The sequence below is a fragment of the Larsenimonas rhizosphaerae genome (genome assembly GCF_026240105.1).
GTDB lineage: Bacteria > Pseudomonadota > Gammaproteobacteria > Pseudomonadales > Halomonadaceae > Larsenimonas > Larsenimonas rhizosphaerae.
On sequence record NZ_JAPIVE010000001.1, the window covers coordinates 1033877 to 1090541 of the forward strand.

The following is a 56665-nucleotide window of genomic DNA, read 5'->3' on the forward strand; positions in this document are numbered from 1 at the left end:
GCGCTGGCTGCCCGGCACGATCAGCATGGCCCTGTGGGGCATACTCGCGCTGATGAGCGCCGTCACCCTGTGGGTGTCTTCAGCGCCAGCCAGCGACCCCGCCCGACCACGCCGTATCATCACGCTGGTCGCTGCCATGACGCTGGGGCTTTATGGCAGCAGTGCCCTTTTGGGCGCACTGGCAGGGGGCTCATCGCCTCTGATGCCACTGGCTCCCTTTACATCAGAGCAGACACCACGCGCATCGTCGCCAGCGACACTTACCTTCACAACGGTAACCAACCAAAGCGAACTTCAGGCCGCGCTGGAAAAGGCAGGTCAACAAGGTAAAAAGGCCATGGTGGATGTCTATGCCGACTGGTGTATCAGCTGCCAGGCGATGGAGCACGAACTGTTTCCCGCCCCCCCCATTCATGCTTCATTGAAGCAACTGGCCCTTATCAGACTGGATGTAACCGACAACTCACTCGCCAGTCGAAAGCTGTTGAAGGAGCTGGGACTGTTCGGCCCACCCGGACTTTTATTTTATGATGGCAAGCGCGAAATCAAGTCAGCCCGCCTGATCGGTGAGCCTGAGGCAGCACGTCTGCAACAGGCGCTTGAACAAGTGCTGGCAGACTAAGGTTCAGAAACAGTGTTTGTGCTACCAGGCCTCCCGGACTGGACACCTCTTTCATTTTTCGGCAAACTCCGCCAACAGTGACTTCAGACGCTATTTTGCTTGTTAATGATGTGATCGTGTTGAAACACGACAAGGTTAACAGCGTCTGACACCCTCCTTTTTTCACGGTGATGGCCCCGTGCCACACCTCAAGCCATGTACATTCAGGATATCCCCCATGGACATTCGCAAGGTCAAAAAGCTGATCGAACTTCTGGAAGAATCCAATATCAACGAAATCGAGATTCAGGAAGGCGAGGAGTCCGTTCGCATCAGTCGCAACATGGGGCAGGGTCAGATGCAGCAGCCCATGATGGGTGGTTATTACCCGCAGGCAATGCCGCAACAACCCGCTCCGGCACCGGCAGCGCAGGCAGCCCCGATGGCTGAAGACTCCGCCGCCCCCTCCGTCCCGGCCGGCCATGCCGTGACCTCTCCGATGGTAGGCACGTTTTATCGCTCCCCGGCCCCGGGCGCCAAGTCCTTTGTCGAAGTAGGTCACAGCGTCAAGAAAGGCGATGTGATCTGTATCGTTGAAGCCATGAAAATGATGAACCAGATCGAGGCTGACAAGGACGGTATCGTCGAAGCCATTCTGGTGGAAGACGGCGAGCCGGTTGAATTCGATCAAACCATGCTCATCATTTCCTGATTCGCAACGGACACCCCTCATGCTAGAGAAGGTATTGATCGCCAACCGCGGCGAAATTGGACTTCGCATCCTGCGAGCCTGCAAGGAGCTTGGCATCAAGACTGTTGCCGTGCACTCCAAGGCTGATCGGGACCTGATCCACGTGCGCCTGGCCGACGAAGCCGTCTGTATCGGCCCGGCATCCTCCAGCGCATCCTATCTGAATATCCCGGCACTGATTTCTGCCGCCGAGGTAACGGATTCGACCGCAATTCACCCGGGCTACGGCTTCCTGTCGGAAAATGCCGGTTTTGCCGAGCAGGTGGAACGCTCCGGCTTCATCTTTGTCGGCCCGTCTGCCGACGTCATCCGCCTGATGGGTGACAAGGTATCGGCCATCGAGGCCATGAAGGTTGCCGGCGTACCTACCGTACCAGGCTCCGACGGCCCCCTGCCGGATGATGACGAGGAAATTCTGGCCATCGGTCGCCGTGTCGGCTACCCCATCATGGTCAAGGCAGCAGCGGGTGGCGGTGGACGCGGAATGCGAGTCGTGCGCTCTGAAAGCCAGATGCTCTCTGCGGTCAGCATCACCAAGGCCGAAGCCAACGCGGCCTTCGGCAGTGATGTCGTCTATATGGAAAAATACTTGGAAAAACCCCGGCACGTCGAGGTTCAGGTACTTTCCGATGGTCAGGGTAATGCCATTCATTTGTACGATCGCGACTGCTCGCTGCAGCGTCGTCATCAAAAGGTACTGGAAGAAGCGCCCGCTCCGCATATTGATGAAACAGCCCGGGCCAGGGTACTACAGGCCTGTGTTGATGCCTGCATCAAGATCAATTACCGCGGCGCCGGTACATTCGAGTTCCTGTATGAAGACGGCGAGTTCTATTTCATTGAAATGAACACCCGGGTTCAGGTCGAACACCCGGTCACTGAAATGATTACCGGTGTCGATATTGTCAAGGAGCAGCTCAAGATTGCCTCGGGCATGCCACTGAGCATCCGCCAGGAAGACGTCAAGGCAGATGGTCACGCCTTCGAGTGCCGGATCAACGCCGAGGATGCACGCACGTTCATGCCATCACCGGGCAAGGTGACATTTTATCATGCCCCCGGCGGCCTTGGCGTTCGGATGGATTCACATCTGTACACCGGCTATACGGTACCGCCTCACTATGATTCGCTGATCGGCAAACTGATTACCTGGGGCGAGCATCGTGAAAGTGCACTGACCCGGATGCGCAATGCCCTGGACGAGTTGCTGGTAGAAGGCATTCGGACCAATATTGATCTTCAAAAGGATCTGGTGCGTGATGAGGCCTTCCAGGAGGGCGGCGTCAACATTCACTACCTCGAGAAGAAGCTCGGCCTTAGCTAGCCGCGCGACTGGTACGACACTCAAGGGGCGATCCAATCGCCCCTTTTTTATCGCTTTTTTGCACGGATACGTTATGCCCTGGCTACAGCTTAAAGCCCATATTGCTCCCGAGCAGGCAGAAATTCTGGAAGAGCTTCTGCTCACGGAAGGCGCCTGCGCGATCACGCTTGAAGACGCAAAGGACTCCCCGGTCTACGAGCCTGAACGCGGCTCAACCCCCCTGTGGAATCAGACCGTTTTAACCGGCCTGTACGATGATATTGGCGGCGCCGATGCCATGCTGGCCCGGGTGGCTGCTGCCTGGGCGACGCAGCAGCCCGGCGAGCCCTGCCCGGTCATCAATTACGATGTTCTGGATGACCAGGACTGGAGCCGGACCTGGATGGAAGACTTCAAACCCCTGTGCATGGGACAACGCCTGTGGGTGGTTCCAAGCTGGCATGAGGCACCGGACCCGGAGGGCGTCAACCTGCTGCTTGACCCGGGACTTGCCTTTGGCACCGGCACACACCCGACTACGGCCCTTTGCATGCGCTGGCTGGATAGCCTGGCCTGCGCCGGCGCCCTGACAGGGAAGGATGTACTGGATGTGGGCTGCGGCTCGGGTATCCTCGCCATTGCCGCCCTGAAACTGGGCGCAGGCTTTGCCGATGGTACCGACATTGACCCCCAGGCCCTGCAGGCCAGTCGTGACAATGCCGAACGCAACAGCGTTACCGACGAGCAATTCGTGCTGCACTACCCGGAACAGGCACCAGCACGCCAGTACGATATTGTCATTGCCAACATCCTGGCCTCGCCCCTGGTTGAGCTGGCCGGCATGATCGCAGGCTCTGTTGCCCCCGGCGGTCTCATCGCCCTGTCCGGTATTCTGGCGCACCAGGCCGATGAGGTCATGGCTGCCTACGAAGCCCGGGGATTGATCATGAATTCCCCGGAAGAAGACGAAGGCTGGGTCCGACTGGACGGCTATTGTCCTACTCACTGCTGAAATAAGGCCCCGATACCGAGAGAGTGCTTCAATATCCTGCACACGCTCGGTATCATGGGCCGCTTTCCGCCTTCCTGCCGACATGCGATCCATGACACATTTATCACCCTGCATAGGGCCGTACACACTGGATAACAGAGTCATCCTTGCGCCCATGGCGGGCGTGACGGATCGACCGTTTCGCACCCTGTGCCGGCGGTTGGGTGCAGGCATGACCGTATCGGAAATGGTCACCGCCGACAGGCGGTTATGGCATACCCCCAAGTCTCGCCTGCGGCTTGATCACAGCGGTGAAAGCGGCCTGCGCAGTGTCCAGATTGCCGGCGGGGATCCGGACATGCTGGCTGATGCCGCCCGCGCCAATGCCGATCTTGGTGCACAGATCATCGACATCAACATGGGCTGCCCGGCCAAGAAGGTCTGCAACAAGGCCGCCGGCTCGGCCCTGATGCGCGATGAAGCGCTGGTATACGACATCCTGCATGCCGTGGTATCCGCCGTCAGCATTCCGGTGACCCTCAAGATGCGCACCGGCTGGTGTGAAGATAGCCGCAATGCCGTACGCATCGCCCGCATGGCAGAAGACGCCGGCATTGCTGCACTGGCAGTTCATGGCCGGACCCGGGAGCAGCGCTACACCGGAGAAGCTGAATACGACACGATCAGACGGGTCAAGCAGAGCGTCGCCATTCCTGTCTTCGCCAATGGTGACATCGATTCTCCGGACAAGGCCGCCAGGGTTCTGGAACTGACCGGCGCAGACGCTGTCATGATTGGTCGTCCGGCGCAGGGCAACCCATGGATATTCCGTGATATCGTGCATTTTCTGGCTACCGGCGAGCACTCCGCGCCACCTTCGAACACCGAGCGTCGTCAGGTCATTCACGACCACCTCGGCGCCCTGCTCGACTTTTATGGTGAGCATATGGGCGTCCGTATCGCCAGAAAACATCTAGGCTGGTATCTCGACGGCCTGAAGGCTCCCGGGGAATGGCGACAACGCTTCAACAAGCTGGAGTCGCCAGCACAACAGCATGCCTTCATTGATACTTTTTTTGATCACGCCGATCTTTTTACAGCGCCTGATGGAACCTTTGCCGCATGACCAGCAAACCAGCGATAGCCAGTGACATGATCGACTCAACACCTGCCACGATTGACCCACCGCGCACGCTGCGTGAAGCGGTCGAGCAGTCAATGACACGCTATTTCCAGCACCTGGATGGCGGCAATGTCACCGATCTTCATGCCATGGTGATGGCTGAAGTGGAAGCGCCGCTTTTGCAGGCTGTCATGCTCAACACGGAAGGCAACCAGACACTGGCCGCCCAGATGCTGGGCCTCAACCGTGGCACGCTTCGCAAGAAACTAAAGCAGTACGATCTTATCTAGGCCGCTTCATGGCAGCCTCCTCCCGCCACTTCACTGATTTCGGAGCATCATGACTGATCAACGCCTGCCCGTTCGCCGCGCCCTGCTGAGCGTATCCGACAAGACCGATGTCGTTGCCTTTGCAAGGCAGCTGGCAGACCGCAACATTGAACTGCTATCGACCGGTGGCACTTACAGGCTGCTTAGTGACAACGGCATTCCCGTCACGGAAGTATCGCAGCACACCGGATTCCCCGAAATCATGGATGGCCGTGTCAAAACACTGCACCCCAAAATCCATGGTGGCATTCTGGGACGCCGCGGTCAGGATGATGCAGTCATGGCAGAGCACGATATTGCTCCGATCGACATGGTGGTCGTCAACCTCTACCCCTTCCGTGAAACCATTCTCAAGGAAGGCTGCACCCTGGGCGAAGCTGTCGAGAATATTGATATTGGCGGCCCGACCATGGTGCGCTCCTGCGCAAAGAACCATGCCTGGACATCGATTGTCGTCAGTCATCATGACTACAACGATATCATCGCCGAGCTGGATACCTGTCAGGGGGCCGTCAGTGACGACTTCCGGTACCGCCTGGCGGTCAAGGCGTTCGAACATACCGCAGGCTACGATGCGGCCATTGCGACCTACCTGAGCCAGCAGATCGAAGACGATGGCTTCCCCGCGACCTGGACGACGCAGTACGACAAGAAGCAGTCCATGCGCTACGGGGAGAATCCTCATCAGAAGGCCGCATTTTATATTGACCCCCATGCCAGCGAGCCCAGCATCTCGACTGCCCGGCAACTACAGGGCAAGGCACTGTCGTTCAATAATGTGGCCGATACCGACGCCGCGCTCGAATGTGTCAAAAGCTTCGACGTACCGGCGTGCGTCATCGTCAAGCATGCCAATCCCTGTGGCGTGGCAACCAGCCAGACAAGCCTGCTGGATGCATACGAGCGGGCCTTTGCCACGGACAGTGAATCTGCCTTCGGCGGCATTATCGCCTTCAACCGTTCTCTGGATGCAGACACCGCCAGGGCTATTGTCGAGCGTCAGTTCGTTGAGGTCATCATTGCACCGAGCATCAGTACCGAAGCTCAGGACATCGTAGCGGCCAAGGCCAATGTACGACTGCTCGAATGTGGTGAGTGGTCAGGCACCACCCTCTCCGGCGATGTTGACTTCAAGCGTGTCAAGGGCGGCCTATTGGTGCAGGACCTCGATCAGGGCATGGTCGAGAAGGAAGAGCTTGTCGTGGTGACAGAGCGCGCACCAAGCGATGCCGAGCTCGCTGACCTGCTGTTTGCGTGGCGCGTAGCAAAGTTTGTCAAATCCAATGCGATTGTATATGCCAGTGATCAGCGCACTGTCGGTGTCGGTGCAGGCCAGATGAGTCGTGTCAACTCGGCACGCATCGCCGGCATCAAGGCTGAACACGCAGGACTTGAGGTCAAGGGATCAGTCATGGCCTCCGATGCCTTTTTCCCGTTCAGGGATGGCATCGACAATGCCGCCGCCGCAGGCATCAAGGCGGTTATTCAGCCAGGGGGTTCCATGCGGGATCAGGAAGTCATCGATGCTGCCAATGAGGCCGGTATTGCCATGGTCTTCACCGGCATGCGCCATTTCCGGCACTGATCGACAGCAGCCACGGTTAGACATCAAAAAAGGGCAGCCCCGAGAGGGCTGCCCTTTTTATAGTGACCATCGAACACTGCCATCGCGCCAACCCGGGCAGCAGAAACAGATAAGCGTTTTTCGACGAAAATCACCTCTTCTTACGTTCAAAAACAACTACTGACCCTTACCTTCAGAAGGCGATACTCGTTATACTTTGGTCATATATCAATTTGTAACGAAAATCTACACAAAAAATGTATTTGTTGGCTATCACGGCACAGACATTAGCTGAAATCTAACTTAGACTTGCGCCCGAAGTATGATTACATGCTTCAGGATTACGAAAAACCATTATTCTAAACTCCAAGGAATATGAAATGTTCAAGGCTTTCACTGCTAAAATCGTTACAACTGTTATCGTAACTGTCAGCGTTACTGCCGGCGCTTATGCCTACTCCCAGACTACTTCTACCACCACTACCTCTTATTTCTCCGGTACTGCTGGTCAGATCTGCGGCTGAGAATATCTCGGCACGTGGAAGCTGCCCTTATGGGCAGCTTTTTTTATGCATGAATATTCAGCGCCTGCCTGACAGCAACATCCCCTGCTGCCACTGCGGAAGTGAGAAAAGCCCCTTGCCTGCCCCCTGATTCAATAGCCTGTAGACCCCCAGACACACCGCAATATTGACAGCTGTTGCGATGATCGGAAGCACAGCGGCACTCAGTTCAGAATAAAGGCCCAGTTCGGCAAAAGGCAGAACAAGCTGACAGGTCAGCAGGATGGTCATTTTATGCATGACATAGATCGGAAGGGTATTTCGCCCCATGTAACAGGTAGTCTTCAGCGACAGATAGCGGGATACCAGACAGAAAAAGTCCAGACCTGCCAGCACCATGAAAATGGCCAGCAATGTTCGCCCGCCCGGTACATAAAGCCAGTCATAATAGGCCGCAGTCGGTAACAGGAGACAGGTCAGCGTTGAGAAACAGAGAAATCGCTTGAGACTGAACTCCCGAAATGCCAGCAGCAACTGTTCCCGGTAAAAACAGCCAACGGCGAAAAAGAAAGCATTTTCCGCAATGCCCTTGATGCCCCAGTTATGAATAAACGAGATCGAAAAGATCGACAGCATCAGGGAAACGAGTACCGCCGCATGGCCATACCGGCGCATCAGTTTGAACGCGACAAAATAAATTGCCAGCGCATATAGATACCACACACCGTTGGTACCATTCAGTATTGTTGAAAGCAGTTCGCCAGGCCCTGCAGGCAGTTCACCGGCATTGGGTACTGCTGCAGTATTGGCATAATGCGCCAGAAGCCAGGCCGTTACCGTGCGCGCCAGATACCACAACACATAAAGCCACAGCATCAGATAAAGCCGAGGCCTGATGGAATCCCCCCAACTCCGCTTGACGATGGCTGAATGTGCAAGCAGTCCGGAGATCAGGAAAAACAGCGGCATTCTCAAAGGCTTGAGGGCAATGACGAGATTATACCAGACCTTGTGCGCCAGCGTCTGATTGAAAGTACTGGCATCCATCATGAAATAAACGGCGTGATAGAGTACAACCAGAACAATACAGACCCCCTTGGCCGCATCAATCCAGTCCATCCTTCCCTTTGCATCTACACTCATGATCACTGCCTGCGGATTAAATATCATTTAATCATCCAATAATCCGCGACAAGGGTCTATTTAATCTACGTTAATATACAAAAAATAATATAGTGGCTACATCAACTCATTAATGTTTAATGATGTACAGGCCACACCACCATAAAAAAGCGCTCCGACTGGAGCGCTATGACACATTATAAAACCGACGATTTATTTCAGGGATTACCTGTGGCCTTTTCAAGCTGGGCATAAAGCGCTTCGCGACGTGCTGGCGTTACAAATGCTGCTTCAATGGCGTTGCGTGTCAAAAGTACCCAGGTATCACGGGAAAATGCAAAGGCGTTCTGAACAGCCTCGTAATTGGCATTCATGTACCCGCCAAAATAAGCCGGGTCATCGGAATTGATGGTGACACACAGGCCACGCTCGATCATGGCGGGCAAGGGATGGCCGGTCATGTCGGGAACGGTCTTGAGATAGACATTCGATAACGGGCAGACCGTCAATGGAATGCGGCGGGCAATCAGGGTTTCTACCAGTGCCTCGTCATCAAGGCACCGAATGCCGTGGTCAATACGCTCGACCCCCAGGGTGTCCAGTGCACTTCGAATATAGCTGGCAGGCCCTTCTTCCCCGGCGTGTGCCACGAGGTGGAATCCGTCTTCACGGGCACGATCAAATACCCGGGCAAACTTCTCGGGCGGGTTGCCCACCTCGGCAGAATCAAGGCCGATCCCGATGAAATGCTCGCGATACGCCAGTGCCGCTTCGTAGGTTTCAAGGGCGTGCTCCTCGGTCATGTCGCGCAAAAAGCTCAGGATGATGGCGCTGGAAATACCCATCTCCCGCTCGGCGTCCTGACATGCCCGGGTAATCCCCTCAAGCTGGGTTGACAGCGCCACCCCGCGTGACAGGTGAGCCTGCGGATCAAAGAAAAGCTCGGTATGGACCACATTGTTGGCCTGACAGCGCGTGAGGTAGGCCCACGTCAGATCATAGAAATCCGCTTCGGTGAACAACACGTTCATGCCTTGATAATAGAGGTCAAGGAAGGACTGCAGATCCTCGAAGTCATAGGCAGCCCTGACAGCCTCGACCGAATCAAAAGGCAGCGTTACCTCATTGCGGCGAGCAAGCTCGAACATGAGCTCGGGCTCCAGCGTTCCTTCAATGTGCAAGTGCAACTCGACCTTGGGCAGCTGGTGTAAAAATGAGCTCACGTTAATCTCCTGCAACTGTTGATGTCGTAACCGATGGGGAATTATCCCATGTTTTCGATCCAGATGCCGCTTCCTCCCTGCACCTTTCGTCAACTAGACCAAAGGTGTCTATACAGCCAGCGTAGCGGTCGCTAGATTTTGTCTGAGAGAACAATATTCTACCTTACAGAATTGTAAGGTTCGAAAACCGGTCTGCGAGGAGCACTTCAATGAAAAAAACGATTCCCATGGCCTGGCTTGCGGCCACCACCCTTACGTTCGCTGCCGGCTCCGCACTGGCGTTTGAACCGCATGGAAAGGTTGACTGCATCGCGCCCTCTGACCCGGGCGGCGGCTGGGACTTCACCTGCCGTAGTGTTGGCCGACTCCTTGAGCAACAGGACATCGTGCCGGCCAGCGTTCAGACTACCAATATGGCTGGTGCCGGTGGCGGCGTAGCTTTCGCTCACACCATCAGCAAACGCAGCACCGATGATCAATTGATTGTGGCGGCCAGTACGGCAACCACCACCCGCCTGGCACAAAAGCAGTTCCCGGGCATGAGTGCCGACATGGTGAAGTGGGTCGCGGCGCTGGGAGCAGACTACGGAATCATTGCAGTTGGCAAGGACTCCCCCTACAACTCACTGAATGACCTGATTGCAGCCCTCAAGAAGGACCCACGCTCGGTATCCTTTGCCGGCGGCAGTGCAACCGGCGGCTGGGACCACCTCAAGGTACTCCAGACAGCCGAGGCCGCCGGGGTAGACAAGATCAAGCGCATCAAATACCTGTCCTTCAATAATGGCGGTGAAGCCATCACGCAGATCCTGGGTGGCCACATTACGGCCTTTACCGGCGACATTTCCGAATCGGTGGGTTTTATCGAGTCCGGCGACCTGAAGGTTCTCGCCGTGCTGTCTGACGAACGACTGCCGGAGCCGCTGGACAACATTCCGACAGCCAGGGAACAAGGGGTGGATACGGTCGGTGCCAACTGGCGCGGTTTCTACATGCCCGGCAAGGTGTCGGATGACAGCTACCAGTGGTGGGTCAAGACCATGGATCAGCTTTACGCCACGGACGCCTGGAAATCGGTCATGAAGCAAAACGGACTGATGCCCTTCCATCTTTCAGGCCAGGAATTCTCGGACTACGTACATCAACAGATCAAGGATATCAGCACACTGTCCAAAGAAATCGGCCTGACAAAATGAGGATCAATGATCGCCTGTTCGGAGCCCTTTTCCTCCTGCTGGCCGTCGCGTACGGCTGGCAGGCACAACAGTTCCCCGAGCCCATGGGTGGCAGTGAAGCCATCGGACCGTCAACGTTCCCCACGCTACTGGCTGTCGTTCTGGGGCTTGGCAGCCTTTATATGATGCTCAAGCCGGACGAGGATGAAGCCTGGCCGGTAGGGAAAACGCTGGTGGAGCTTATCGGCATCATCGTCATTCTGGTGGTCTACACCGCACTGCTTGAAACGGTCGGGTTCGTGATCATGACCACCCTGTCCGTTGCCCTGCTCAGCTGGCGCATGCAGGCGCCACCGCTCAAGGCGTTGATGACCGGGCTTGTCAGTGCCGTAGTGGCCTTTGTCATTTTCAACTACGGGCTTGAACTCACCCTGCCTGACGGCATTCTGGAGCTGGGCTGATGGAAACACTCAATTACCTGATGGATGGTTTCAGTGTTGCCCTGACGCCAACCAATCTATTACTGGCATTGATCGGATCCTTCCTGGGCACCTTGATCGGCGCCCTTCCAGGCCTTGGTCCGGCCAATGGCGTGGCCATTCTCATTCCTCTGGCCTTTACGCTGGGCCTGCCGCCGGAATCGGCACTGATCATGCTGACAGCCGTATATGCCGGCGCCATGTATGGTGGTCGGATTTCCTCGATTCTTTTGAATATCCCGGGTGACGAGCCAGCCATGATGACCTGCCTGGACGGCTACCCCATGGCACAGCAGGGCAAGGCTGCCGAGGCACTGACCATTTCGGCGGTAGCCTCGTTCATCGGCAGCATAGTGGCCACGATCGGCCTGATTATCCTGGCGCCGGTACTGGCTGACTTTGCCCTGCATTTCGGAGCAGCAGAATACTTCGCCCTTTTCGTGCTGGCCTTTGCTACCCTGGGCGGCATTACCGGCAAGAATCCGGTCAAGACCATTGTGGCAGCAGCACTTGGTCTGATGATGTCGACCATCGGTATCGATATCTCTACCGGCCAGCCTCGCTATACGTTCAACACCCTGGAACTGTTTGAAGGCATAGATTTCATCATTGCCATCGTAGGCCTTTTTGCCATCTCCGAACTCCTGTTTTTCATCGAAAAACACATGGGTGAAGGAGAAAGCATGGTCAAAATGAACAAGCTGACCATCAGCATCAAGGAAGTAATCGCTGTTCTGCCGACCAGCCTTCGCTGCGGCGTCGTCGGGTTTATTGCCGGGGTACTGCCAGGCGCCGGCGCCTCACTGGGCAGCTTTTTGAGCTACACCGTTGAAAAACGGATCCTCGGCAGCAAAAACCGCTTCGGAGAAGGTGATCCTCGCGGCGTAGCCGCGCCGGAAGCCGGCAATAATGGCGCAGCCAATGGTGCACTCGTTCCCATGCTGACGCTGGGGATTCCGGGCAGTGGCACCACGGCGGTCCTTCTGGCCATGCTGGTGTCACTCAACATTACGCCGGGCCCAATGATGTTTCAGCAGCATGCAGACATCGTCTGGGGGGTTATTGCCGCACTGCTGGTCGGTAACGTGCTCCTGCTGCTGCTCAACATCCCGATGATCGGTATTTTCGTCAAACTGCTGTCAGTGCCGCCGAAGTACCTGATGCCGATCGTAACGCTGGTAGCCATCGTGGGCATCTATTCCATCAGCCACTCGCCCTTTGATCTGTACTTCATGGTGGCCTTCGGGGTGCTGGGCTATATCCTGCGTAAAACCGAAATTCCGCTGGTGCCCGTGATTCTGGGCCTGCTGCTGGGGCCTGAAATGGAGAAAAACCTGCGTCATGCCATGACCCTGTCAGATGGGGACTGGAGTGTACTGTGGGGCACGCCACTGGCCATCGGCATCTGGGCCGTCGCCATTCTGGGTCTGGTACTGCCTTATATCGTGGGACCGGTACTCAGAAAACGCATGCAACGTTCCTGAGTCGACCGCGCAGCTCATCAAAACGGCCTCTTCCCTGAAGAGGCCGTTTTTTTGCCACCAATGTTCAGCCTCGTTTCACAGCCGGACTACGTGTTAAAATACTCCTTTCCTGAAGCTGTCAGAGGCGATGTCCATGGCACTATATCTTCTGACCTTTTCCGTTTGCCTTGTCATTCTGGGTTTCATGGTGGTAGCGCTGGTGCTTTCACGCCGTACTTCGCGTTATCGCACCGAGCCGGGCCAGCTGCTGGACCTGCTGGAAGCAGCGCTTGACCATCGCCTCAGTGAACATCAATGGAATGCGGTCATAGGTTATCCAATACGGCATGATGACTACCTGGAGGGCGTTCGTCGGCGCTGCCAGATCATCATGGAGCAGCACGGGCAGCCCTGGCGCTTTGAACGACAGGGCCGGCTGTTTTCAGCCGCCGGAATGGAAGAGCTGGACGCCCTGCGCAGTCATCTCGCCGCTCGCCTTGGCCTTTTGGGTGTTTCAGCCTGAGCACGCCGACAGGAAGGAGCAGTGCTTCATGACCAGCGCATCACGCCATCTGATTCGCATCGCTCCGCTGGATGCCGTCAGCCAGCATCATGCCCATGATCATTTTCAGATTGTCATTGGCCTGTCCGGGCGAGCCGCCTTCGTGATCGATGGCCAGGGAGGAGAAATCGGTCCCTTTCAGGGCTGCCTGGTGCCTGCGGGGCGAGAACATGCCTTTGCAGGCATTGGCAGCAATCGCCAGCTGATTCTCGATCTGCCGGAAAACTCACAGCCCGTATCAGGCCTTTACTATCGGCATCGCCGTCTGTTTGAAGTACCCCGCTATTTTGAAATCGATGAAGGGCTGGCCCACTACCTGGCCTTCATGGTCAAGGAAATCGATCAACAGCCAGCCGGGACCGGTAATGATCTTCTGGCAACAACCCTGCTGAGCAGCATCTATCATCGGCTCTTTACCCACGGGCATGCTACCCAGCGACTCGACCTCACCGCCATCGATGACTATATCTATCGACACATGCGCGAGGGGGTCCATGTTTCGGGCCTGGCCCAGCTGATGTTTTTGAGTACTGCCCATTTCAGTGCCCTGTTTCGTGAGCAGACAGGCATGCCACCGTACCAGTATGTCATGCGGCAACGGCTGGCTCAGGCCCGGTTTCTGCTTCGAAGCAGCGCCTCCTCGCTGACGGCCATCGCCGAGCAATGCGGCTTTGCCAACCAGAGTGCCCTGTCCCATGCCTATCGGCGCCATTTCGGTTACGCCCCTACCCGCGAGCGCCTTCGACAGACCTGAGCGCGACAAAGAGACACACCTTCCGCAGTTCTGACATGCGACTCCTTGAAAATGACAAGACGCCACCCCCGGCAGAACGTAAAGTCACCGCAAGGCGCATCCTTCCCTCCCCGGGAATAACACCAACAAATTTCCTGTTGTTTCCCGACAACAGAGACCCTACTGCGCTATTCATGGCCTCGAGAGGAACCCACATGCTATCGACCGATCAAATGCTCGACGCCGCCACCTGGCAGCACCCCCTGAATCACCTTTTCAAGCAGATCAGCGATCATTACATTGTTGATGAAGATGCCTATGTAGAGGCCCTGATCAAACTGATCTATACCGACGACCGTGATCTGAAGCGCGTCGGCGATCAGGCTGCCACGCTGGTACGCGAAGTCCGCGCGATGGATACCTCCGTGGATTCCATCGATGAGCTCCTGCAGCAATACAGCCTGGATACCCAGGAAGGTGTTCTGCTGATGTGTCTGGCAGAAGCACTGCTGCGAGTACCGGACCCGGCTACCGCTGATGCACTGATTGATGACAAGCTGGGTGTGGCCGACTGGAAGTCCCATCTGGGCAAGAGCGAGTCATGGTTTGTCAATGCCTCGACCTGGGGTCTTTTGACCACCGGGAACGTCCTCAAGATGGACAAGCCGAAAGATGGCCGACCGGCGACCTTCATCAACAGGATGGTCAACCGGATGGGCGAGCCGGTTATTCGTCAGGCCATGATGCAGGCCATGAAGGTCATGGGGCGCCAGTTTGTTCTGGGGAGAGATGTCAACGAAGCCCTCAAGCGATCAAAGCCCCTGTTCAACAAGGGCTATACCTATTCCTACGACATGCTTGGCGAGGCAGCACTGACCCGCAAGGATGCCAAACGCTATTTCGACGATTATGCCCGCGCCATCGAAGCCGTTGGCGGAGCTGTCAAAAAGCTGGGTGATACCACACCGTCACCGTCCGTATCGATCAAGCTGTCCGCCCTGCACCCGCGCTATGAATTCGCACGGCGCACCCAGGTCCTTGAAGAGCTGTCGGCTACCGTACGTGAACTGGTTGAGATGGCACGGGAACGTGACGTTGCACTGACCATCGATGCAGAAGAAGTAGATCGTCTCGAGCTGTCACTGGAAGTATTCCGGGCCGTTTACAGCCACGCCGTGTGCAAGGGCTGGGGCAAGTTCGGACTGGTAGTACAGGCATATTCCTCACGTGCCCTGCCCGTCCTTCAGTGGATGAACCGGCTGGCTGACGAACAGGGCGACGAAATTCCGATTCGTCTGGTCAAGGGAGCGTACTGGGATACCGAAATCAAGGAATCCCAGCAGATCGGCGTGCAAGCCTACCCGGTATTTACGCGCAAGGCCTGCAGCGATATTTCCTATCTGGCCTGCGCCAAGTTCCTGCTGTCGGAAAACACCGACGGACGCATCTTCCCCCAGTTTGCGACCCACAACGCGCACACCATCAGTGCCGTGCTGGATCTTGCCGGTAAACGCAATCGCCCCTTCGAATTCCAGCGACTGCACGGCATGGGTGAGGCGCTTTATGATGCAGCGCTCAAGCGTGCGCCGAAGGGCACCTACTGCCGAATCTATGCCCCGGTAGGCGCTCACAAGGATCTACTGCCCTACCTGGTCCGACGCCTGCTTGAAAATGGCGCAAACTCCTCGTTTGTCCATCAGCTGGTCGACCCCAAGGTGCCTGTCGAGGACCTGTGCATCCATCCGGTGGATACGCTCAGGCAGTACGCGTCCTATTCCAACCGACGCATTCCGCTACCGCCCAATATCTATGGCTCAGGCCGTCGGAATTCAAAAGGTGTGAACTTGAATATCAACAGTCAATACCAGCCGCTCGTCGATGACATGGCCCGTTTCATGGACAAGCAATATTATTATCGCCCGCTGCTCGGCTTTGATGTGCCCGAGGATGATTCACAGGTCAAAAAGGTCATCTCTCCGTACGACCATGAGCAGGTAGTCGGCAGCATCCAGTGGACAACTGCCAGCCAGGCCGAGAAGGCCGTCGAGGCGGCATGGAAGGCGTTCCCGGGCTGGGATGCCACCCCGGTTGAAGAGCGTAGCGCCATTCTTGAGCGCTTCGCGGACAAGCTTGAAGCCAACATGGCCGAGCTGATGGCCCTGTGTACTCGTGAAGGCGGCAAGCTGCTGACTGACGGTGTCGACGAGATTCGCGAGGCCGTGGACTTTGCCCGTTATTATGCAGCCCGTGCCCGTGAAGTGTTCGGCGAAGCCACCCTGCTTCCGGGGCCGACCGGTGAGTCCAACGAACTCATGATGATGGGCCGAGGTGTATTTGCCACCATCAGCCCATGGAACTTCCCGGTTGCGATCTTCTGCGGTCAGACCATCGCCGCAGCCGTCGCCGGTAACACCGTGCTTGCCAAGCCGGCAGAGCAGACGTCGCTGGTAGCTTCTCGTGTCATCGAACTGCTGCATGAAGCAGGCATGCCGAAGGACGTGGTCCAGCTGCTGCCCGGCGACGGTCCGACGGTCGGCGCGGTCCTGTCCAGCGACCCGCGCATCACCGGTATTGCCTTCACCGGCTCGACTCACACCGCCCAGATCATCAACCGCTCGCTGGCCGCGCGCGAAAATGCCGCCCTGCCGACACTGATCGCTGAAACCGGCGGTCTTAATGCCATGATTGTCGATTCCACGGCACTGCCGGAACAGGTGGTATCCGACGTAGTGGGCTCAAGCTTCCAGAGTGCAGGGCAGCGGTGCTCTGCCCTGCGCGTACTGTATGTTCAGGAAGACGTGGCCGACCGGGTAATCGACACCCTCAAGGGAGCCATGGCAGAACTCAGCGTCGGTGACCCGTCACTGCTGTCTACCGATGTCGGGCCGGTCATCGATGAAGATGCACGCAAGGGCCTCCAGGCACATATCGACAAGCTCAAGGGTGAAAATCGGCTGGTAGCCGAAACGCCGGTCGATGAGTCCATCGTGTCCAAGGGCTCGTTCATTGCACCTACTGCCTTCAAAATTGATGGTATCGATACGCTGGAGACCGAGCAGTTCGGGCCGATACTCCACATTGCCACTTTCAAGGCATCCGAGATAGACCAGGTGATTGATACCATCAATGCCAAGGGCTTTGGCCTCACCTTTGGTGTGCACAGCCGCAACGAATCGTTCACACGCCACGTCGCGGGACGCATTCGTGTCGGCAACGTGTACGTCAACCGAAACATCATCGGTGCGGTGGTTGGCGTACAACCCTTCGGTGGTCAGGGCTTCTCCGGTACCGGCCCCAAGGCAGGTGGTCCCCACTACCTGTTGCGGTTCGGTACGGAACAGACCCGTACCATCAATACGGCAGCGCTGGGCGGAAACGCCTCCCTGCTGGCACTGGGTGACGAATAGGTAATAGCCCCAGGCGAGCACGGCACCTGTCTGCCGTGCTCGTATAACAATAACCCGAGGAACATACCATGATTGAAAACAGTTTACTGATTGGCATAACGTTCGCCGTCTACCTGCTTCTTATGCTGGGGATCGGTGTACTCGCCTACAAGCGCACCAGTGATTTATCCGACTACATTCTCGGCGGCCGTTCGCTGGGCCCCTGGACCTCGGCCATTTCTGCCGGCGCGTCCGACATGTCAGGCTGGTTGCTGCTCGGCCTGCCTGGCGCGGCCTACATGAGTGGCCTCTCCGCAGCCTGGATCGGCTTTGGCCTGCTGGCAGGTACCTGGCTGAACTGGCTGCTGGTAGCGCGCCGTCTGCGCATCTACAGCTTCGTGGCCAGCGACTCCCTGACACTGCCCGAGTACTTCGAGCGGCGCTTCCGGGACAACAGCCACGCCATTCGCGTTATCTCGGCCATCTTCATCCTGGTATTCTTCCTTTTCTACACAAGCTCCGGGCTGGTTGCCGGCGGCAAGCTGTTCAATACCGTTTTCGGGATCGATTACTTCTGGGCGGTCACCTTCGGCACGATTGCCATCATTTCCTACACCTTCTTTGGCGGGTTCCTTGCGGTTTCATGGACCGACCTTATCCAGGGTCTGATGATGGCCGCTGCGCTGGTTGTAGTACCAATCGTAGCCGTGTTCGACATGGGTGGGATCAGCAATTCCATTGCCCGTATCAATGCCGAAAATCCGTTGCTGCTTGAGTGGTTCCGTGACGCAGCGACCGGCGACAACCTGACCTGGATTGCCATTGTATCTTCCCTGGCATGGGGACTTGGCTATTTCGGCCAGCCGCATATTCTGGCGCGATTTTCCGCCATACGCAGCCCGGACGATGTGCCCACCGCACGCCGCATTGCCGTGATCTGGTCCATGCTGGGTCTGGTTGCTGCCGTCTGCATCGGCCTGCTGGGACTGGTTTACGTACCGCGCGATCTGGCAGATGGTGAAAAGATCTTCATGATCATGGTCAACTTCATCTTCCATCCTGCGGTCGCCGGCATCCTGCTTGCCGCCATTCTGGCGGCGGTCATGTCAACCGCGGACTCACAGCTGCTGGTCTCTTCCTCGGCACTGGCTGATGACTTCTACAAGGCTCTGTTCCGCAAGGATGCCTCGCAGAAGGAGCTCATGTGGGTTGGCCGCATATCGGTACTGGGCATTGCCCTGCTGGCCTACCTCCTGGCCCTTAACCCGGATGCCAGCGTTCTGACTCTGGTGTCCTATGCCTGGGCCGGCTTTGGTGCTGCCTTTGGTCCGTCACTCATCCTGTCCCTGTACTGGAAGCGCATGAACCGCTGGGGTGCCCTCGCAGGCATTCTGGTCGGTGGCATTACGGTACTGGTATGGTCCGAGTTGAGTGGTGGTATCTTTGATCTGTACGAGATTGTTCCGGGTGTGATCTTCTCCTACATCGCGATCATTGTCGTCTCGCTCATGACCAAGGAGCCGGATGAGGCCATCAGGAAAGAGTTCGACAGCGTCGTAAACCAGCGCTGATACGAACTGCCGTGAAAAGCCCGCCTTGTGCGGGCTTTTTTGTGCCAAAGGTCCAGGGCGCTTTACAGCACGCGTTTGGTAAAATCACCTGCAGAGCCCGCCCTCACACGGACGCAGTGGTATTGAAATGGCGATGTACCAGCCATGTTGCTGCCCAACATCGTCAAAGTCTGAGGCGTCTGAAAGTGTTTCCAATCGAAAATGGCGCCAGCCAGCTCCTCAGCCACGCAGGAAAATGCCCTCCGGCCTGATTCCACCACGTGCCACCGCCCGAGGTACTCGTGTGAACCTGCATCAAGGCTGCACTCCTGCACACGCTCGTTTCACGTCCCACTGGCTCATCAGGGAAATCATGCCTGCTCACACCGAAGTGCAGACGTAAAAAAGCCCGGAAGAAACCGGGCTTTTCACTACGGCGACGCCAGGGTTCAATGAACCTTGCTGAGCGCCCAGACCATGACCTTCTGGACCACATAGGCGATGATCGCCAGGAGGATCAGGGTGAGAAACATTGAAATGGGACGAACAATCAAAGTGGCGACCAGCACACCCACCACACCACTCCACAGATAACGGTCATTGTCATCTACCTTGAGCGCATCGGGCACCCATTTTTCAACAAACCGACCAAACCCGCCATCCCAGTTCTTGAAGGCGAAAAATGCGACCAGACCGCATACCACTATCCAGATCAACGCTACCATTCTTTCTCTCCATTACAGTCAACAGCCATCAGCGACGCCAGCGGCGCCATCAGGGGCATCACGCCAGAACGTGATCGCCTACAAAGGGGTTGCTACGACGCTCCTCTCCCAGCGTCGACGGCGCACCGTGACCGGGAATAAAGCGCAGATCATCCCCCAGCGGCCACAGTGTTTCAACAATCGAGCGGATCAGGGTGCCATGATCACCTCCTGGAAGATCAGTACGCCCTATCGACCCCTGGAACAACACGTCTCCGGTTTGCGCCAGACGCGCCTGTTCATCCACATAAATCACATGCCCGGGTGCATGACCGGGGCAATGATAAACCCTGAGCGTCCGCTTGCCGATGACAATCTCGTCACCCTGCGTCAGCCAGCGGTCGATGGTAAACGGTGCCGGCGGCGGAAAACCGAACCGGACAGCCTGAATGGCCAGATTGGACAACAACGGCTCATCCGCCTGATGAGGACCGGTCACCGGCACATCATAATGGGCCACCATGTCAGCCACTGCCCCGACATGATCCAGGTGGCAGTGCGTCAACAGGATGCCCGTTACCTTGATGCCCAGTTCCGACACCGTCGCGATGATGCGCTCCGGCTCACCACCCGGATCGACAATGGCACCTTCAAGCGTGTCATCGCAGTAAAGGACCGTACAGTTCTGGGCAAAGGGGGTAACCGTAATGCACGCATACTTGAGAGTCATGGGGAAATATCGCCCGCATTTTCAATGAATGTAAAATGAAAAGAGTACCCCTCGAGCCGCCGTCGGCGCAATTTCATTCCTTGCCCACCCACATTTCTTCAAATAATTTCATGGCTGGGCCTTGAAAGATGCATCGGCCATCACAACGTAGTGATGCAAGGAACGCCAGGGCATACAAAGATCCCTGCCCTGGCCTCAAGAGCACCCGACATGCATCCGTTTCAAGGACATATTATGCAAATCGAACAGAACAAGGTCGTCGCCTTTCATTACACACTCAAGAACGACGCCGGTGAAGTTCTCGACAGCTCTGAAGGCCGTGAGCCCCTGACATACCTGCATGGCGCGGGCAACATTGTTCCGGGCCTTGAAAAGGAACTGGCAGGCAAGACTGCGGGTGACAAGCTGGAAGTTCGCGTTGAATCCGAAGAAGGCTACGGTGAAATCCAGCCGGCCCTCGTTCAGGAAGTACCGCGCGATGCCTTCCAGGGCGTTGAAAACGTCGAGCCGGGCATGCAGTTTCAGGCACAGACTGAAGGCGGCCCGCTGCTGGTTACCGTCAAGGACGTTCAGGGCGATACCGTGACCGTGGATGGCAACCATCCGCTGGCCGGCGAGCCGCTCAACTTTGACGTCAGCATCGAAGACGTTCGCGATGCCAGCGCTGAAGAAGTAGAACATGGTCACGTGCATGGCGAAGACGGCCACGAGCACTGATACGGCTTGAACGCCACTGAAGTACCAAGGGCAGCGCTTCGGCGCTGCCCTTTTACGTGCTAGATTGCATGTTTCATTTCTATCGGTTGTGGAGCATCAACGGTCATGGCCTGGACCCTACCCAAACACCTGCGTGATGTACTTGAACGTGGCCTTGATCGTCAGGTTCGCCTCGCCGTTACCGGGCTTTCCCGGGCCGGCAAGACCGCTTTTTTGACCTCCCTCATCAATCAGCTTCGCCACGCCGGCCTGGATGCACAGCTCGAGCTGGTCAGTGCCGTACGTGAACACCGGCTGCTTGGCGCCCAGCGTGTAGACCAGCCGGACCTTTCCATCCCCCGCTTTCCTTACGACGAGGCAATGGCCAGCCTTCAGGCATCGCCCGCTGCATGGCCTACGCCAACACGCGGCATGAGTGAGCTTCGTCTGGCCATCAAGTACCGCACGCGCCGAGCGTCACGCCACCTGACCGGTGAAGAAGCCACACTGACGCTGGATCTGATCGATTATCCAGGAGAGTGGCTGCTGGACCTGCCCATGCTTCAGCAGGACTTTCATGACTGGAGCGGCACCATGGCCTCCTTGATGACTCCGGAGCGCCGCGCCTTCATGAGCACCTGGCTTGAAAAGGCGTCGGCACACACTCCCGATTCAGTAGTCGAGGAACAGACGCTAGCCGAACTGGCGGCCCACTATACCGATGGGTTGCATCAGGCCCGGCGCGACGGCGGGTTTTACTTTATTCAGCCAGGACGCTTTTTGTTGCCCGGTGAACTCAGGGATGCCCCGGTACTGCAATTCTATCCGCTGGTCCAGCTGGAGGGCTGGTCACGCGAAGCACTGGACGCACTGCCGGCAGACAGCCTGTATCAAACGCTCAAGGCCCGCTTCGAGCACTATAAAAGGCACGTCATTACGCCCTTCTACAAGAGCTACTTCCAGCGATTTGACCGTCAGGTGGTGCTGGTCGACGTGCTGACCGCACTCAACAGCGGCCCGGCCGTCTTCAATGAATTGCGTTATACCATGAACGCCTTGATGCAAAGCTTCAACTATGGACGCAATGGGCTATTCAGCCGACTGTTTACCCCGCGAATCGATCGTCTGGCCATTGCAGCGACCAAGGCAGATCACGTCACACCGGACCAGCACGATGCCCTTCAGACCCTGTTGAGCACGCTGATGTCCCAGCCACTGCAGGACATGCGCTATGCCAATATTCCGGCACGCGCCTTCGCACTGGCTTCCATACGCGCGACCACCGTCAAGAAGCTTGAAAACGTCACTCCGAATGCACTTGCCCTGAGTGGCAGAACGCTTGAAGACCAGGAGGTACTGCTTTTTCCGGGGGATGTTCCATCGACACTGCCGGATGAGACCTTCTGGGCGCGCCAGGGATTTTCCTTTACCCCCTTTCATCCGGCCCGACACACCAGTGGGGCCCTGCCTCATATTCGTATGGACGCGTTGCTGGACTGGTTACTCGGAGACAAGTGGCTATGACCGACCCTCGCCCACCCCGCTATTTCGAGATGCCTGAGACCGACACTTCGGTTCACTGGAAACCTCCCCATGCCTATGACACGACCACACCCGTGACGGTCTGGGAACCTCCGGCCTCAGCCCCGGAAAACGGCACGGACAGTGCACTGGACCGCGCACTGGCCCGGCCAGGCAAACGTCGGCGAGGCCTGTTTGCCCTTCTGGCAGGCAGCCTTGCCATCGGTACGGCACAGTGCGGTGTCGCTGTCTATGAGGCGTGGCAGTACAGTAACTGGTTCAGTGGTCTGTGGGCAGGGCTGGGTGTTCTGGCTGCCGGCTTTCTGGCCCGTGGCGTATTCAAGGAACTGAAGCGATTATCTCGACTGCGTCGCCATGCCCGCCTTCGGGAAAGGCTTGAGGATGACAGCGCGCCGGTAGGGACGCTGGATGATCTGGCACGTCACATGGGGCTTGGTCGGGATGACCCGCACCTGCTGGCGTGGCAGCAGGCACAGGCCGATCATCATGACGAACGAGAACGACAACTCCTGTTTGAACACCATGTGCTGGCCCCACGGGACCGCGAAGCCCGGCGACTGATTACCCGCATGTCCACTGAAACTGCCGCGCTGGTCGCTATCAGCCCGATGACATTACTGGACATGGGCCTGATGGCCTGGCGCAATGTCCGTATGATCGACCGTCTTGCCAGACTCTACGGACTGGAGCTTGGCTATGCCAGCCGGCTGACCCTGTGCCGTCACGTACTGTCCAATATGGCCTTCGCCGGTGCCTCGGAGATCGCCGTGGATATGGGTGCCGAGCTGGTCACCATGAATCTGGCCGAGAAACTCTCGAGTCGGGCCGCCCAGGGGCTTGGAAGCGGCCTGCTGAGTGCACGCCTGGGGCTTCGTACTCAGCGCATGCTGCGCCCGCTACCCTTTCGTGAAGAAGAACGCCCGCGAATCAGTCATATCCGGCGCCAGCTGTGGCAGCAGGTCAAGGGCAGCAATGAGGCCGAGCCGCGCTAGCGGTGTCTCAACACATGCACGGGATAAATGGCGGTATATGCCCCGTCATCTACCGCCAGGGTACGACAGGTCACTCCATAGACCTCGGATAATCGCGCAGGCGTCATGACCTGAGCGGTAGGCCCCTGATGGCGCACCTGTCCGTTGACCAGCATGACGGCCTGGTCGGCGTAGCGTGTCGCCAGGTTCATGTCGTGCAGAATCGAAATGGTCATGATGCCGTGTTCACGCGTGTACTCCGTGACCGCCTCGAGCATTGACAACTGGTTGGCCAGATCCAGTGCCGAGGTCGGCTCATCCAGCAACAGCAGCCTTGGCGAGCGTACCAGTGCCAGCGCCAGCGCGATCATCTGGCGCTCCCCGCCAGACAGATTCTTCGGGCAACTGTCTGCAAAACGCTCAAGCCCCAACCGGCCCAGAACCTCCGATGCCCGACGTCGACTGTCAGAGCCGGTTCGCCAGGACAGCTTCGTACTGCTCTGGGCCAGAAGCAGCAATTCAAAAACGCTCAGGCGCACGTTCAAGGATGTCATGTCCTGAGCGACATAGCCGATTTTTCGGGCCGCCTCGACCCGGGATAACTGACTCAGCGTATCGCCATCCACCTCAACCTGACCGGTGAAGGCCTGCAGGCCGCAGATAGCGCGCATGAACGTGGTCTTGCCCGCACCATTAGGGCCCAGCACTGTCAGGGACTCCCCCGCTTCAAGGGAGATGGAGACGTGATCCACGATACGGCGCCCGCCAAGATCCACACAGATGTCCGTTGTCCGGAAACTCATCGAGCACTCAACCTCTGGTCACGAATAATCAGGATAATGAAAAAGGGCAGACCGATCAGAGAGGTCACCATACCGATCGGCAGGGCCACGCCCGGCACCACCAGCTTGCTGACAAGCGATGCCACGGTCATGAAAATGGCCCCGCAGGCAAGCGTCACTCCGACCAGAAAACGCTGGTCCTCACCAACCATCATCCGTGCAACATGAGGCGCCACCAGTCCGACAAAACCAATGATTCCCACCACGGATGTTACCGCCCCGGCCATGACTGCTGCTGCTACCAGCATCAGAATACGAAGCCTGCGAACATTGATGCCGAAGACCGCCGCCTCGTCACCGAAGCTGCGCAGCGCCGTCAGTGCCCAAGCCTTGAGCAGCACCAGCGGCACCACTACCCCAATGACCACGGCCGTAAGCTGAACCTTGTCCCAGGACGCGCGCAGCAACGATCCCATCATCCAGAACACCATGCTTTGCAACTGATCAGCCGTTGCCAGGTACTGCACCAGGCCCAGAAGTGCGCTGAAGACAAAGTGAATGGCAATCCCCAGCAGCGTGATGGTCTGAAGCCCCATCTGGCGCCCCGCCAGCAGCAGGATCAGTCCAACGGTAATCAGCGAAAAGAAAAAGGCGTTGCCTGCGACCACAAGGCTCTCATTCAAGAACGGCAACGCCGACAGGACCGAGGTATTGAACGCCAGGGCAAGCGAAGCTCCAAAGCCTGCAGCAGATGAAATGCCCAGCGTAAGCGGCTCGGCCAGAGGGTTATTGAGTACAATCTGCATCAGCAGACCTGCCAGGGCCAGCCCCATCCCCGCCAGCACCGCCATCACGGTCATGGGCATGCGAAGCTGCCAGATGATGACACGCGTGCTGTCCGACACGGCGCCGGGGTCTACCAGCCCCTTCAGTACCTGACCGAATGAAAGTGTTCCCGAGCCGATCATGATATCTGCTACCAGCGCCACGGCCGCCAGCACCATCAACAGAATCAGCAGCAGCGAACGGTGCAGGATCTGACGTCGATAACGCACAAGGCTTGCGTCTTCCAGGCCCGCCTGGGTCAGGGATGAAGTCATGTTACTCCGCTGCAAGTTGACAGAACCAAGAGAAAACCGATGCGGGCCTGCCCCACGGGCAATAAAAAGGCCATCCCATCAGGACGGCCGTTTCAGGGAATGCATTCGGCATGTGGCCAGGCGGCGCACAGGCACAGCCTGTGCCAAGGGCCGCCCACCAGCTGTTATGCCACGGAGTATAAACACTCTACTTTCGATATGACAATCATTCGCACCTGCAGTTCACTTTTACCGACGATCAAGCAGCTCACTCCTCAGGGTTCTGGCTACTGCCGCATCATGATGATCACCAATGACGGGAACCTCGGGCAACAGTGTGAACAAGCGAGGATTGGCGTTGGAGACGACAAACGGCCTGCCGGCCACCTGCAGCATTTCCAGATCGTTGAGGTTGTCACCAAAGGCCAGACAGTCGTCAGCGTTCAGTGAAAGGCGCTCCAGCAGCGAGCTCAAGGCCCGCCCCTTGTTGGCATCCGGGGCCATGACTTCCAGGGAGTTGGGCAGGGAATAGGTCACATACACGCGCGTATCAAACCGTGCCAGAATTTCTGTTTCAAGCGATGCCAGCAGCCGTGGCTCACCGATGAAAAATACCTTGCCGATGTGTGAATGCTCGTCAGCCCCGGGCTGACCAAGCCGATAGGCAAAGCCGGTACTTTCATGGAAAGCCAGCAATGCTTCATCCGGTGCATCGACCCACCAGTGCTCCCGGGTATACACGTTAAGCCGCACGGCCGCGGGCACGTCCAGCTCGGTCATCAGAGACCGGGCGATAGATGCCTCCAGGGGGCGCTCGAACAGTACCTCGTCGTCGGGCGACTGTAACCATGCGCCATTGGTGCTGATGATGTGTGCCTGAACGCCCAGTTGGCGCCGTACTTCCGCGATATCAATGGCGTGACGACCGGAGGCAATGGCGAGATGGTGCCCCTGGGCTTCAAGTGCCTGAAAGGTCTCGATCGTCAGGGGATCGAGCTCATGGCGGGTATTGAGCAGCGTATTATCCAGATCAGTAACCACCAGCTTCTTGGTCATCAAACATTCCCAGTGTGAGTGTAAATCAGGAGAGTGCGCGACCGGCGGTCAGCGCACGTTGTAAAAGGCAGGCACCACCGTCCAGCGCAGAGCCTGTAGCCGGCACGTAACGTCGAGCCAGACGATCAGGCAACCAGGGCGCAAGCAAAGGGCCGAGGCTGCCGGTCAGGGCCACGGGGTAACTGCCCTCAGGGTCAAGGGCATCAATCATGAGCGCCATTTCCTGCCCGGCACGGGCCAGCAAGGCAGCCGCGACCGGGTGACCGGCCTGGCGCAGCACCACAGGGGCCAACAGACCATAGTCACGTGCACTGGCCCCGGCAAATCGGCTGACGAGCGCCTCCGGGGTTGCTACATCAAGTGCATCGGCCAGCGCCTGACACAGCGCATCGGCAGGGCCTCGACCATCCAGCCCCTTTTGCAGATGCGGGAGTACATGCAGCCCCAGCCAGGCCCCGCTGGCTTCATCTCCGGCCGGAAACCCATAACCGCCAAGCAGTCGATGATTGCCCCCTTCATCGCGCATGGCACCAATACTGCCGGTGCCCAGTGCCAGCATGACCCCTGCCCGTTCAGGATGAGCCCCCCACAGCGAGGTCACTGCATCGCTTTCAAGCACCAGCATCCGACATGCCGGCGCCTGGGAGGCAAAGGCATCACGCCATTCGACATGGTTCATGCCGGCAAGGCCGGCCGCCAGCGCGCACCGTGTCCAGTCAAGAGACTCACCGGCCTCGGTGGCAGCACGGCAGGCCAGTGCCTCAATCACCTGCCAGGCCGAGATCACCCCCAGTGAAAGAGCGGAAGCCTCTCCAGTCACCTCGATGGTGACACCATTGGTAGCATGGTATAAAAGCCGGGTACCGGTGCCTCCGCCATCCACGATAATCCGCGCCGTACCGGTCTCAGATAACGTCACGGTTTACCTCCTGCCCATTCACCAGCACACGCTGAAGTCGGCGATCACGTCCCATGACGACTAGATCAGCCCGCTTTCCGGGTAAAAGCTCACCTCGGTCCTCAAGGCCAAGATAACGAGCGGGCCAGGTGGACAGACGCCTTGAGGCTACTGCCCAGCTGTCTCCCAGCGCGATCCAGTTTCGAAAGGCCTGATCCATCGTCAGTGCGCTGCCTGCCAGCGTGCCATCCTCCAGACGGACGCTGTTGCCATGCTTGTAAACCCGATGCGCTCCCAGCTTGTACTCGCCATCAGGCATCCCGGCAGCAGCCGTGGCATCGGTAACCCCATACAGACAGGGGATGGCCCGCATCGCCGTCAGCATGGCACCCTGCTCGACATGCACCAGGTCAGGAATGATCTCGGCGTAGTATGCGTGAGCCAGCGCGGCAGTGGCGATCCCCGGATCACGATGCGATACGCCGGTCATGGCATTGAAAAGGTGAGTAAACCCGCTGGCACCAGCGGCCAGTGCCGTTACACCGTCCTGATAGCAGCCGCAGCTGTGCCCGACCTGCACCCGGACCCCCTGCTCCGCCAGAAAGGTAATCATTTCCGTGTGACCGTCGATCTCCGGCGCCAGCGTTACAACGCGAATCGGCGCATGAGCCATCAACGCCATCATCTGCTCCGACGAACCGGGCCGGGCAAACGCAGGCTGTGCGCCAAGCTTGTCCGGGTGAATGAAAGGCCCTTCCAGGTGCACTCCCAGAATATCTGCACCACCGGGAGTGTCGCTGGCCATCGCTTCCGCCACAGCGTCCAGTGCCTGCTCGATATCCGGCATGGGGGCAGTCATGGTAGTCACCAGTACACTGGTGGTCCCAAACCGGGCGTGTGTACGTGCCAGAACGCCGGGGGCCATACCGCCTTCCATGGCATCCCGACCGCCGCCACCATGGACATGCAGATCGATAAATCCGGGAAGAATACGTGGCGTATCGTTATCCCGAGGGGTCACCGGCACCCCGTCGATATCATCAATGATGCCATCGCGTACGGTCAGGGTGCCGTCCAGCCAGCCATCGGGCGTGAGTAGATAACCAGTCAATCGCATGCTCGATCGTGTCCTTGCCGATAGATAACTGTTGTGGTCACTGAGTGATCACCAGATTACCGTGTTTAGGCTTCCGGCTCACGTCGTCGCGAAATCAACGTGTTCGGACATCATGAAGATAACGGTATAAAATAGACAGCACCATGGCTTCCCGGCACGCTGAGCCGAAGCCCAACCGCACCGGAGCATTCATGTCGTTATCATCTTCCCGGCCGACCCTGCCGGTTCATCTGGTCAGCGGGTTTCTTGGAAGCGGCAAGACTACACTGATCAATCATCTGGTACAGCAGCCCGACCTTTCCCGAGCGCTGGTCATCGTCAATGAGTTTGGCGATATTGCCCTGGATCATCACCTGTATGCCGAAAGTCATGACCAGCAGATCATTACATTAAAAAGCGGGTGCATCTGCTGCTCCCTGCAAAAGGATCTGCAACACACCCTGAGGGATGTGCTGTGGCGATTTTCACGTCAGGGCCAGCGTCAGTTTGATCAGGTTATCATCGAAACCACAGGGCTGGCCGACCCGGCACCGATTCTTCATACCCTGACCCGGGATCCACGCCTCGCACGCCAGCTTCATCTTGACCAATTGATCGTGACCGTAGACGCCTGCCATATCGACGCTACCCTTGAGCATCATCCCGAAGCGCTGCAACAGATGGCTCTGGCAGACGTACTGATGCTTACCAAAACCGACCTGGTCACAGAGGCGGAAATCCAGCGCCTTTGGGCAACACTGAACGCACGCTACCCCACCGCGATAAAGGCGTGCACTACACCGGAACTTCTGGCAGCGATGACTTTCCGGCCCACGCGCCTCCCACCGGCCGGGCCACTGTTCATGCCGGTGCCGGTCCCTCGCCATACTGCAGGCTGTGTGGCGATGGGGTATCAGCAGTCCAGCGGGATCCCTCCAGGTCCGGAAGCCATGACAGATTGGCTGGATGCACTTCTTTATGCTCATGGAGACCGTATCCTGCGCATAAAGGGCCTGCTTCGCGGCCCGCAGGGGCAGGCGTGGCTGATCAATGGCCTGAGGCATCAACGAGCCCCCCTGCAGGCCATGCCCCCTTCACACGATGCTGCCTCCCCACTGCTTGAACTGGTATTCATTCTGGGATCGGCCGAGGACACCCGCTGGCTGAATGAGGCCGTGAGGGCGTTATCCCCCTGGCTTTCGGCGGCTTGAATTTCGACGCCATCGACACCATCCCATCCTGAACAGGAACATACTTATCCGCTTACGGAGAACATCATGACAACACTGGTAGTAGGTGCCCATGGCAAGATCGGTCAGCGTCTGTGCGAGCGTGCTGTCAGCGAAGGACTGTCGGTCAGGGCGCTGGTGCGCAACGAGGAGCAGCAGAACGAGCTTGCCCGGACTGGCGTCGAGACGGTAATCGGTGATCTTGAAGGTGATCTGGCTCATGCATTTGAAGGATGTGACGAGGTGGTATTCACTGCCGGCTCAGGCCCTCACACCGGCGCCGACAAGACCCTCATGATCGATCTCAACGGCGCATGGCGCTGTGTGGAATACGCAGAGGCACTGAACATGAAACGCTTTATCATGGTCAGCACCCTGCACAGGGAGCCTCTGGATGGCCCCGACGCCCTGGTGCCGTACCTTGCGGCCAAGCGCGCCGCGGATTATCGGGTAACAGCCTCTACTGTCCCCCATGTACTGGTACGTCCCGGACGGCTGACCGATGACAGGGGTACAGGGCATTATTCCATCGCGGTAACCGAGGAAAATGGTGGCCGAACCAGCCGTGACAATGTCGCCGAGGCTATCGTGCACCTTCTGGGCACCCCCGTCACTGACGCCCTTGATCTCCCGTTGCTGGACGGCGATACGCCCTGGTCCGAACTTGAGAAATCACTGTCACACGGCTGAAATAGTCACTTCCCCTTTCCCCATTCAGGGCGACCCCTTATAGTAAGGCGCCCTGACCCGCCAGACACGATCGAGACTCATGCTTCAAAACAACTCGCTGCTCGCCCAGCTCAAGCAAAACCTTCGCAGCCAGACGCCACGGGTAACCGGCACCATCAAGGCTACCGATAAAAGCTATGGCTTCATGGATGCCGATGATGGCAACAGCTATTTTGTGCCACCGCCCTTCATGAAAAACGTTCTGCACGGTGACCGGGTAGAAGCCGTTCTGCATACCGAAAACGAGCGTCAGAGCGTCGAGCCTGACAGCCTGCTGGAGCCGGGGCTTGATCGTTTCATCGGCCGCGTCAAAAAGCGTGATGGCAAGCTGGCCGTCACACCGGATCACCCTTCGATCCGTCTGGCGATGAATGCCCGAATGGGCAAGCGCATGGGTGATCAGGAGGTTGCCGACGGTGACTGGGTCGAGGCACGCTTGCTCCGCCACCCGATGAAACCGGACGACAAAAGCTTTTTCGTTCAGATCGAAGCACTGATCGCCCCGAAGGACGCCGCCGATGTTCCCTGGCGCGTCACCCTGGCCCGCCATGCACTGGAGCAGGCCTCACCCGCCGACGAGGCGCCACGAACCCTGCGCGATGAAGGCCTTGAGCGGGAAGATCTTACCGAGGTGCCCTTCTTCACCATCGACAGCGCCTCGACCCAGGACATGGATGATGCCCTGAGCATTATCGAACGGCCCGAAGGTGGCTGGCGCCTGACGGTAGCGATTGCCGATCCCACCGGCTATATCGCCCCGAATGATCCGGTCGATCGCGAAGCACGCCAGCGGGCCTTTACGGTATACCTGCCGGGTCAGAACGTGACCATGCTGCCGGAATCCCTGGCCAATGACCTGTGCTCACTGAAGGAAAACGAGCAGCGGCCGGTACTGGCCTGCGATATCGATATCGCGGCCGACGGTGAACTGACAGGCCACCGCTTCTTTGCCGCCACCATTTGCTCAAAGGCCAGGCTGGCCTATGACAAGGTATCTGCCTGGATCGAAACACCGGAACAGGCCGACTGGGCGCCGAACTTCGAGCGCGGTGCCGAGCAGCTCAAGGCACTGGAAGCCATGACGCTGGCCCGCTACCAGTGGCGACTGACTCATGCCCTGGTTTTCGGAGACCGCCCGGATTACGCCTTCGAGCTGGACGAGGCAGGCAATGTACTGGCCATCCATGCCGAGCATCGCCATATCTCCCAGCGCATGATCGAAGAATCAATGATTGTCGCCAACGTCTGTTGTGCACGCCATCTGGCCGAGCATGTCGGACACGGGATTTATAACGTGCACCTGGGCATCGCCCCTGAAAAGCGCGAAGCGGCGGCTGAATTTCTGGCCGGTCAGTCCATTAATGCCACGGCAGAGCAGCTGGACCAGCTGGACTACTTCACGGCACTGCGGCGTGATATCGATGCCTCCGGCAATCTCTGGCTGGAAGCACGGCTGCGCCGCTTCCAGGGGTACGTCAACATGACGGCAACCCCCGGGCCGCATTTCGGCATGGGCCTTGACGCCTATGCCACCTGGACCTCACCGATTCGCAAGTATGGCGACATGATCAACCATCGCCTTATCAAGCAAACGCTTTCCGGTCAGACAGGTGGCATGCCAGCCGCGGAAACCGAGGCAGAAACCGAGCACCTGACCGAGCGTCGCCGTCTTAACCGGATGGCCGAGCGTGACGTGAAGGATTGGCTTTATGTGCGTTTCCTGAGTGATGACGCGGCCAACGCCCGTGAATTTGCTGCGGAAATCATGGATATTCGTCGCGGCGGCATGCGTGTACGTCTGCCGGAAAACGGAGCCACGGTATTCCTGCCCGCGTCCAGCCTTCACAGCGACCGTGATGCGGTCGCCATTGATGACAAGGAAGGCATGGTGACCATCAAGGATGCCCTGACCTGGCGACTGGGAGACACGCTCACCATCGCCCTGACGGAAGCACGAGAAGAAACCCGCTCGCTGGTCGGCCGACCGGCAGCATCCGAGTAGGTTCTCAGCAGTACGGGCCTGCCTCATGGCAGGCCCCACGTTCAAATGCCTGCCCTGTTCCTCCATAAAACGCCTGGCGAAGGACGAGGCGGCAGGCTGCATGGAGGTATCGGCACTGTGCATGTAGCCGACGTCACGATGTTTTATGCACCCTCGAGCGGGGGTGTTCGTACCTATATCGAGGCCAAGCGACGACGCTTGTGTCATATGCCGGACACGCGCCACAGTGTTCTGGTCCCGGGCAGTGAACATGCCGAGATCGGGCCGGGCCTTTTCAGCGTGCCCTCCCCCCCCCTGCCGTTCAGCAACGGCTACCGGTTTCCCCTGCGTCGCCATCACTGGTGCCGGGCCATTGAAGCCCGACAGCCGGATGTCATCGAAGCGGGCGACCCGTATGTTACCGGCTGGGCCGTGCGTGACAGCGCTCGGCGGCTGGATGTGCCCGTGGTCGGCTTCTACCACTCGGATCTTCCTGTTCTGGTAGGTAAACGCTTCGGCGAGCGCCTTGAAGCGTACACTCGCCGCTACGTCAGGCGATTGTATGACCACTATCAAAGCGTCCTGGCCCCCAGCCAGCTGATGGCAGACAAGCTCCGCCAGGCCGGAGTAAATCACGTCAGTGTGCAGCCGCTGGGGGTGGATACCCGTACGTTTCGACCGGCACTGGCCGATCCGAATGTAAAGCGTGAGCTCGGCCTTGATGAGACCACCCGGCTTTTGATGTTTGCCGGACGCGGTTCTCCCGAGAAGAACCTGCCGGTGCTGCTTGAAACCATGCAGTGTCTGGGAACGGGGTATCACCTTCTGCTGGTAGGCTCCAGCCTCCCTGCCCGCGTGCCCGACAACGTCAGCCTGATCAATCATTTCTGCCCGCCGGATGAAGTCGCTCGTTACATGGCCTCAAGTGACGCCCTGCTTCACGCGGGCACACAGGAAACCTTCGGGCTGATCGTACTGGAAGCCATGGCCTGCGGGACTCCGGTGGTGGCCGTGCGTGCCGGCGCCCTCCCTGAAAACATACCGGACGACTGCGGGCGCCTGTGTGAGCCGGACAATCCCCGGGACATGGCTCGTGCGGTACACTCCCTGTTTGAAGAAGACCAGACCCGGTTACAGGCCGCCACGCGCCAGTATGTAGAACAGCGCCATGACTGGGACGTGGTGGTCAGCGATATCAACGCTCACTATCACCACCTGGTCGGCACGCCTCTTTCTCATGACATGAGTATGGAACATGGTTGATTCACGCCTGCCCTCTGCCAGCATGCTGGTAGCGCTGCATGATATTGCACCGCAAACCTGGGAAGACTATCGCCCATTCGTGGAGACAGTAGACCGCCTGTCGGTGAATGTCCCCATGAGCTGGCTGGTCGTTCCCCAGTTTCATCATGGCCGGTCCACCTTCGATGACCCGGCCTTTCTGAAACTGCTGGAGTCCCGACTGACCAGGGGCGATGAGCTGATTCTGCACGGGTTTTATCACTGTGATGATGGCCCGCGCCCCAGAACACCTCATGAATATTTCATGCGCCGCATTTATACCTATGAAGGTGAATTCTACGGACTACCCGCTCCTGATGCCCGGGCGCGTCTGGAAGAAGGCATCGCCCTGTTCGAACGCCAGGGCTGGCCCTTGAAAGGGTTCGTGGCTCCGGCATGGCTGATGAGTGACGGCACGCGCCATGCGCTGGCACAAAGCTCGCTTGAATACACGACCGATCCAAAGCACATCTACAGCCTGCCCACCTTTGAGGCTCATGATGCCCCGACGCTTGTGTGGAGTGCGCGCAGCGCATGGCGTCGCAAAATGTCCTACGTGGTCAATGAAGTGGCCAAACGACGCCACCAGCAGGCCGACGTGCTTCGCCTCGGGCTGCATCCGGTCGATATGCGCCACAAGGTGGCCTTTGATTACTGGCTGTCTGCCATCGAACAGATGATGGATGAAGGTCGGGCCCCGTTGACCAAGCATCAGTGGCTGTGCACCACACGTACACAGCGGCGGTCAGCCTGATGCCTGCTTCATCAAATCCCCCTGTACGGGTGATGACGTCATGACCCGTACTCTCTGGTTACTGGGCATTGGCCTGCTGGCCATCATGCTGGTGCCGCTCTTTCTGGGTGGCAGCGGACTATTTGCCCAGTTGCGCGATTTCCCGCTGTCCATTTTCATCGGCATGCTCGGCATGGTCGTGGTCTGCTGGCAGCTGAATGCCCTGAAGCTGCGCATTCTGCTCAAGGGGCGCGCGCGTGGGCTCAATCAAACTCGCGCCTTCGGCGTGATCATGGCCACCGAGTTTGCCATCTGCGCCACCCCCGGCGGCACTGGCGGGCCACTGACATTGATCACCCTGCTGACTCGCTACGGCATGAAACCAGCCCAGACCACGGCCATTTTTGCCGTTGATCAGATCATTGATCTGGTCTTTTTCCTGTCATCCATGATTGCCCTGACGCTTTATATTGTCACCAAGGCGGTGGATCTACATATAGGCTGGCTGATGGGCGTACCGATTCTGCTGCTCAGCGTCGGGCTGGTGCTGATCGGGCTACTGGCACGTTATCACGACCGTACCATCCGCCTGATCGCACAGAGTCTGGTCAGGTTTCGAATCAAGCCGGAGCGACGCCAACGGCTTAACCGACGCCTGCTGGTCTTTCGCAACTCGCTGGTTGACACCCTGGGCATGCCCAGAAAACTGCTGATCGGTGCCTTTGTGGTGAGCGTAGCGCACTGGATGGTGCGATACAGCGTGCTGTACTTCACGGTAATCGGGCTGGGGCAACACCTGGACTGGTCATGGACCTTTCTGGTGCAGATGCTTTCCATGGCGGCCGGCCAGCTGACATTACTACCAGGGGGCGCCGGAGGCACTGAGATCAGCTCATCGGCACTGCTGGCACCGATTCTGGGGCAGGCCACGACAGCCGCGGCGATTCTGATCTGGCGTGCAGTTACCTATTACTTTTATCTGGTTGCCGGCGCACCTGTCTTCATGGTCATGGCCGGTCGGCCACTGCTGCGCCGTATCCTCAAGGGCAAGTCAGAAGACGAGACGCCCTCTGAAGCATCATGATAAAGATCGGGGGCGCGCCGAAAGGCACGCCCCTGATCAACTGTAACGCTGACGTCAATCCACGAGCACTACTGGCAGGATGAAGGCGACTGCGGACCCGGCACGCAGGGGGATGCGCCGTTTTCTTCGCCATTATTGACCACGTTGGGGGGCTCCAGCGTCACGGTATAGTCATCCGCAGACGGCTGGCTACTGCACCCGGCCAGTCCGGCGGCAAGCCCCAAAGCACACACTACTGCTGTCAAACGATGCATTCTCGATGCCTCCCGAGGCGTGTTTCATCGTGTCACTGAACAGTCTAGTCGATTTACGCCCTGTTATCCGGCGTTGCAACCTGACCACGCATATGGGCAGGTATCAACCAGCGCTCCAGCATTTCAAATATCAGCTCAGTCACGATCGCCAGCATCGCCGCCGGTATTGCCCCGTACAGTACCAGTTCGTAATTGTTGAGACTCAGCCCGGTCACGATCGGATCCCCCAGCCCACCAGCACCAATAAAGGCGGCAAGCGTGGCCGTGCCAATGTTGATGACCGCTGCTGTTTTAAGCCCGGTCAGCAGGTTCGGGGCCGCCAGGGGCAGGATCACATGACGAAGCTGCTCACGACGGGTCAACCCCATACCACGCGCTACTCGCGTCAGTAACGGATCCACGGTCAGCAAGGCAGTAATGGCGGCCCGCACAATCGGCAGCAGCGAATACAGAAAGAGCGCCACAATGGCTGGAAAGACCCCGATTCCGAACAACGGGATCATCAACGCCAGCAGGGCAATCGAGGGAATGGTCTGTAGCAGACCTGCCACGTACAGCACCGTTCTGGACAGTTTCGGCAGCCGATAAACCGCCAGCGACAACGGCAGCCCTACCAGCGCCGCCAGAAGCAGTGCACTCAACGTCAGCTCCAGGTGCCTGACCAGATCATGCCCCAGCCGTGACCAGGGCGTGGATACGGCCACTTCACTCCCCGCCTCAAGAATGCCCTGCTTGACCAGAAAATCGTGAGCTACCTGACCAAAACCTGCGCCATCCGCCGATACGGCGGCATTCATCGCCTGCATTCGTTGATCGGTAATCGACCCCGCCAGCTGATCAAGCGCATCGACGGCCTTGTCCGGTAGCGTGGCGCGGACAAAGGGCACAGCCAGATACTCCGGAAAATAATGCCGATCGTCCTTCAAAAGCATCAGGTCAAGGCGATCAAGGTCACCATCGGTGGAATAGGCATCGGTCATGTCTATGCGGTTATCGACAATGGCCTGGTAGGCAATACCGTGTTCGATGCCAACCGGCACCTGAGGCAGGTTATATGCACGGCTCAACCCCTTCCAGCCATCTTCACGCTCAATGAATTCGTGGGATAGTCCCAGTTTAAGCGACGGAGCCGTCGCCAGATCGGAAATCGTTTCAAGCCCCATTGCCCTGGCCTCGCTGGCCTTCATGGTCAGGGCATAAGTGTTATTGAACCCAAGCGGCTTCAGAATGCGCACTCCCCGGCGCTCGGCTTCTCGGCGAAGCGTCTCGATATCGGCACCGGGCATGTCAAACAGGGCCTGCGCCATGGTACCGGTGTATTCCGGATACACATCGATCTCTCCACCCTTGAGGGCCTGCCAGGAAACAATCGTTTGCCCCAGCCCAAAGCGTCGGTCAACGGTAAAACCTGCATGTTCAAGCGTCTGGGCAAACAGCTCACCCAGCATGTGGCCTTCGCGGTCGGCCTTGCTGCCCACGGTAATATCCGCCGCCAGGGCCTGTCCTCCCAACACCAGACCAGCCAGTAACAGTATCCAGCGCATCATTGGGCCACCTCCATCAACTGCCTGACCTGTTCATTGATCGGCGCGGCCGCGATGTCCCCAGGGGCCCCCGTCTGAAGGATCTGACCCGGCCCCATCACAACGAGGTAATCCGCCAGTTTCATCGCCTCTCTCATGTCATGCGTGACCATTACCACGGTACGCGGCTCTTCCCGCTGTAAATCCTGAAACCGGGCGTGCACATCGACACGTGTAATCGGGTCTACCGCCGAAAAGGCTTCATCCAGCAGCAGAATGGGCGGATTCAGCATCATTGCCCGGCACAGGCCAACGCGCTGCGCCTGGCCACCGGAGATCTGATGCGGATAGCGTGATGTCAGGGCTGGATCCAGCGCCATCAACGACAGCAGCGTGGATAACCGGGTCTGACACGCTGATGCACTCCAGCCGGCCAGCGTTGCCAGAAGCGTTATATTGCGTTCGACGGTCATATGCGGCATTAGACCGATCTGTTGTACGGCATACCCCATGTTGCGCCGCATGGCGGGCAGGCGCTCGTAATCCAGCGGCTCACCCAGTACGCGAATGTCACCCTGATCGGGCAGCAGCAGACCATTCATCAGATTGAGAAGGGACGATTTCCCACACCCACTGGCCCCGACCAGCGCCGTTACCTGACGAGCGGGCAGACTCAGGTTCAAATCCGTAAACAGGACATGATGTTCAAATGACCGATGAATGCCACGGCATTCGATCGCGGGCGTCTCGCCATCCATGGCGCTCTCCTCGTCCGTATGAATTCGGGTGTTAAAGGTACAGGCTACAAGCCTGGCACAAGGAAGGCCGCAACAGGGCGCACGATGGATATTTCACCATCCCCCGTGTCATCGCACCGTGTTTGTTGACAGGCTACAGGATACCGCGATTCAAGGAGCCCCTGGCTGGGGTACATCGCGCCTCTTTCCTTCTCATGGTCGCTTAATGCCGGATAATGCCTATCATCACCCGGATGAACTCATCGACGCGGCGAGTCATACCATCCCACCCGCCCGAACAAAGACCCAATTATCAGGAATGCTCATGATCGTTTCCCGACCCGGAACTACCGGATACCGCACAGGCGCTCTGTTACTGCTGATGCTGGGCATGTTGTGGGCGGCTCCTTCTCAAGTCGCGGCCAGTGAAGCGTCAGCGACCAATGGTGAGAGCTCCAACAATGCCCGGATTGAAACCACACCGACGCCACTCAAGGACAGGGATATACAGGCGCGCATTCAGGGGATTTTCTCGGAAATCGAGGGTCTGGGAGACGTCGATATCAGTGTTTCCCAGGGGGTAGTCACGCTGTCCGGCGAGACCTCAAATGACAGGAAGGCTCAGCAGGCCATTAATCTGGCCAACCGATTGACTGATGTCGTCACGGTGGACGACAGCATCAATCGCACGCTGGACGTTCAGGATAATGTTTCAACCGTTTTTCAGGGCCTCGTGGCTCAGGGCAGAAGTCTGGTAAAGGCACTTCCCCTGCTGCTGGTCGGCATGCTGCTGTTCGGGCTGATTGCCTGGTTTGGCGGCTGGTTAGCCAGAAGGCAGGCGCTATGGCAGCGGCTTACCCCCAACCCCTTCGTGGCTGAACTGCTGTCACAGACCATCAGGGTCATTTTCATTGTGGTCGGGCTGATTCTGGCCTTGAGTCTGATCGGTGCCGAAACCATTCTGGGTACCCTGCTGGGAGGAGCCGGCGTCATCGGAATCGCCGTTGGCTTTGCGGTCAAGGACACCATCGAAAACTATATTGCCTCCTTGATGCTCAGTATCCGCCAGCCCTTTCGGGCGCGCGACCAGATCGTCATCAATGGCCAGGAAGGTATTGTCGTACGCTTGACGTCACGTGCCACCATTCTGATGACACTGGATGGCAACCAGTTACGCATCCCCAATTCCGAGGTCTTCAAGGGGACCATCCTGAACTATACCCAGAATCCGGAGCGCCGCTTCACCTTCGGACTGGGGGTGGATGCCAACGATGACCCTTTGGCAGCCATCAAGGTAGGACTCGATGCCGTCCATCAGCTGGATTTCGTACTGAGCGACCCTCGAGCCATGGCCGTCATCACTCATGTAGGCGACTCCAACATTGTGCTCGAATTTCAGGTGTGGGTGGATCAATCGAAAACGGATTTTTCCAGAGCACGAAGCATTGCCATTCGGGAAACCAAGCATGCGCTGGAAAATCAGGGCTTCAGCCTGCCGGAACCCATTTATCGACTCAGGTTCAACAGTACGCTCGAACAGGCACTGGAGCAGCTTCAGAGCAGGGAAAAGGGGCGCGCCTCCCCGGAGGTGGCGCCGACGCCGCGGGCAACCACGGATCATGGCATCATCAATGACAGGGACAAGCAGAAGGCAAAGGCGCGAGCCAGACAGATATTACGCAGCCAGGGCGCCGAAACCGTCTTCGATGCACGTCCTGATGAAAGGCTGATGGCAAAGGTGGATCAGGAAATTGCCGAAAACACTGGCGAAACCGACTTGCTCGACAGGCACTCGCCACAGGAATAGGCTTTCAATGTGGTACCAGACTACGCCCGCCACACAAGGTTATACCAGGGCCATGAGACAGGAACGCCCCTTACGGGGCGTTCCTGTCAGCAATTACCCTTTTTGGCCTGGCCTGGTGGGCAGAAGCTGCCATTACCATGCCCGCCATGGCCACCATCGATGATCACCGGTGGCTCTGCCGAAATGCGGGCCGGATGATAACTGCAGGCCGCTACTGTTGTCGCCAGTGCCATGACCAGCACCACTCGCATCATATTCATTGCTTCCCCTCGCGCCTGCCTGTCGGCAGGTTATTTATCTGGATCATTACCCTGCGCACGTAACGGATACGCCCACACCGGATTATCGGTCATTGTGCGCAGTAGTTGACACCGACATGGTGCATTAACGGAGGTGCCAACTACCTGCTGCATGAGTGAATAGCGGCCGAACCATTAATTACCGCCCATGAATGACGATAATCAGGGACAGGCCGGCGCAGGTGCCGACCGTGATCAGGCTGATACGACATGAGCATCTCCAAAAGCGCCGTACCTGCCAGGACGCCCCAGGCTACGCGGGTAATGGTAGAACACGCCAGGCTGGCCTATATCCGAGGCATCATTCCCTTTGCCGTTATATTTCAATGCGCCTGTGCCCTGGTCATCCCCTTTTTCAGCATGCACATGCCTTCGATCGGGATGATGCTCTGGAGCGTGGCCATCATTGCCATTGCCATGGTGCATTTCGGCCTCTTCCACCGGTTTCCGACGCGTCAGTCGGAAAAGGCATTGAAGCGCATCAAGAAACGATTTCTGCAGTATACATTTGCCCTGGCGGGCATGTGGGCCATCTTTCCGCTGCTCGCCCTGCCCGGCAGTGACCCGATACATCAGGCGGTTATAGGGCTGGTGCTGATGAGCGTTCTCGGCGCCGGCAGCTTTACCCGTGCCGCCAGCCTGACGGCCTCGCTCGGCTGGATTGCCATCATCAGCCTGGGGGCATTCATTTCCATATGGGCGTGCGCCTTTGATCGCCCGCTGTTACTTGTCACCTTCCTGACATTTTACAGCGGCGTCAGCGCGCTTCTGTCCTGGAAGATATCCTCGATCCTTTGTCACCGGTTTCAAAATGAAGCCGAGCTTGTTCGGCGCAATGACTTTATTGAAGTCATGCTCAACGAATACGAGCACTCGGTCAGCGACTGGATATGGGAAACGAATGCCGGTCACTTCATCATTCATGCCTCACCTCGCCTGTTGCGCGTTACCGGCATGTCAGAGAGAGCGCTTGGCCGTGCATCGGCGCTGCAGCATCTGGAAGGCGCTCAGGGTATTGAAGCAATTGAAACCCTCGTGCAGGCACGCCGTCCCTTCAAGCGCCTGATCATCTGCATCGATGCTCATTCATCCCGACGCTGGTGGGAAATTTCAGGCAAACCCTATTTTGACGACCGGGGTGAATTTCTTGGCTACCGTGGCGTCGGCAGTGATATCACTCAGCGCCAGCGGGCCCACCTTGGCATGACGTACCTTGCCGAGCACGACAGCCTCACCAAGCTTCGCAACCGTGCCTGGTTTCAGCAGCATCTGCACGTCACCATTGAAAAGCCACGGACAAGTCAGGGTGTGCCGGTGCTGTTCATGCTTGATATCGACAATTTCAAGCCACTCAACGATCAATGGGGTCACGCGTTCGGTGACAGTTTTCTGATCGCCTTCTCGGAACTGCTGAAGATACTGTGCACACCTGAAAACATCTGTGCGTCTCGTCAGGGTGGAGATGAATTTGCCCTTCTCGGCATCTTTAAAAGCGAGGCCGCAGCGCTTGATTTCGCTGACCGTCTTTTGAAACGGTTCGATATCCCGCTGAACATTCAGCAGAAGGAAGTACAGGCACGCTTTTCGATCGGCCTGACCCTGCATGCCGGTGCGACAATTAATGTCCAGAAACTGATGCAGCAGGCAGACCTTGCGCTCTACGAAGCCAAGCGCCGAGGCGGACATTGTGCTGTACCCTATTACCACCAGCTGGACCTGGCAGCCCGGGAGCGCCGACAGCTGATTACCGATCTGCGTCAGGCCATAAATGACAAGGGAATGGAGCTTTACTTTCAGCCCATTGTCATGACCGGCAGCCATCAGCCGACCCACTTCGAGGCACTGCTTCGATGGAATAACCCGACGCGAGGATTTATCGGCCCCGATGTCTTCATTCCCCTAGCCGAGGAAACCGGGCTGATACATGCGCTGGGCAACTGGGTCATCGACCAGGCATGCGCCGTACTGTCCAGATTGCCGGCCGAGTACGGCGTTGCGGTCAATCTCTCCCCGCATCAGCTCAAGACCGATGACGTGCTGCATACCGTCGAAACAGCGCTGGCCACCCATGGCCTGGCCCCCTCTCGGCTGACACTGGAAGTCACGGAAAGTGCCCTCATGCATAATGCAGACAAGGCCACACGTCTGCTGGGCCACTTTCACCAGCGTGGCATACGGTTGGCCATGGATGACTTCGGCACCGGCTATTCATCACTGGCCTACCTTGATCAGTTTCCCTTCGACATCCTGAAAGTGGACCGCTCATTCATCAAGCGGCTGGGGGGCGGTGATAACGTCAAGGACAGCACTCCGATCGTAGAAACCATCATGGTGCTCGCCAGGCAGCTCGGGCTTGATGTAATAGCCGAAGGCGTCGAAACCCGTCAGCAGGCAGAAACGCTGCATGCCATGGACTGCACGTTCCTGCAGGGATATTACCTCGGCCGCCCCACGCCGCTGTCGACGCTGATGGAAAACTGCGCCAGAGTCACCTGATTGATTTCCAGGATTTCGCAGGATATGCTCATCCGACGCTTATTTTGGTGTAGGCGTATTATTCTCAGGGCGGGGTGCAAGTCCCCACCGGCGGTATCTTTCATGCTGGCAGGATAATGTCAGTCGCTGAAAGGAGCCCGCGAGCGCCTGCCATGGCAGGGTCAGCAGATCCGGTGTGATGCCGGAGCCGACGGTGATAGTCCGGATGAAAGAGAATACAACGCTACCGATGAGCCCGGGACATCCCATGCCCGAGCCTCCCCGTATGCCTTGTTAAAGCCCTGATTCTGGTGCTATTTTTTACCTTGAGGCAAACCATGAATCAGTCAAGCACGTCCCCCTCCTCACATGCCCGTCAGGCACGTATCGGTTTTATCCAGGCCGGCTGGCATGAAGATATTGTTTCCCGCGCCCGCGAAGGATTCGAGCAAAGGCTTGTGGCATTGGGCCTGCAGGCTGATCAGATCGAAGATGTCACTGTGCCTGGCGTTCTGGAAATTCCGCTGCAGGCGCGACTCATGGCTGATACAGGCCGCTATGATCTGCTGGTAGCCGCGGGGTTTATTGTCGATGGCGGTATCTATCGCCATGACTTTGTATCCTCGACCGTCATTGATGCACTGATGCGCGTGCAGCTTGATACTCACTGCCCGATTCTGTCAGTGGTATTGACCCCACACCATTTTCAGGAGAGCAGCGCTCATCTGGCCTTTTTCAAGGAGCACTTCATTGAAAAGGGAGCAGAAGCCGCCGGTGCCTGCATCATGACACTGAATAATCAGACAGCGCTGACACGCTGAGCCCGAGACTCACGTCATCATATTCCTTACCTTGTGCGCCCTGTACGGCTTCACCGGCCGGGGCGTCAATAATCTGCCTTCATATCTCGGCGCAATTGACACACCCGCCTTCTGACTGAACCATTTGTCTTCTGCCGCAGACTGACTGGTACAACGGCGCAGTTACCGCTTATTCTTTCAAGAAGACGCATCATGTCAGGGGCATTTCTCCCTGCCCCTGCGAACTGCTGCCGGAGTCACATCATGAGTACGGAAGTCAATTTCGACGGTCTGGTCGGGCCAACCCACCACTACGGCGCACTGGCCGAAGGCAATATTGCCAGCCAGAGCCATGGCCTTACGGCCTCCAACCCCAGGGAAGCTGCACTGCAGGGGCTGGCCAAAATGCGCGCATTGGTGGATATGGGGTATCACCAGGGCATCATCGCCCCCCAGGAACGCCCGCATGTCGCCACGCTTCGCCGATTGGGGTTTACCGGCACCGACGCACGTGTGCTTGAGACTGCCGCGCAAACCGCGCCCGCACTGCTGAGTCAGGTCAGCTCGTCTGCCAGCATGTGGGTAGCCAATGCCGCAACGGTTACTCCCGGTGCCGACACCATGGATGGCCGGGTTCACTTCACACCGGCCAACATGGCGACCAGCTTTCATCGCAGCATCGAACATCCAGCGACGGAACGTCTGCTGAAAGCCATGTTCGCCGATGAGGATTATTTTGCCCATCACCCGGCCCTGCCTGCTGTCGCAGCCCTGGGTGATGAGGGAGCAGCCAACCATACCCGGCTATGCCACACCCATGGTGAACCTGGCATCGGTTTTTTCGTGTATGGCCAGTACGGTCTGGATCGAACAAGGCCGGCACCACGTCGCTATCCGGCGCGCCAGACCCGTGAGGCCAGCCAGGCCATAGCCCGACAGCATGGCATCAAGGAAGAGCGTACGGTATTTGCCCAGCAGCACCCCGATGCCATCGATGCCGGCGTCTTTCATAACGATGTGATTGCCGTGGGTAGCCGACAAACCCTTTTCTACCATCAGCAGGCCTTTATCGACACAGATCGTGTGATCGATGACCTGAACCGGGCCATGGCGCAGGTTGGTACCTCACTGGTGCCCATCGAAGTTCCCACGAGCGCAGTCAGCCTCGAAGATGCTGTCGCGACCTATCTGTTCAACAGCCAGCTACTGGATATTCCAGAGGGTGGGCAGCGATTGGTAGTGCCAAGCGAATGCATGGAAGTGCCTTCCGTCAAGACCTGGCTCGACAATCTTGTTGCATCCGACAGCCCCATCAATGACGTTCGGGTCTTCAACCTCGGCCAGAGTATGCAAAATGGCGGTGGGCCGGCCTGTCTGCGCCTCAGAGTAGTCTTGAACAACCTTCAGCGTCAGGCCGTGACGCCCGGGGTCATGATGACGCCCGACCGTCTGGACCAGCTCGAGGACTGGGTTCGTCGTCACTATCGCGACCATCTGGTCGCCGCAGATCTGGCCGACCCGGCCCTGCTGTCCGAAAGCCGATATGCCCTTGATGAACTGACCGGCCTGTTGCAGCTGGGCAATGTCTATGGATTTCAGCGCGGGTAATACCGCCCGTTGCGCTACGATGCCGTACGCAAGAAACACGTCATACAGTAAAGGATGCAAGCATGCTGGAACAGTTACTGGACCTGGTGCGCCGCGAGGAAACACCTGAGATACAACAGGAAATCACTCCTGCTGGCACCCGGTTTGACTACCAGGAAGAAGGAATACTGCGCATCACACCGGCAGCTGACGTGCCAGGGGCACGTCGATTGATGCTCTCGGCAGGCATTCATGGCAACGAAACCGCGCCCATGGAGCTGCTGGATCGCTTGACGCGCGCCATTGCCAGAGACACGATTCGTCCTGCCGGGCCGATCCTGATCGTCTACGGCAATCCACCCGCCATTCGCGCCCAGCGCCGCTATATCATCAGAGATATCAACCGGCTATTCAATCAACCCGATGCCCCTGCCGGTGATACCGAAGAACATCGGCGGGCGCGCATCATCGAGACAAGAACGGCCGAGTTTTTCGAGCAGACGCCATCGGCTCTTCATATCGATATGCACACGGCCATTCGGGAATCACGCATCCCCACCTTTGCCCTGCTGCCGGGCGATGAAGAAACTACCCCGGACCCTCAGCTACTGGCGATGCTGTCACACACAGAAATCGAAGCGGTTATTCAACAGCACACCCCGGGTGTCACATTCAGTAGCCTGAGCCATTTTCGTCATGGTGCTCGTGCGGTCACCCTGGAACTGGGAAAGGCACGGCCCTTTGGCCAGAATCAGGGCGTCAGGGTCGAGGCGCTGGAATCACTGCTGACCGCGCTGATCGAGCACCGGCAGCACGCTGAAAAGTCACCTCATGCACTACGGCTGTTTGACGTAACCTTCGAGATCATTCGCACCAGCGATCAGTTCGTGCTGCACGTACCGAATGATCAGGCCAACTTTGTAGCCTATCCGCCAAACAGCTGCCTGGCCGAAGATGGTGCGCACCGCTGGATGACCGATGAGCACAGCCGCTTTTTGATCTTTCCCAATCCTGGCGTCGATATTGGCCTGCGTGCCGGCCTTGTTCTGTGTGAAGCCCAGGAATATAGGCCCGCCGTATAAGCGCCAACCTTTCTTTTATCCCTGGACATGAAAAAGCCCGCCATTCGGCGGGCTTTTTTTACTCGGAAGGCAGCTTATTCGGCTGACTCGGCGCGGTTTTGGCCGGCCTCCTTGATCAGGGTCTGCAACTCACCGTTTTGATACATTTCAACGATGATATCGCAGCCACCTACCAGCTCCCCTTTCACCCATAGCTGCGGGAAGGTCGGCCAGTTGGCGTATTTCGGCAACTCGGCACGAATGTCCGGGTTATCCAGAATATTAACGAAGGCAAACTGCTCGCCACACCCCATCATGGCCTGAACCACCTGTGCAGAAAATCCGCACTGCGGCAGCTGGGGAGTCCCCTTCATGTAAAGCAGAATGTCGTTTTCGGAAATCTGCTGCTTGATCGTGTCTACAGTAGCGCTCATGACCATCCTCGATAATATGTCTGCCCCCTGTGATCAGGGGCAAGGTGTGTATTTTTCCATTCTACCTGTCTGATCAGTGAAAATCAGCGGGTGCCAGCGTACTGCCCTGAAAGATGGGGGCACAATTGCGTCAGTCAATGACTATGGCTAGGATAGGATGTTTTCCAACAACGTGTCTGGCGCACTTACCCACCCTTGCGCCATGACCACCGGGCGCTGTCATGGGCTTCAAGGCCGATGCGGCGCTTTTTTCATTCGTGGCCCCTTTCAAGACGCTACGGTGACACAACAAGGGAAACAGGAGCGACATCATGGCCGTCAGGCACTTTCTTACCTTGCTGGACCTATCTCCTCAGGAGCTGGGACATGTTATACAACGCGCCATTACGCTCAAGACGCGCCTGAAGGAGAAAGGCCCGGTTTACACCCCGTTTGCCAACCGTACGCTGGCAATGATCTTCGAGAAATCCTCGACGCGAACAAGGGTCTCGTTCGAAACAGGCATGGCGCACTTCGGCGGACATGCCCTGTTCCTGTCCAACCGTGACACCCAGCTTGGCCGTGGTGAACCCGTTGCGGACACTGCACGTGTACTGTCTGAAATGGTCGATATCGTCATGATTCGCACCTTCGAGCACACCAAACTGACCGACTTTGCAGCGCACAGCCAAGTGCCGCTTATCAATGCGCTATCAGATGATTATCATCCCTGCCAACTACTGGCCGACATGCAGACCTGGCAGGAATGCCGTGGCCCAATGGCCGGAAAGACGGCTGTCTGGGTGGGTGACGGCAACAACATGTGCCACTCCTGGATCAATGCTGCACGGCAATTCGATTTCAACCTGGTTATTGCCTGCCCGGAGGGCTACGAGCCCGATGCCGATATCATGCAGGCCGCAGGAGATCGGGTTCGCATCGAGCGTGACCCCATGAAGGCAGCAGAAGGGGCGCACCTGATTACCACCGACGTGTGGGCTTCCATGGGTCAGGAGGAGGAACAGGCCATCAGGGAGGCCGCCTTCAAGGACTTTCAGGTGACGGAAGCGATGCTGGACAGGGCCGATGATGAGGTCATTTTCCTGCACTGCCTGCCGGCTCACCGGGGCGAGGAAATCAGCGACACGCTGCTTGAAGATGATCGTGCCGTGGTATGGCAGGAGGCAGGCAATCGCCTGCACGCCCAGAAGGCCATGATTGAATTTTTACTGCTGGGTGAAGTGAACGACTGACATACGAGGGGCCGCAACGATATTGCGGCCCCTGCTTACCAATGAGGCGCGCTGCTCATGGGCAATAAAAGCACGCACTAAAAAGGCCGCCGGAATAAATTCCGGCGGCCTTGAAATCTGGTGGAGCCTATCGGGATCGAACCGATGACCTCAACGCTGCCAGCGTTGCGCTCTCCCAGCTGAGCTAAGGCCCCTAAAGACAGGGCGTACTTTACGGATTTTTCTCTTTAAGGTCAAGGGGTCAGGTTTCTTTTTTGCATGAGTTCGCCTTGAGTTTTATCCCCGACGACGCCATAACCCACCTACAGTGATAACTACCCACAACAAGCCCAGGACATTATTCATGGCGTTTGATGCCCGCTCCTTTCTGAAAACCGTCTCGGAATCCCCTGGCGTCTACCGCATGCTGGATGATGGGGGCAATGTGCTGTACGTCGGAAAGGCCAAGCGCCTCAAGGCACGGCTGGCGAGCTATTTCAGAACGACCGGCCTGAACATCAAGACTCGGGCTCTGGTTGCGCGCATTGACGACATCCAGGTCACGATTACCCGCAGTGAAATCGAAGCGCTTATTCTTGAACAGACCCTGATCAAATCGTTTCGACCGCCTTATAACATCCTCATGCGCGACGACAAGTCCTATCCTTACGTATTTGTCAGCCAGCGCCATGACTATCCGGCACTCGAGTTCAAACGAGTTCGACAGCGAGGAACCGATGGCCGTTACTTCGGCCCCTACCCCAGCTCGGTTGCCGTGCGGGAAAGCCTGTCACTGATGCAGAAGGTCTTTCGTATTCGTAATTGCGAAGACAGCGTTTTTGCAAACAGGACACGTCCCTGCCTCCAATACCAGATCGGTCGCTGTACCGCGCCCTGTGTCGATTATATTTCAAGGGAAGACTATCGGCGTGACGTGGAACATGCCGTCATGTGCCTGTCGGGCAAGAGTGAGCAGGTGACAATACGCCTGTCCGAACAAATGGATGCCGCCAGCAAGGCGCTGGAGTTTGAAAAGGCAGCCTATCTACGCGACCAGATCAGCGATCTTCGCACCCTGCAAAGCCAGCAGTCGGTTGAAATGGATCAGGGCCATGCCGACATCATGGCACTGGCCGAGCAGCCCGGCGGTGCCAGTATCAGCGTGCTGGCCGTCAGACAGGGCCGTATGCTGGGCGCACGTCATTACACACCCAAAAACGAGCTGGGCCTGACCGGCAGCGATCTGCTGGGAAGCTTTGTCAGTCAGTATTACCTCGGCCATGACCGTGACCTGCCTCCGGAAATCATTGTAAGTCATGCACTGACAGATCAGGACGTACTGGAAAGCGCCTTCAGCGAGCAGGCCGCTCGACGCGTTCGAATTGCTCACCAGGTACGTGGCCATCGAGCACAGTGGCAATCCCTGGCAGTGACCAATGCAGAGCAGCATCTCAAGACCCAGTTGAGCGGCCAGGATCAGATGGACAAACGGTTTGCCAACCTTGCTGACATACTGGGACTCGAGGCACCGGCAGGCCGACTCGAGTGCTTTGATATCAGCCACAGCCAGGGAGAAGCCACAGTGGCTTCCTGTGTCGTGTTTGAAGCCGGAGGCCCGGTCAAGTCCGACTACCGTCGCTTCAATATTGAAGGTATCACCGGAGGAGATGACTACGCAGCCATGAAGCAGGCGCTGACGCGGCGCTACAAGCGAATTCAAAACGAGGAAGCCAAGCGCCCGGACATTCTGATCGTCGATGGTGGCAAGGGCCAGCTGAGCATGGCGCGGGAAGTCTTCGAGGAACTGGGAGTGACCAACATCATCCTTTTGGGAGTAGCAAAGGGCACCACCCGCAAGCCGGGACTGGAAACACTCTATATCGAAACAAGTACCAACAGTGTCACGCTTGATAGCACCCTTCCCGCCCTGCACCTGATTCAGCACATCCGCGATGAAGCGCACCGATTTGCCATTACCGGCCACCGCCAGCGCCGGGACAAGCAACGCCGCACGTCATCTCTGGAAGGCATTCAGGGGGTCGGGCCCAAGCGCCGGCGGGAGCTATTGCGTTTTTTTGGTGGCCTTCAGGGGGTCAGCCAGGCCACTCGCGAGGAGTTGACGCGAGTCCCGGGCATCAATGCACAACTTGCCGAACAAATCTATCTCGCACTTCATGGCTGAGAAGTCTCGATAACCACGTTACACTATCCGGCGTCACCGCTTCTGCCTTCAAGCGACCCGCAAGGACGCAACGCTACAATGAATATTCCGAACATCCTTACTCTTATCCGGATCGGATGCATTCCGCTTCTCGTGGTTGTCTTTTATCTGCCGTTCAGCTGGTCGCACTGGGTCGCTGCCCTGCTGTTCGGGCTGGCCAGCATTACGGACTGGTTTGACGGCTATCTGGCCCGAAAGCTGAATCAGAGCACACCGTTTGGCGCCTTTCTCGACCCGGTAGCCGACAAGTTGATGGTGGCCGTGGCCCTGGGGCTTCTGATAGAGCTCTATTGCACGCCCATGATGACCCTGCCAGCCCTGGTCATTATCGGCCGAGAAATCGTGATCTCGGCACTGAGAGAATGGATGGCCGAAATCGGCAAGCGGGCCAGCGTATCGGTGTCCTACATCGGTAAATTGAAGACGACTCTGCAAATGGTATCGATTTTCATACTGCTGGCCTTCACCCCGGGTACGTCACTTGCCATGGCAGGTATCGCACTACTCTACGGCGCGGCCCTGCTGACGCTGTGGTCCATGTGGATCTACCTGCGAGCGGCCTGGCCGGAGCTGACACGCTCGATGTAGATCAGCAACTCCATGCTTTCAGGCGATTTTTCGGATCGCCTGTTGACTTGTCATTCACCATACGTATAATTCGTCTCCGAGTTGAGCGGGAATAGCTCAGTGGTAGAGCATCGCCTTGCCAAGGCGAGGGTCGGGAGTTCGAATCTCCTTTCCCGCTCCATGAAAGGCTGGATGGCAGAGTGGTCATGCAGCGGACTGCAACTCCGTGTACGCCGGTTCGATTCCGACTCCAGCCTCCATTCATGACTCAACGCACATCCGGCCCGGATGGCGGAATAGGTAGACGCAAGGGACTTAAAATCCCTCGCCCGTTAGGGCGTGCCGGTTCAATTCCGGCTCCGGGCACCATGTCTACATCAGCTTTTTCTTCTCCCCTCGTCTGGCATTACCCTTCCTGTAACGCAACATCCTCCCTTCCCTTTTTACGCATGATTTCCCTGACATCCCCACAGCCAATGGCGTTTATACGCTGGGCACTGCCACAACGCCGGCACACCACATAACGATCATCATCATTCAGCGGCACTACCGCAAAACTGAAAAAATGATACCAGCCATCGCGCATTTCATTGCGTGGCGTGGCACAGCCATTACAGGTGAGCCTTACCTGCCCCAGCTGTATCGCCGCATCGATCAACGCCTGCTTCATCTGCCAACTCTCCCGCTCTGGTTGAATTCATGCTTCAACCCAAGCCTGATCTGCACCAGTGACCTCCCCATGGCAATGGCATGACAGACCGGTCACCATTTGAAGTCAGATCAAAGGCATACGCTGCTCACTGGATTGCAAGCCGTCAACGCGAGTAATATCCTTGGCACCCCACATTGTTCGACACTGTTACCGATCATCAGCGAGAAAAAGGACGTTCACGCCTTGAACATACCTGCGCCATTATTTCCGCTCGCCTGGCCCATCGACATGCCGCTTTCTCTCGTGGCACCGTCCGGTGCGCTCGACAGTGCGAGACTCGAAGGATGCATCAGGGCGCTGAAGGATCAGGGTATCCACTTTACCGTGGGCCGTGCCGTCAGAGCGCGACATCGAGCGATGGCCGGCACGGTCAGTCAGCGCATCGACGATTTACATGCAAGCTTTGATGACTCACACGGCGGGCCTGTCTGGGCATTACGCGGCGGATATGGCGGCGCGCAATTACTGAAGCAGATTGACTGGCAGCGGCTTTCGGTAGAGCGGCCTCTCATCGGTTACTCGGACCTGACGGCGCTACTTGAATCAGCCCGACGACACGGAAGGTACGGCATCCATGGCCCAGTGCTGACCGAGTGGTGCATTCATGAAGAGCATGATGAAGACCGCATCAACCGACAGACCTCACTTGATTCCGTCGCGCGCATTCTGGAAGGACAGCTTCCCCGCTTCGAGATCACGCCCCTGATACTTGATGCGCCACTGAAGGGCACGGTAGTAGGTGGCAACCTGACAGTTCTGGCAAGTCTTTGTGGCACGCCGTGGGCCCTTTCCCCGCCCTCGCACTCCCTGTTGATTCTCGAAGATGTAGGCGAGCCGCTTTACCGGCTTGAACGAAGCCTGTGCCAGCTTCTGGACAGCCTGCCGGATGAGGCCATTCAAGCCATTATCCTGGGTGAGTTTGTTCGCTGCCCCGGCGCAGAACATGATGAGTTGATAGCCATGATGACGGATCATTTGACCCCACGCGGCATAGCTCTGGCGAGCGGCCTGCCGGTTGGTCACGGCCCGCGCAACATGGCCTGGCCCTATGGGCACCCCGCCCTGCTTGATCTGCACTCGCTTGATTTCAATACCCCGTCCCATCGCTGATGGGCATGACGCGGGGCTGTCCCGATACTCATTTCAGAACATCACCCACTGACGAGCTACACCCTTTACGCTCCCGCTCAAGCGCTGCCATTCCGGCGCCCCCACGCCTGGTAAATGACTGACATCCATGTTCCGATTACGCGACCCCTACCTCATTTATTACTACCGCAAGCAGCTTCATATCCTGAGGTCATCGATTGCACTGACCTGCACCTTTCTGATCATTACCTTTTTTGAACTGCCCCACAGTGCCTGGGCGCTGGTCAGCACACTCATGGTCATGGGCAACCTGCCTCATGTCGGAGGGGTACTCGACAAGGGCGGACAGAGACTGCTGGGCACTCTTCTTGGCGCCCTGCTGGGGCTGCTCATTCTGACAATACCGTCTCCTCCCGGCTGGCTGATTCCATTTCTGACGCTGGCCAGTATTGCCATTGCACTGTTCATTACCTTCACGGGCCGCTTCAGCTATAGCGCCCTGATGTTCGGCATCACGATCCTGATGGTCGTTGGCGCCGGTAATCACGACCTCACCATTGCCCTGTGGCGCTCATTCAATGTGCTGATTGGCACACTGATCGGTATTATCGTGACCGCTCTGTTGCTGCCACAGAAGGCAACCGACCTGATGCGATTCCTGATCGCCGATAATATCGACAAGCTGTCACGGCTTTACCATGCCCATACCACCGACCGACGTTACGATGATGACGAGGTCCAGCACATGCTGAAAAAAATCACGGCGCAACTGGTAAAGCAGCGCAACCTGATCGACCCGGTCCATCAGGAAGGCCGCCTCAAGCGTGGTGCGCTGGAAGATATCATCTCGCTGGAACGACGAATGATATCGACGGTAGAGCTGTTGCTCGAGACACACTGGGCCACCAGGGATGGTCACGACATCATTGAGCGATTTGAAGGGCTACGAAACGAGCAATATGAACTGGCCACCACGCTGGGCACGCTGGGCTATCTGGTCAAGACGGGCCGCAACATCGATCTGTCGGTCGGCCTGTTTCATCTCGACAGGTATGCAGACCAGGCCATGACCGCCAAAAGCAGCTCCGGACGCGCACTGTACAGTCCGGCAGGATATTTATGGCTCAACCGTGAACTTGGCCGCCAGAGCAACGCCATGATCACCTGCCTGTCCAACATGCAGCATTTGCCAAGCCAGCGACTGCGCAAGCGATCACGTCGCCATCATCTGATCAGCACCGAGAAGACACTACCGGTTCCGGAGGCACGACCGGAGTCAACGGTGCCTGACAGGGAGTGACCGGCAGCAACGACGAAAACGCCACAGAGCATCACGCTCGGCACTGTCCGGCCATACCCAGTAATGGCGACCATTGCAGCTGATACCCAGCAGCCACGCACCGGCATAAAAGACATCAACCTCGGCTGATTGCCAGCCGGCACGGCCGTCAAGATAACGCCAGCCCTGTTCACGATCGTGGCACAGGGCCGGCAGAACGTGACAGGATTCAAGGCGCAGTGCTGCAGCCAGTGCAACGGCCGTAAAAAGGGCAATCAGAGGAGAAACGCATGCTGCCATGATCAGGGCAATCAAGGCAGCAAGAAGAGACGGAACGATAACCGCCAGTCTAGATGGGACGAACGTCACGGGTGTTAGCGGTTTCGGCGTCATTGATAACCATATTCACCATGCGATGCAACTCGGGATCCGAGGGTACCTCACGCCGCATCAACCACATGAAGAGATCCTGATCCTCTTCAGCCAGCAACGTGACATACAGCTGTTGATCGTCATCGGACAACGCATCAAACCTGCGCTCCAGAAACGGCACAAGCATCAGGTCAAGTTCCCACATCCCTCGACGTGAATGCCAGTAAAGCCGCTTACGTTGTGCTTCTTCCATACCATCGTCCTTTTCAGTCCCGACTTGAATTGATCAGTATATCGCCTGCCCGGCTGCCACAACAGCAGGTTGCGGTATACCGCCTTTTATCTATAACCTGTGATGTGCTAGTTCGTTGTTTTGAAGGCAGTTAGCCGCTATGCTGTCGACACAATAAAAACGTGCCCAGCCGGGGATGCAGACGTACGGAGAGTACTCGATGACCAAGTCCGAGCTGATTGAGCAGATTGCTTCGCGCCAATCGTCGCTATCGCTCAAGGAAGTTGAATCAGCGGTTCGCCTTATACTGGATGACATCACCGACTCGCTGGCCCAGGGCGGCCGAGTCGAAATACGCGGTTTCGGCAGCTTCTCCCTGCACTACCGGGAACCCAGAGTGGGCCGTAACCCTAAAACCGGTGACGCTGTTCCCCTGACGGGAAAATATGTCCCCCATTTCAAACCCGGAAAGGAACTGCGCGAACAGGTCGACGCCAGCCGCTCGCTGGGCTATTGAACCTGATCACTGCCCTTCCTTGATTGCCAAGTTAAAAAGGATTACATCATGCGCTGGATCAAAGGCGTCATCATGGCCATCGTCGCTCTGGTGGTTATCGTGCTCGGGATCCTGTTTGCCGTTCGCAACCAGGCATCGGTTCCACTTGACATCATCTGGACCAGCCTTCCTCCTGCGTCCCTCTCCCTTTGGCTTTTAAGCACCCTGGTTGTCGGCGTGCTTCTGGGCATGATCGCGATGACGGGCATGTATCTGCGCCTGCGCACGGCACTGGTCAAGGCGCGCCATGAACAGCGCACCCAGCAAAAGGAACTTGATCAGCTTCGTACTCGGGAGCTGAAGGGCGTTTCCTGATCATGTTCAATGTGGCAGCCCTGATGCTGATCACTACAGCCCTGGCCATCGGCTGGGGGCTGGGTCGCTATCAACGGCCACGGCGCACAGCCCGTCCCGGAGCAACCTCTACGTTGTCCCGGGATTATTTTGTCGGCCTTAACTACCTCCTCAACGAACAGCCCGACAAGGCCATCGAAACCTTTTCTCATTCCCTGGAAGTCAACAGCGATACCATAGACACCCATATTGCGCTGGGAAACCTGTTTCGATTACGTGGTGAAGCCGACCGGGCGGCCCGTATTCACCAGAATCTTCTGGCCAGGCCGGCACTGTCGGAACAGCAAAGTGATCAGGTGCAACTCGAGCTGGCGCGCGATTTTTATCACCTGGGCGTTCTGGACCGCTCGGAGCGCTTGTTGATTGCACTGATTCGCCCGACCGTTGCACAGGAAATGAATCAGGCCGCCAGACAACTGCTGGTTGAAATCTACCAGCGCGAACAGGAATGGCAGCGCGCGCTGGACATTGCGCAACCGCTTGTCAGGCATTTTCCATCAACACGCCGAGCCGCAGCGCACTGGCAGTGTGAACTGGCCGAAGATGAGCTGCGTGCCGGCCTGGCAGGCAATGCCCGCAAGCACTTGCGTCAGGCCCTTTCAACAGATGCCGAGTGCCTGAGAGCCAACTGGTTGCTGGCCGACATGGAGCATCGGCAGGGTCGATACCGCGATGAAATCAAGTTCCTGAAACGCATGCAGGTACAGGACCAGCGATGCATCTCGCTGATCCTGCCCCGAGTTGTCAGCGCCCATGAGGCACTGGGGGATGAAAGCGGGCTGATGCAGTATCTGAACAACCTGCTTCACCATCATCCTCACAGCACAACATTGATCACTATTGCCGAACGCCTTCAACAACAGGAAGGGTCCGAGCGCGCGGCAGAAATGGTCAGCAGACAACTTGAACAGACGCCCAGCCTCAAGGGCGTTGACTACCTGCTCGCCCTGTACCTCGAGAATGAGTGCGACGAACCCCTGTATTCAAGAATGGGGTTACTCAAGCAGCATACCGAACATCTACTGAAGCAGCGGCCCAAATACCAGTGTCAGGAGTGCGGCTTTAAATCGCAGCAGCATTACTGGCAGTGCCCACAATGCCGGCAATGGGGCACACTACTGCCCATTACCGGCATTGAAGGTGAATAAAGCCACACCGTCTCAGCCTGCCGCAATCTCTTCACTGATGCGTCGCACGGCATCCATGGGGTTATCCGATCGCGTAACCGGCCGCCCGATCACAAGATGAGTGCTGCCGGCGGCCAGCGCATCAACCGGCGTCATGATACGGTGCTGATCATCACTGACTGCAAAGGCTGGCCGAATACCCGGCGTCACCTTCAGAAACTCCTTGCCTGCAGTCTCGCGTACCATGGCGGCTTCGCGGGCCGAACACACTACGCCATCCAGGCCTGCGTCACGAGTCAGCCCGGCAAGATGCCTTACATGCGCTTCAAGTGACCCCGGAATACCACTGGCGTTAAGCTCTTCCTGAGACAGACTGGTCAGTACCGTGACGGCAATCAACCGAGTGTCATAGTGGCCTTCCCTGAGTCTATCCGCGGCGTGCTTCATCATCGCCAGCCCACCCTGTGCATGAACGTTGACCATCCACACCCCAAGGTCTGCAGCTGCAAGCACCGCCTG

Annotated in this window: 54 protein-coding genes, 4 tRNA genes and 1 riboswitch (2 of these 59 cut by a window edge); of the genes, 39 read left to right on the top strand and 19 right to left on the bottom strand. The window is 57.6% G+C overall.

Annotated features, from left to right (window positions below; translation table 11 throughout):
• The 7 genes from dsbD to purH form a co-directional block, all read left to right on the top strand.
• Positions 1-622: the 3' portion of a protein-disulfide reductase DsbD gene (gene dsbD / locus OQ287_RS04800; RefSeq protein WP_265895725.1), read on the top strand. 1301 nt of this gene lie to the left of the window's left edge; 622 of the gene's 1923 nt are visible here — the last part of the coding sequence; the start codon falls outside the window, past its left edge; it ends in the stop codon at positions 620-622.
• A 217-nt stretch (positions 623-839) separates the two neighbouring features.
• Positions 840-1313, top strand: coding sequence for an acetyl-CoA carboxylase biotin carboxyl carrier protein (accB, locus tag OQ287_RS04805; protein ID WP_250937187.1), 474 nt, complete (start codon positions 840-842; stop codon positions 1311-1313).
• A gap of 19 nt (positions 1314-1332) precedes the next feature.
• Positions 1333-2676: an acetyl-CoA carboxylase biotin carboxylase subunit gene (gene accC / locus OQ287_RS04810; protein ID WP_250937188.1), complete on the top strand. Its 1344-nt coding sequence runs from the start codon at positions 1333-1335 to the stop codon at positions 2674-2676.
• Between the two features lie 73 nt (positions 2677-2749).
• Positions 2750-3667 (top strand): 50S ribosomal protein L11 methyltransferase, encoded by a 918-nt coding sequence (prmA, locus tag OQ287_RS04815; RefSeq protein ID WP_265895726.1) that lies wholly within the window; start codon positions 2750-2752, stop codon positions 3665-3667.
• Positions 3668-3749: 82 nt separating this feature from the next.
• A complete protein-coding gene (gene dusB, locus OQ287_RS04820) occupies positions 3750-4772 on the top strand; it encodes a tRNA dihydrouridine synthase DusB (RefSeq protein WP_456152070.1) in 1023 nt (340 codons plus the stop codon).
• Positions 4769-5059: a DNA-binding transcriptional regulator Fis gene (fis, locus tag OQ287_RS04825; RefSeq protein ID WP_250937196.1), complete on the top strand. Its 291-nt coding sequence runs from the start codon at positions 4769-4771 to the stop codon at positions 5057-5059. The genes dusB and fis overlap by 4 nt, the downstream gene beginning before the upstream one ends.
• Before the next feature lie 49 nt (positions 5060-5108).
• Positions 5109-6683, top strand: a complete 1575-nt coding sequence (gene purH, locus OQ287_RS04830; RefSeq protein ID WP_265895728.1) for a bifunctional phosphoribosylaminoimidazolecarboxamide formyltransferase/IMP cyclohydrolase — start codon at positions 5109-5111, stop codon at positions 6681-6683.
• A gap of 560 nt (positions 6684-7243) precedes the next feature.
• On the opposite strand, the gene OQ287_RS04835 is transcribed toward purH, so the two are convergent.
• Entirely contained in the window at positions 7244-8308 is a 1065-nt protein-coding gene (locus OQ287_RS04835) for an acyltransferase family protein (RefSeq protein WP_250937202.1), read from the bottom strand.
• A 197-nt stretch (positions 8309-8505) separates the two neighbouring features.
• Entirely contained in the window at positions 8506-9510 is a 1005-nt protein-coding gene (locus OQ287_RS04840; RefSeq protein ID WP_265895729.1) for an adenosine deaminase, read from the bottom strand.
• A gap of 209 nt (positions 9511-9719) precedes the next feature.
• Here OQ287_RS04840 and OQ287_RS04845 point away from each other — a divergent pair, with 209 nt between their 5' ends.
• The 7 genes from OQ287_RS04845 to putP all read left to right on the top strand — a co-directional run bounded on the left by OQ287_RS04845 (position 9720) and on the right by putP (position 18879).
• Entirely contained in the window at positions 9720-10706 is a 987-nt protein-coding gene (locus OQ287_RS04845; RefSeq protein ID WP_265895730.1) for a Bug family tripartite tricarboxylate transporter substrate binding protein, read from the top strand.
• Positions 10703-11146, top strand: coding sequence for a tripartite tricarboxylate transporter TctB family protein (locus OQ287_RS04850; RefSeq protein WP_265895731.1), 444 nt, complete (start codon positions 10703-10705; stop codon positions 11144-11146). Before OQ287_RS04845 ends, OQ287_RS04850 begins: the two co-directional genes overlap by 4 nt.
• On the top strand, positions 11146-12648 hold the full coding sequence (locus OQ287_RS04855; protein ID WP_250937219.1) for a tripartite tricarboxylate transporter permease: 1503 nt from the start codon (positions 11146-11148) through the stop codon (positions 12646-12648). Before OQ287_RS04850 ends, OQ287_RS04855 begins: the two co-directional genes overlap by 1 nt.
• 133 nt (positions 12649-12781) lie before the next feature.
• The gene (locus OQ287_RS04860; protein ID WP_250937221.1) at positions 12782-13150 is read left to right on the top strand and encodes a hypothetical protein; all 369 of its coding nucleotides are present in this window, start codon (positions 12782-12784) and stop codon (positions 13148-13150) included.
• Positions 13151-13178: 28 nt separating this feature from the next.
• On the top strand, positions 13179-13943 hold the full coding sequence (locus OQ287_RS04865) for an AraC family transcriptional regulator (RefSeq protein ID WP_250937224.1): 765 nt from the start codon (positions 13179-13181) through the stop codon (positions 13941-13943).
• A gap of 194 nt (positions 13944-14137) precedes the next feature.
• Positions 14138-17329 (top strand): bifunctional proline dehydrogenase/L-glutamate gamma-semialdehyde dehydrogenase PutA, encoded by a 3192-nt coding sequence (gene putA / locus OQ287_RS04870; RefSeq protein WP_265895732.1) that lies wholly within the window; start codon positions 14138-14140, stop codon positions 17327-17329.
• Positions 17330-17397: 68 nt separating this feature from the next.
• Complete coding sequence (gene putP / locus OQ287_RS04875; RefSeq protein WP_250937229.1) at positions 17398-18879, top strand: sodium/proline symporter PutP; 1482 nt, start codon at positions 17398-17400, stop codon at positions 18877-18879.
• A 428-nt stretch (positions 18880-19307) separates the two neighbouring features.
• Here the strand turns inward: putP and OQ287_RS04880 are convergent, their stop codons facing one another.
• Together OQ287_RS04880 and OQ287_RS04885 are read right to left on the bottom strand one after the other, a co-directional pair.
• Positions 19308-19583, bottom strand: coding sequence for a hypothetical protein (locus tag OQ287_RS04880; RefSeq protein WP_250937231.1), 276 nt, complete (start codon positions 19581-19583; stop codon positions 19308-19310).
• Between the two features lie 58 nt (positions 19584-19641).
• Positions 19642-20292 carry an MBL fold metallo-hydrolase gene (locus tag OQ287_RS04885; RefSeq protein WP_265895733.1) on the bottom strand — a complete coding sequence of 217 codons (651 nt, stop codon included), beginning with the start codon at positions 20290-20292 and terminating at the stop codon, positions 19642-19644.
• A gap of 234 nt (positions 20293-20526) precedes the next feature.
• Here OQ287_RS04885 and OQ287_RS04890 point away from each other — a divergent pair, with 234 nt between their 5' ends.
• The 3 genes from OQ287_RS04890 (at position 20527) to OQ287_RS04900 (ending at position 23522) form a co-directional block, all read left to right on the top strand.
• Positions 20527-21009 carry an FKBP-type peptidyl-prolyl cis-trans isomerase gene (locus OQ287_RS04890; RefSeq protein ID WP_250937237.1) on the top strand — a complete coding sequence of 161 codons (483 nt, stop codon included), beginning with the start codon at positions 20527-20529 and terminating at the stop codon, positions 21007-21009.
• Positions 21010-21114: 105 nt separating this feature from the next.
• Positions 21115-22512 (top strand): YcjX family GTP-binding protein, encoded by a 1398-nt coding sequence (locus OQ287_RS04895; protein ID WP_250937238.1) that lies wholly within the window; start codon positions 21115-21117, stop codon positions 22510-22512.
• A complete protein-coding gene (locus OQ287_RS04900; RefSeq protein ID WP_250937239.1) occupies positions 22509-23522 on the top strand; it encodes a YcjF family protein in 1014 nt (337 codons plus the stop codon). The genes OQ287_RS04895 and OQ287_RS04900 overlap by 4 nt, the downstream gene beginning before the upstream one ends.
• Here OQ287_RS04900 and OQ287_RS04905 read toward each other — a convergent pair.
• From OQ287_RS04905 to nagA, 5 genes are all read right to left on the bottom strand, one after another.
• Positions 23519-24304, bottom strand: coding sequence for an ABC transporter ATP-binding protein (locus OQ287_RS04905; protein WP_265895734.1), 786 nt, complete (start codon positions 24302-24304; stop codon positions 23519-23521). The two genes, OQ287_RS04900 and OQ287_RS04905, sit on opposite strands and share 4 nt — an antisense overlap.
• Positions 24301-25383, bottom strand: a complete 1083-nt coding sequence (locus tag OQ287_RS04910; protein ID WP_250937241.1) for a FecCD family ABC transporter permease — start codon at positions 25381-25383, stop codon at positions 24301-24303. The genes OQ287_RS04905 and OQ287_RS04910 overlap by 4 nt, the downstream gene beginning before the upstream one ends.
• A 228-nt stretch (positions 25384-25611) precedes the next feature.
• Positions 25612-26418 carry a Cof-type HAD-IIB family hydrolase gene (locus OQ287_RS04915; RefSeq protein ID WP_250937242.1) on the bottom strand — a complete coding sequence of 269 codons (807 nt, stop codon included), beginning with the start codon at positions 26416-26418 and terminating at the stop codon, positions 25612-25614.
• 25 nt (positions 26419-26443) lie between these two features.
• Entirely contained in the window at positions 26444-27337 is an 894-nt protein-coding gene (locus OQ287_RS04920; protein ID WP_250937243.1) for a BadF/BadG/BcrA/BcrD ATPase family protein, read from the bottom strand.
• Entirely contained in the window at positions 27324-28433 is a 1110-nt protein-coding gene (gene nagA / locus OQ287_RS04925; RefSeq protein ID WP_265895735.1) for an N-acetylglucosamine-6-phosphate deacetylase, read from the bottom strand. The genes OQ287_RS04920 and nagA overlap by 14 nt, the downstream gene beginning before the upstream one ends.
• A 191-nt stretch (positions 28434-28624) precedes the next feature.
• Here nagA and OQ287_RS04930 point away from each other — a divergent pair, with 191 nt between their 5' ends.
• From OQ287_RS04930 to OQ287_RS04955, 6 genes are all read left to right on the top strand, one after another.
• Positions 28625-29623 carry a CobW family GTP-binding protein gene (locus OQ287_RS04930; protein ID WP_265895736.1) on the top strand — a complete coding sequence of 333 codons (999 nt, stop codon included), beginning with the start codon at positions 28625-28627 and terminating at the stop codon, positions 29621-29623.
• A 66-nt stretch (positions 29624-29689) separates the two neighbouring features.
• On the top strand, positions 29690-30331 hold the full coding sequence (locus OQ287_RS04935) for an SDR family oxidoreductase (RefSeq protein WP_250937253.1): 642 nt from the start codon (positions 29690-29692) through the stop codon (positions 30329-30331).
• Positions 30332-30410: 79 nt separating this feature from the next.
• A complete protein-coding gene (locus OQ287_RS04940) occupies positions 30411-32372 on the top strand; it encodes an exoribonuclease II (protein WP_265895737.1) in 1962 nt (653 codons plus the stop codon).
• A 117-nt stretch (positions 32373-32489) separates the two neighbouring features.
• The gene (locus tag OQ287_RS04945; protein ID WP_250937267.1) at positions 32490-33614 is read left to right on the top strand and encodes a glycosyltransferase family 4 protein; all 1125 of its coding nucleotides are present in this window, start codon (positions 32490-32492) and stop codon (positions 33612-33614) included.
• Positions 33607-34386 (top strand): polysaccharide deacetylase family protein, encoded by a 780-nt coding sequence (locus tag OQ287_RS04950; RefSeq protein ID WP_265895738.1) that lies wholly within the window; start codon positions 33607-33609, stop codon positions 34384-34386. The genes OQ287_RS04945 and OQ287_RS04950 overlap by 8 nt, the downstream gene beginning before the upstream one ends.
• Before the next feature lie 40 nt (positions 34387-34426).
• Positions 34427-35449: a lysylphosphatidylglycerol synthase transmembrane domain-containing protein gene (locus tag OQ287_RS04955; protein WP_250937272.1), complete on the top strand. Its 1023-nt coding sequence runs from the start codon at positions 34427-34429 to the stop codon at positions 35447-35449.
• A gap of 68 nt (positions 35450-35517) precedes the next feature.
• Here the strand turns inward: OQ287_RS04955 and OQ287_RS04960 are convergent, their stop codons facing one another.
• The 3 genes from OQ287_RS04960 to OQ287_RS04970 are packed head-to-tail and all read right to left on the bottom strand — an operon-like array spanning position 35518 to position 37984.
• Positions 35518-35703, bottom strand: a complete 186-nt coding sequence (locus tag OQ287_RS04960) for a hypothetical protein (RefSeq protein WP_265895739.1) — start codon at positions 35701-35703, stop codon at positions 35518-35520.
• A 53-nt stretch (positions 35704-35756) separates the two neighbouring features.
• Complete coding sequence (locus OQ287_RS04965; RefSeq protein ID WP_250937277.1) at positions 35757-37250, bottom strand: glycine betaine ABC transporter substrate-binding protein; 1494 nt, start codon at positions 37248-37250, stop codon at positions 35757-35759.
• Entirely contained in the window at positions 37247-37984 is a 738-nt protein-coding gene (locus OQ287_RS04970) for an ATP-binding cassette domain-containing protein (protein ID WP_250937279.1), read from the bottom strand. Before OQ287_RS04970 ends, OQ287_RS04965 begins: the two co-directional genes overlap by 4 nt.
• A 304-nt stretch (positions 37985-38288) precedes the next feature.
• On the opposite strand from OQ287_RS04970, the gene OQ287_RS04975 reads away from it, so the two are divergent.
• Positions 38289-39770, top strand: coding sequence for a mechanosensitive ion channel family protein (locus tag OQ287_RS04975; protein WP_265895740.1), 1482 nt, complete (start codon positions 38289-38291; stop codon positions 39768-39770).
• 86 nt (positions 39771-39856) lie between these two features.
• Here OQ287_RS04975 and OQ287_RS04980 read toward each other — a convergent pair whose 3' ends face one another.
• A complete protein-coding gene (locus tag OQ287_RS04980; protein WP_250937284.1) occupies positions 39857-40030 on the bottom strand; it encodes a hypothetical protein in 174 nt (57 codons plus the stop codon).
• Positions 40031-40279: 249 nt separating this feature from the next.
• Between OQ287_RS04980 and OQ287_RS04985 the strand changes: the two genes are divergently transcribed.
• The 4 genes from OQ287_RS04985 (at position 40280) to astE (ending at position 46013) form a co-directional block, all read left to right on the top strand.
• Entirely contained in the window at positions 40280-42565 is a 2286-nt protein-coding gene (locus tag OQ287_RS04985) for a putative bifunctional diguanylate cyclase/phosphodiesterase (protein WP_265895741.1), read from the top strand.
• Between the two features lie 56 nt (positions 42566-42621).
• Positions 42622-42786: riboswitch (FMN riboswitch) on the top strand.
• A gap of 96 nt (positions 42787-42882) precedes the next feature.
• Positions 42883-43365, top strand: coding sequence for a 6,7-dimethyl-8-ribityllumazine synthase (locus tag OQ287_RS04990; protein WP_265895742.1), 483 nt, complete (start codon positions 42883-42885; stop codon positions 43363-43365).
• A gap of 243 nt (positions 43366-43608) precedes the next feature.
• Positions 43609-44952, top strand: coding sequence for an N-succinylarginine dihydrolase (astB, locus tag OQ287_RS04995; RefSeq protein ID WP_265895743.1), 1344 nt, complete (start codon positions 43609-43611; stop codon positions 44950-44952).
• A gap of 62 nt (positions 44953-45014) precedes the next feature.
• On the top strand, positions 45015-46013 hold the full coding sequence (gene astE, locus OQ287_RS05000) for a succinylglutamate desuccinylase (protein ID WP_265895744.1): 999 nt from the start codon (positions 45015-45017) through the stop codon (positions 46011-46013).
• 74 nt (positions 46014-46087) lie between these two features.
• Here the strand turns inward: astE and grxD are convergent, their stop codons facing one another.
• Positions 46088-46426: a Grx4 family monothiol glutaredoxin gene (grxD, locus tag OQ287_RS05005; protein WP_250937294.1), complete on the bottom strand. Its 339-nt coding sequence runs from the start codon at positions 46424-46426 to the stop codon at positions 46088-46090.
• Between the two features lie 311 nt (positions 46427-46737).
• Between grxD and argF the strand changes: the two genes are divergently transcribed.
• Positions 46738-47658 carry an ornithine carbamoyltransferase gene (argF, locus tag OQ287_RS05010; protein ID WP_265895745.1) on the top strand — a complete coding sequence of 307 codons (921 nt, stop codon included), beginning with the start codon at positions 46738-46740 and terminating at the stop codon, positions 47656-47658.
• 118 nt (positions 47659-47776) lie between these two features.
• On the opposite strand, the gene OQ287_RS05015 is transcribed toward argF, so the two are convergent.
• Positions 47777-47852 (bottom strand) — tRNA-Ala (locus OQ287_RS05015).
• A 149-nt stretch (positions 47853-48001) separates the two neighbouring features.
• Between OQ287_RS05015 and uvrC the strand changes: the two genes are divergently transcribed.
• The 5 genes from uvrC (at position 48002) to OQ287_RS05040 (ending at position 50794) form a co-directional block, all read left to right on the top strand.
• Positions 48002-49819, top strand: coding sequence for an excinuclease ABC subunit UvrC (uvrC, locus tag OQ287_RS05020; RefSeq protein WP_265895746.1), 1818 nt, complete (start codon positions 48002-48004; stop codon positions 49817-49819).
• Between the two features lie 78 nt (positions 49820-49897).
• Positions 49898-50446, top strand: a complete 549-nt coding sequence (pgsA, locus tag OQ287_RS05025; protein WP_250937301.1) for a CDP-diacylglycerol--glycerol-3-phosphate 3-phosphatidyltransferase — start codon at positions 49898-49900, stop codon at positions 50444-50446.
• An 85-nt stretch (positions 50447-50531) separates the two neighbouring features.
• Positions 50532-50606 (top strand) — tRNA-Gly (locus OQ287_RS05030).
• Between the two features lie 5 nt (positions 50607-50611).
• A tRNA-Cys gene (locus OQ287_RS05035) sits at positions 50612-50685 on the top strand.
• Positions 50686-50707: 22 nt separating this feature from the next.
• Positions 50708-50794: transfer RNA gene (locus tag OQ287_RS05040), tRNA-Leu, on the top strand.
• Positions 50795-50831: 37 nt separating this feature from the next.
• Here OQ287_RS05040 and OQ287_RS05045 read toward each other — a convergent pair.
• Positions 50832-51095 (bottom strand): hypothetical protein, encoded by a 264-nt coding sequence (locus OQ287_RS05045; protein ID WP_250937305.1) that lies wholly within the window; start codon positions 51093-51095, stop codon positions 50832-50834.
• Positions 51096-51365: 270 nt separating this feature from the next.
• On the opposite strand from OQ287_RS05045, the gene OQ287_RS05050 reads away from it, so the two are divergent.
• Both OQ287_RS05050 and OQ287_RS05055 read left to right on the top strand, forming a co-directional pair.
• Positions 51366-52247 carry a S66 peptidase family protein gene (locus tag OQ287_RS05050; protein ID WP_265895747.1) on the top strand — a complete coding sequence of 294 codons (882 nt, stop codon included), beginning with the start codon at positions 51366-51368 and terminating at the stop codon, positions 52245-52247.
• A 127-nt stretch (positions 52248-52374) separates the two neighbouring features.
• Positions 52375-53526: an FUSC family protein gene (locus OQ287_RS05055; RefSeq protein WP_250937310.1), complete on the top strand. Its 1152-nt coding sequence runs from the start codon at positions 52375-52377 to the stop codon at positions 53524-53526.
• Here the strand turns inward: OQ287_RS05055 and OQ287_RS05060 are convergent.
• Together OQ287_RS05060 and OQ287_RS05065 are read right to left on the bottom strand one after the other, a co-directional pair.
• Positions 53503-53805 carry a hypothetical protein gene (locus tag OQ287_RS05060; protein WP_265895748.1) on the bottom strand — a complete coding sequence of 101 codons (303 nt, stop codon included), beginning with the start codon at positions 53803-53805 and terminating at the stop codon, positions 53503-53505. The genes OQ287_RS05055 and OQ287_RS05060 overlap by 24 nt on opposite strands.
• A 49-nt stretch (positions 53806-53854) precedes the next feature.
• Entirely contained in the window at positions 53855-54130 is a 276-nt protein-coding gene (locus OQ287_RS05065; RefSeq protein ID WP_250937314.1) for an FAD assembly factor SdhE, read from the bottom strand.
• A gap of 199 nt (positions 54131-54329) precedes the next feature.
• Here OQ287_RS05065 and OQ287_RS05070 point away from each other — a divergent pair, with 199 nt between their 5' ends.
• The 3 genes from OQ287_RS05070 to lapB are packed head-to-tail and all read left to right on the top strand — an operon-like array spanning position 54330 to position 56167.
• Positions 54330-54626, top strand: a complete 297-nt coding sequence (locus tag OQ287_RS05070; protein ID WP_250937315.1) for an integration host factor subunit beta — start codon at positions 54330-54332, stop codon at positions 54624-54626.
• Positions 54627-54674: 48 nt separating this feature from the next.
• Positions 54675-54980, top strand: coding sequence for a lipopolysaccharide assembly protein LapA domain-containing protein (locus tag OQ287_RS05075; protein WP_250937316.1), 306 nt, complete (start codon positions 54675-54677; stop codon positions 54978-54980).
• 2 nt (positions 54981-54982) lie between these two features.
• On the top strand, positions 54983-56167 hold the full coding sequence (lapB, locus tag OQ287_RS05080; protein ID WP_250937317.1) for a lipopolysaccharide assembly protein LapB: 1185 nt from the start codon (positions 54983-54985) through the stop codon (positions 56165-56167).
• Positions 56168-56179: 12 nt separating this feature from the next.
• Here lapB and pyrF read toward each other — a convergent pair whose 3' ends face one another.
• On the bottom strand, positions 56180-56665 hold the 3' portion of the coding sequence (gene pyrF / locus OQ287_RS05085; RefSeq protein ID WP_265895749.1) for an orotidine-5'-phosphate decarboxylase. 207 nt of this gene lie beyond the right edge of the window; only the last 486 of its 693 coding nucleotides appear in the window; its start codon lies off the right edge, out of view; the stop codon is at positions 56180-56182.

Bases quoted from the DNA above. Each gene is read 5' to 3' on its own strand.
- accB (WP_250937187.1), top strand. From the start codon at position 840: ATGGACATTCGCAAGGTCAAAAAGCTGATCGAACTTCTGGAAGAATCC.
- accC (WP_250937188.1), top strand. From the start codon at position 1,333: ATGCTAGAGAAGGTATTGATCGCCAACCGCGGCGAAATTGGACTTCGC.
- prmA (WP_265895726.1), top strand. From the start codon at position 2,750: ATGCCCTGGCTACAGCTTAAAGCCCATATTGCTCCCGAGCAGGCAGAA.
- dusB (WP_456152070.1), top strand. From the start codon at position 3,750: ATGCGATCCATGACACATTTATCACCCTGCATAGGGCCGTACACACTG.
- fis (WP_250937196.1), top strand. From the start codon at position 4,769: ATGACCAGCAAACCAGCGATAGCCAGTGACATGATCGACTCAACACCT.
- purH (WP_265895728.1), top strand. From the start codon at position 5,109: ATGACTGATCAACGCCTGCCCGTTCGCCGCGCCCTGCTGAGCGTATCC.
- OQ287_RS04835 (WP_250937202.1), bottom strand. From the start codon at position 8,308: ATGAGTGTAGATGCAAAGGGAAGGATGGACTGGATTGATGCGGCCAAG.
- OQ287_RS04845 (WP_265895730.1), top strand. From the start codon at position 9,720: ATGAAAAAAACGATTCCCATGGCCTGGCTTGCGGCCACCACCCTTACG.
- OQ287_RS04850 (WP_265895731.1), top strand. From the start codon at position 10,703: ATGAGGATCAATGATCGCCTGTTCGGAGCCCTTTTCCTCCTGCTGGCC.
- OQ287_RS04855 (WP_250937219.1), top strand. From the start codon at position 11,146: ATGGAAACACTCAATTACCTGATGGATGGTTTCAGTGTTGCCCTGACG.
- OQ287_RS04860 (WP_250937221.1), top strand. From the start codon at position 12,782: ATGGCACTATATCTTCTGACCTTTTCCGTTTGCCTTGTCATTCTGGGT.
- OQ287_RS04865 (WP_250937224.1), top strand. From the start codon at position 13,179: ATGACCAGCGCATCACGCCATCTGATTCGCATCGCTCCGCTGGATGCC.
- putA (WP_265895732.1), top strand. From the start codon at position 14,138: ATGCTATCGACCGATCAAATGCTCGACGCCGCCACCTGGCAGCACCCC.
- putP (WP_250937229.1), top strand. From the start codon at position 17,398: ATGATTGAAAACAGTTTACTGATTGGCATAACGTTCGCCGTCTACCTG.
- OQ287_RS04880 (WP_250937231.1), bottom strand. From the start codon at position 19,583: ATGGTAGCGTTGATCTGGATAGTGGTATGCGGTCTGGTCGCATTTTTC.
- OQ287_RS04885 (WP_265895733.1), bottom strand. From the start codon at position 20,292: ATGACTCTCAAGTATGCGTGCATTACGGTTACCCCCTTTGCCCAGAAC.
- OQ287_RS04890 (WP_250937237.1), top strand. From the start codon at position 20,527: ATGCAAATCGAACAGAACAAGGTCGTCGCCTTTCATTACACACTCAAG.
- OQ287_RS04895 (WP_250937238.1), top strand. From the start codon at position 21,115: ATGGCCTGGACCCTACCCAAACACCTGCGTGATGTACTTGAACGTGGC.
- OQ287_RS04900 (WP_250937239.1), top strand. From the start codon at position 22,509: ATGACCGACCCTCGCCCACCCCGCTATTTCGAGATGCCTGAGACCGAC.
- OQ287_RS04905 (WP_265895734.1), bottom strand. From the start codon at position 24,304: ATGAGTTTCCGGACAACGGACATCTGTGTGGATCTTGGCGGGCGCCGT.
- OQ287_RS04910 (WP_250937241.1), bottom strand. From the start codon at position 25,383: ATGACTTCATCCCTGACCCAGGCGGGCCTGGAAGACGCAAGCCTTGTG.
- OQ287_RS04915 (WP_250937242.1), bottom strand. From the start codon at position 26,418: ATGACCAAGAAGCTGGTGGTTACTGATCTGGATAATACGCTGCTCAAT.
- nagA (WP_265895735.1), bottom strand. From the start codon at position 28,433: ATGCGATTGACTGGTTATCTACTCACGCCCGATGGCTGGCTGGACGGC.
- OQ287_RS04930 (WP_265895736.1), top strand. From the start codon at position 28,625: ATGTCGTTATCATCTTCCCGGCCGACCCTGCCGGTTCATCTGGTCAGC.
- OQ287_RS04935 (WP_250937253.1), top strand. From the start codon at position 29,690: ATGACAACACTGGTAGTAGGTGCCCATGGCAAGATCGGTCAGCGTCTG.
- OQ287_RS04940 (WP_265895737.1), top strand. From the start codon at position 30,411: ATGCTTCAAAACAACTCGCTGCTCGCCCAGCTCAAGCAAAACCTTCGC.
- OQ287_RS04950 (WP_265895738.1), top strand. From the start codon at position 33,607: ATGGTTGATTCACGCCTGCCCTCTGCCAGCATGCTGGTAGCGCTGCAT.
- OQ287_RS04955 (WP_250937272.1), top strand. From the start codon at position 34,427: ATGACCCGTACTCTCTGGTTACTGGGCATTGGCCTGCTGGCCATCATG.
- OQ287_RS04960 (WP_265895739.1), bottom strand. From the start codon at position 35,703: ATGCATCGTTTGACAGCAGTAGTGTGTGCTTTGGGGCTTGCCGCCGGA.
- OQ287_RS04965 (WP_250937277.1), bottom strand. From the start codon at position 37,250: ATGATGCGCTGGATACTGTTACTGGCTGGTCTGGTGTTGGGAGGACAG.
- OQ287_RS04970 (WP_250937279.1), bottom strand. From the start codon at position 37,984: ATGGATGGCGAGACGCCCGCGATCGAATGCCGTGGCATTCATCGGTCA.
- OQ287_RS04975 (WP_265895740.1), top strand. From the start codon at position 38,289: ATGATCGTTTCCCGACCCGGAACTACCGGATACCGCACAGGCGCTCTG.
- OQ287_RS04980 (WP_250937284.1), bottom strand. From the start codon at position 40,030: ATGAATATGATGCGAGTGGTGCTGGTCATGGCACTGGCGACAACAGTA.
- OQ287_RS04985 (WP_265895741.1), top strand. From the start codon at position 40,280: ATGAGCATCTCCAAAAGCGCCGTACCTGCCAGGACGCCCCAGGCTACG.
- OQ287_RS04990 (WP_265895742.1), top strand. From the start codon at position 42,883: ATGAATCAGTCAAGCACGTCCCCCTCCTCACATGCCCGTCAGGCACGT.
- astB (WP_265895743.1), top strand. From the start codon at position 43,609: ATGAGTACGGAAGTCAATTTCGACGGTCTGGTCGGGCCAACCCACCAC.
- astE (WP_265895744.1), top strand. From the start codon at position 45,015: ATGCTGGAACAGTTACTGGACCTGGTGCGCCGCGAGGAAACACCTGAG.
- grxD (WP_250937294.1), bottom strand. From the start codon at position 46,426: ATGAGCGCTACTGTAGACACGATCAAGCAGCAGATTTCCGAAAACGAC.
- argF (WP_265895745.1), top strand. From the start codon at position 46,738: ATGGCCGTCAGGCACTTTCTTACCTTGCTGGACCTATCTCCTCAGGAG.
- uvrC (WP_265895746.1), top strand. From the start codon at position 48,002: ATGGCGTTTGATGCCCGCTCCTTTCTGAAAACCGTCTCGGAATCCCCT.
- pgsA (WP_250937301.1), top strand. From the start codon at position 49,898: ATGAATATTCCGAACATCCTTACTCTTATCCGGATCGGATGCATTCCG.
- OQ287_RS05045 (WP_250937305.1), bottom strand. From the start codon at position 51,095: ATGAAGCAGGCGTTGATCGATGCGGCGATACAGCTGGGGCAGGTAAGG.
- OQ287_RS05050 (WP_265895747.1), top strand. From the start codon at position 51,366: ATGCCGCTTTCTCTCGTGGCACCGTCCGGTGCGCTCGACAGTGCGAGA.
- OQ287_RS05055 (WP_250937310.1), top strand. From the start codon at position 52,375: ATGTTCCGATTACGCGACCCCTACCTCATTTATTACTACCGCAAGCAG.
- OQ287_RS05060 (WP_265895748.1), bottom strand. From the start codon at position 53,805: ATGGCAGCATGCGTTTCTCCTCTGATTGCCCTTTTTACGGCCGTTGCA.
- OQ287_RS05065 (WP_250937314.1), bottom strand. From the start codon at position 54,130: ATGGAAGAAGCACAACGTAAGCGGCTTTACTGGCATTCACGTCGAGGG.
- OQ287_RS05070 (WP_250937315.1), top strand. From the start codon at position 54,330: ATGACCAAGTCCGAGCTGATTGAGCAGATTGCTTCGCGCCAATCGTCG.
- OQ287_RS05075 (WP_250937316.1), top strand. From the start codon at position 54,675: ATGCGCTGGATCAAAGGCGTCATCATGGCCATCGTCGCTCTGGTGGTT.
- lapB (WP_250937317.1), top strand. From the start codon at position 54,983: ATGTTCAATGTGGCAGCCCTGATGCTGATCACTACAGCCCTGGCCATC.